At 44.6% G+C, this 57,671-nt stretch carries 45 protein-coding genes and 1 riboswitch (1 of these 46 running past the window's edge); of the genes, 31 read left to right on the top strand and 14 right to left on the bottom strand.

The window, feature by feature from the left end; all coding sequences use genetic code 11:
• The 11 genes from FE392_RS07175 to FE392_RS07225 form a co-directional block, all read left to right on the top strand.
• On the top strand, positions 1–73 hold a 73-nt coding region (locus tag FE392_RS07175), incomplete at its 5' end, for an EF-Tu C-terminal domain-related protein (RefSeq protein WP_131818057.1).
• Positions 74–485: 412 nt separating this feature from the next.
• A complete protein-coding gene (secE, locus tag FE392_RS07180; RefSeq protein WP_319929550.1) occupies positions 486–869 on the top strand; it encodes a preprotein translocase subunit SecE in 384 nt (127 codons plus the stop codon).
• Positions 870–872: 3 nt separating this feature from the next.
• Positions 873–1,418: a transcription termination/antitermination protein NusG gene (gene nusG, locus FE392_RS07185; RefSeq protein WP_319929551.1), complete on the top strand. Its 546-nt coding sequence runs from the start codon at positions 873–875 to the stop codon at positions 1,416–1,418.
• Between the two features lie 211 nt (positions 1,419–1,629).
• Positions 1,630–2,058, top strand: coding sequence for a 50S ribosomal protein L11 (gene rplK, locus FE392_RS07190; RefSeq protein ID WP_038237931.1), 429 nt, complete (start codon positions 1,630–1,632; stop codon positions 2,056–2,058).
• A 3-nt stretch (positions 2,059–2,061) separates the two neighbouring features.
• On the top strand, positions 2,062–2,763 hold the full coding sequence (gene rplA / locus FE392_RS07195; RefSeq protein WP_319929552.1) for a 50S ribosomal protein L1: 702 nt from the start codon (positions 2,062–2,064) through the stop codon (positions 2,761–2,763).
• A 343-nt stretch (positions 2,764–3,106) separates the two neighbouring features.
• Positions 3,107–3,604, top strand: a complete 498-nt coding sequence (gene rplJ / locus FE392_RS07200; RefSeq protein WP_319929553.1) for a 50S ribosomal protein L10 — start codon at positions 3,107–3,109, stop codon at positions 3,602–3,604.
• 63 nt (positions 3,605–3,667) lie between these two features.
• Positions 3,668–4,033, top strand: a complete 366-nt coding sequence (rplL, locus tag FE392_RS07205) for a 50S ribosomal protein L7/L12 (RefSeq protein ID WP_045972989.1) — start codon at positions 3,668–3,670, stop codon at positions 4,031–4,033.
• Positions 4,034–4,441: 408 nt separating this feature from the next.
• Positions 4,442–8,470, top strand: a complete 4,029-nt coding sequence (rpoB, locus tag FE392_RS07210; protein WP_319929554.1) for a DNA-directed RNA polymerase subunit beta — start codon at positions 4,442–4,444, stop codon at positions 8,468–8,470.
• 148 nt (positions 8,471–8,618) lie between these two features.
• Complete coding sequence (gene rpoC, locus FE392_RS07215) at positions 8,619–12,845, top strand: DNA-directed RNA polymerase subunit beta' (RefSeq protein WP_319929555.1); 4,227 nt, start codon at positions 8,619–8,621, stop codon at positions 12,843–12,845.
• A gap of 91 nt (positions 12,846–12,936) precedes the next feature.
• A complete protein-coding gene (locus FE392_RS07220) occupies positions 12,937–14,232 on the top strand; it encodes a polysaccharide deacetylase family protein (protein ID WP_439153469.1) in 1,296 nt (431 codons plus the stop codon).
• A 71-nt stretch (positions 14,233–14,303) separates the two neighbouring features.
• Positions 14,304–14,594: a hypothetical protein gene (locus FE392_RS07225; RefSeq protein ID WP_319929556.1), complete on the top strand. Its 291-nt coding sequence runs from the start codon at positions 14,304–14,306 to the stop codon at positions 14,592–14,594.
• A 416-nt stretch (positions 14,595–15,010) separates the two neighbouring features.
• Here the strand turns inward: FE392_RS07225 and malM are convergent, their stop codons facing one another.
• The 3 genes from malM to malK are packed head-to-tail and all read right to left on the bottom strand — an operon-like array spanning position 15,011 to position 18,387.
• The gene (gene malM, locus FE392_RS07230; RefSeq protein WP_319929557.1) at positions 15,011–15,985 is read right to left on the bottom strand and encodes a maltose operon protein MalM; all 975 of its coding nucleotides are present in this window, start codon (positions 15,983–15,985) and stop codon (positions 15,011–15,013) included.
• Positions 15,985–17,241 carry a maltoporin gene (locus tag FE392_RS07235; RefSeq protein WP_319929558.1) on the bottom strand — a complete coding sequence of 419 codons (1,257 nt, stop codon included), beginning with the start codon at positions 17,239–17,241 and terminating at the stop codon, positions 15,985–15,987. The genes malM and FE392_RS07235 overlap by 1 nt, the downstream gene beginning before the upstream one ends.
• Before the next feature lie 36 nt (positions 17,242–17,277).
• A complete protein-coding gene (malK, locus tag FE392_RS07240) occupies positions 17,278–18,387 on the bottom strand; it encodes a maltose/maltodextrin ABC transporter ATP-binding protein MalK (RefSeq protein WP_319929559.1) in 1,110 nt (369 codons plus the stop codon).
• Between the two features lie 515 nt (positions 18,388–18,902).
• On the opposite strand from malK, the gene malE reads away from it, so the two are divergent.
• The 3 genes from malE to malG all read left to right on the top strand — a co-directional run bounded on the left by malE (position 18,903) and on the right by malG (position 22,799).
• Positions 18,903–20,102 carry a maltose/maltodextrin ABC transporter substrate-binding protein MalE gene (gene malE, locus FE392_RS07245; RefSeq protein ID WP_319929560.1) on the top strand — a complete coding sequence of 400 codons (1,200 nt, stop codon included), beginning with the start codon at positions 18,903–18,905 and terminating at the stop codon, positions 20,100–20,102.
• 227 nt (positions 20,103–20,329) lie between these two features.
• Entirely contained in the window at positions 20,330–21,895 is a 1,566-nt protein-coding gene (malF, locus tag FE392_RS07250; protein WP_319929561.1) for a maltose ABC transporter permease MalF, read from the top strand.
• A 13-nt stretch (positions 21,896–21,908) separates the two neighbouring features.
• Entirely contained in the window at positions 21,909–22,799 is an 891-nt protein-coding gene (gene malG, locus FE392_RS07255; RefSeq protein WP_319929562.1) for a maltose ABC transporter permease MalG, read from the top strand.
• A 126-nt stretch (positions 22,800–22,925) separates the two neighbouring features.
• Here the strand turns inward: malG and malQ are convergent, their stop codons facing one another.
• Both malQ and malP read right to left on the bottom strand, forming a co-directional pair.
• The gene (gene malQ / locus FE392_RS07260; protein WP_319929563.1) at positions 22,926–25,139 is read right to left on the bottom strand and encodes a 4-alpha-glucanotransferase; all 2,214 of its coding nucleotides are present in this window, start codon (positions 25,137–25,139) and stop codon (positions 22,926–22,928) included.
• A 182-nt stretch (positions 25,140–25,321) separates the two neighbouring features.
• Complete coding sequence (gene malP, locus FE392_RS07265) at positions 25,322–27,748, bottom strand: maltodextrin phosphorylase (protein WP_319929564.1); 2,427 nt, start codon at positions 27,746–27,748, stop codon at positions 25,322–25,324.
• Positions 27,749–28,104: 356 nt separating this feature from the next.
• On the opposite strand from malP, the gene malT reads away from it, so the two are divergent.
• From malT to FE392_RS07310, 9 genes are all read left to right on the top strand, one after another.
• Entirely contained in the window at positions 28,105–30,819 is a 2,715-nt protein-coding gene (gene malT / locus FE392_RS07270) for an HTH-type transcriptional regulator MalT (RefSeq protein ID WP_319929565.1), read from the top strand.
• 298 nt (positions 30,820–31,117) lie between these two features.
• Positions 31,118–32,380: a class-III pyridoxal-phosphate-dependent aminotransferase gene (locus FE392_RS07275; RefSeq protein ID WP_319929566.1), complete on the top strand. Its 1,263-nt coding sequence runs from the start codon at positions 31,118–31,120 to the stop codon at positions 32,378–32,380.
• Positions 32,380–33,441 (top strand): zinc-dependent alcohol dehydrogenase, encoded by a 1,062-nt coding sequence (locus FE392_RS07280; protein ID WP_319929567.1) that lies wholly within the window; start codon positions 32,380–32,382, stop codon positions 33,439–33,441. The genes FE392_RS07275 and FE392_RS07280 overlap by 1 nt, the downstream gene beginning before the upstream one ends.
• Positions 33,442–33,503: 62 nt before the next feature.
• Positions 33,504–34,166 (top strand): HAD family hydrolase, encoded by a 663-nt coding sequence (locus tag FE392_RS07285; protein WP_319929588.1) that lies wholly within the window; start codon positions 33,504–33,506, stop codon positions 34,164–34,166.
• 261 nt (positions 34,167–34,427) lie between these two features.
• Positions 34,428–35,540 (top strand): MFS transporter, encoded by a 1,113-nt coding sequence (locus tag FE392_RS07290; RefSeq protein ID WP_439153470.1) that lies wholly within the window; start codon positions 34,428–34,430, stop codon positions 35,538–35,540.
• Positions 35,541–35,554: 14 nt separating this feature from the next.
• Positions 35,555–36,154 (top strand): DUF1349 domain-containing protein, encoded by a 600-nt coding sequence (locus FE392_RS07295; protein ID WP_319929569.1) that lies wholly within the window; start codon positions 35,555–35,557, stop codon positions 36,152–36,154.
• A 1,577-nt stretch (positions 36,155–37,731) separates the two neighbouring features.
• Positions 37,732–38,262 carry a DUF5992 family protein gene (locus FE392_RS07300; RefSeq protein WP_319929570.1) on the top strand — a complete coding sequence of 177 codons (531 nt, stop codon included), beginning with the start codon at positions 37,732–37,734 and terminating at the stop codon, positions 38,260–38,262.
• 735 nt (positions 38,263–38,997) lie between these two features.
• Positions 38,998–40,056: a hypothetical protein gene (locus FE392_RS07305; RefSeq protein ID WP_319929571.1), complete on the top strand. Its 1,059-nt coding sequence runs from the start codon at positions 38,998–39,000 to the stop codon at positions 40,054–40,056.
• A 420-nt stretch (positions 40,057–40,476) separates the two neighbouring features.
• On the top strand, positions 40,477–41,259 hold the full coding sequence (locus tag FE392_RS07310) for an enterotoxin A family protein (protein WP_319929572.1): 783 nt from the start codon (positions 40,477–40,479) through the stop codon (positions 41,257–41,259).
• 74 nt (positions 41,260–41,333) lie between these two features.
• Here FE392_RS07310 and thiH read toward each other — a convergent pair whose 3' ends face one another.
• From thiH to thiC, 6 genes are read right to left on the bottom strand one after another with little or no spacing between them, the layout of a single operon-like run.
• The gene (thiH, locus tag FE392_RS07315; RefSeq protein ID WP_319929573.1) at positions 41,334–42,458 is read right to left on the bottom strand and encodes a 2-iminoacetate synthase ThiH; all 1,125 of its coding nucleotides are present in this window, start codon (positions 42,456–42,458) and stop codon (positions 41,334–41,336) included.
• A complete protein-coding gene (locus FE392_RS07320; protein WP_319929574.1) occupies positions 42,455–43,222 on the bottom strand; it encodes a thiazole synthase in 768 nt (255 codons plus the stop codon). Before FE392_RS07320 ends, thiH begins: the two co-directional genes overlap by 4 nt.
• Positions 43,223–43,239: 17 nt before the next feature.
• Positions 43,240–43,440 carry a sulfur carrier protein ThiS gene (gene thiS, locus FE392_RS07325; protein WP_319929575.1) on the bottom strand — a complete coding sequence of 67 codons (201 nt, stop codon included), beginning with the start codon at positions 43,438–43,440 and terminating at the stop codon, positions 43,240–43,242.
• Positions 43,437–44,261: a HesA/MoeB/ThiF family protein gene (locus FE392_RS07330; RefSeq protein WP_319929576.1), complete on the bottom strand. Its 825-nt coding sequence runs from the start codon at positions 44,259–44,261 to the stop codon at positions 43,437–43,439. Before FE392_RS07330 ends, thiS begins: the two co-directional genes overlap by 4 nt.
• Complete coding sequence (gene thiE / locus FE392_RS07335; RefSeq protein ID WP_319929589.1) at positions 44,255–44,929, bottom strand: thiamine phosphate synthase; 675 nt, start codon at positions 44,927–44,929, stop codon at positions 44,255–44,257. Before thiE ends, FE392_RS07330 begins: the two co-directional genes overlap by 7 nt.
• A complete protein-coding gene (gene thiC / locus FE392_RS07340; RefSeq protein WP_319929590.1) occupies positions 44,913–46,895 on the bottom strand; it encodes a phosphomethylpyrimidine synthase ThiC in 1,983 nt (660 codons plus the stop codon). Before thiC ends, thiE begins: the two co-directional genes overlap by 17 nt.
• Positions 46,896–47,079: 184 nt before the next feature.
• Positions 47,080–47,204: riboswitch (TPP riboswitch) on the bottom strand.
• A gap of 582 nt (positions 47,205–47,786) precedes the next feature.
• Here thiC and FE392_RS07345 point away from each other — a divergent pair.
• Both FE392_RS07345 and cspG read left to right on the top strand, forming a co-directional pair.
• A complete protein-coding gene (locus tag FE392_RS07345) occupies positions 47,787–48,506 on the top strand; it encodes a class I SAM-dependent DNA methyltransferase (RefSeq protein WP_319929577.1) in 720 nt (239 codons plus the stop codon).
• Between the two features lie 627 nt (positions 48,507–49,133).
• Positions 49,134–49,346, top strand: a complete 213-nt coding sequence (cspG, locus tag FE392_RS07350; protein WP_319929578.1) for a cold shock protein CspG — start codon at positions 49,134–49,136, stop codon at positions 49,344–49,346.
• Positions 49,347–49,580: 234 nt separating this feature from the next.
• On the opposite strand, the gene FE392_RS07355 is transcribed toward cspG, so the two are convergent.
• Entirely contained in the window at positions 49,581–50,249 is a 669-nt protein-coding gene (locus FE392_RS07355; protein ID WP_319929579.1) for an HAD family hydrolase, read from the bottom strand.
• 134 nt (positions 50,250–50,383) lie between these two features.
• Between FE392_RS07355 and nudC the strand changes: the two genes are divergently transcribed.
• Positions 50,384–51,157 (top strand): NAD(+) diphosphatase, encoded by a 774-nt coding sequence (nudC, locus tag FE392_RS07360; RefSeq protein ID WP_319929580.1) that lies wholly within the window; start codon positions 50,384–50,386, stop codon positions 51,155–51,157.
• Between the two features lie 149 nt (positions 51,158–51,306).
• On the opposite strand, the gene dcp is transcribed toward nudC, so the two are convergent.
• Positions 51,307–53,502 (bottom strand): peptidyl-dipeptidase Dcp, encoded by a 2,196-nt coding sequence (gene dcp, locus FE392_RS07365; RefSeq protein WP_319929581.1) that lies wholly within the window; start codon positions 53,500–53,502, stop codon positions 51,307–51,309.
• Between the two features lie 396 nt (positions 53,503–53,898).
• Here dcp and hemE point away from each other — a divergent pair, with 396 nt between their 5' ends.
• The 5 genes from hemE (at position 53,899) to FE392_RS07390 (ending at position 57,495) form a co-directional block, all read left to right on the top strand.
• Complete coding sequence (hemE, locus tag FE392_RS07370; RefSeq protein WP_319929582.1) at positions 53,899–54,963, top strand: uroporphyrinogen decarboxylase; 1,065 nt, start codon at positions 53,899–53,901, stop codon at positions 54,961–54,963.
• A gap of 4 nt (positions 54,964–54,967) precedes the next feature.
• Complete coding sequence (nfi, locus tag FE392_RS07375; RefSeq protein ID WP_319929583.1) at positions 54,968–55,651, top strand: deoxyribonuclease V; 684 nt, start codon at positions 54,968–54,970, stop codon at positions 55,649–55,651.
• A gap of 76 nt (positions 55,652–55,727) precedes the next feature.
• On the top strand, positions 55,728–56,318 hold the full coding sequence (locus tag FE392_RS07380) for a YjaG family protein (RefSeq protein WP_319929584.1): 591 nt from the start codon (positions 55,728–55,730) through the stop codon (positions 56,316–56,318).
• 185 nt (positions 56,319–56,503) lie between these two features.
• Positions 56,504–56,776, top strand: a complete 273-nt coding sequence (hupA, locus tag FE392_RS07385; RefSeq protein ID WP_086114022.1) for a nucleoid-associated protein HU-alpha — start codon at positions 56,504–56,506, stop codon at positions 56,774–56,776.
• Between the two features lie 50 nt (positions 56,777–56,826).
• Positions 56,827–57,495, top strand: coding sequence for a DUF1481 domain-containing protein (locus FE392_RS07390; RefSeq protein ID WP_319929591.1), 669 nt, complete (start codon positions 56,827–56,829; stop codon positions 57,493–57,495).
• Between the two features lie 36 nt (positions 57,496–57,531).
• Here the strand turns inward: FE392_RS07390 and purD are convergent, their stop codons facing one another.
• On the bottom strand, positions 57,532–57,671 hold the end of the coding sequence (gene purD / locus FE392_RS07395; protein WP_319929585.1) for a phosphoribosylamine--glycine ligase. It continues 1,144 nt past the right edge of the window; 140 of the gene's 1,284 nt are visible here — the last part of the coding sequence; its start codon lies off the right edge, out of view; its stop codon occupies positions 57,532–57,534.

Below are 57,671 nucleotides of genomic sequence, written 5' to 3' on the forward strand. Positions count from 1 at the left end.
AGGTCTGCGCTTCGCAATCCGCGAAGGTGGCCGTACTGTTGGTGCTGGTGTTGTTGCTAAAGTGATCGCATAATTTTTTAATGTGTTCATTTTGGAAGGGCATCGACAGATGCCCTTTTTATACGTTGTTTTAAGACATTGTTTTTAAGGTATTGTTTTTAAGATATTGTCTTAAGTAATCCCCTTAAGATTAAAAGAACAGTTGTCTTAGTAAGAACCTATCTCATCAATGGTTGCTCATTAATAGCAACTTGATAGCAAGATAATTTGCTATTTAGTGACTATTCTTAATTATTGGTGAGATAGGCTCTGATACAACGGATGGGCTTAAATATCATTAAGATAAAAAGTCCTACTGAATTATGGCGCCGAGTCAGATACAATTACAATTATCTTTGGGTTCGGTCTGATTTGTTTTGCTCTTGCGAGGCAAGCTGGCTATCTATTTACATCATAGTTACTTACATATAGTTACAGGTTGGTTTATGAGTGCGAATAGCGATGCTCAAGAAAGCGGGCGTGGTCTTGATATAGCGAAATGGCTAGTGGTAGCAGTGCTGCTGGTGGTTGCTATTGTGGGTAATTATTATTACCGAGAGTATAACCTGCCTCTGCGCGCGATAGCTGTCGTTGCTATTGTTGCCTTTGCAGGAGCAGTTGCATTGTGGACTGCAAAAGGTAAAGCTGCATTAGCTTTTGCCCGCGAAGCCCGCATTGAAATGCGTAAAGTCATTTGGCCAACTCGCCAGGAAGCGTTGCACACAACATTGATTGTTGCGGCTGTAACAGCTGTCATGTCTCTGATTTTGTGGGGATTGGATGGTATTCTGGTGCGTTTAGTTTCATTTATTACAGGCCTGAGGTTTTAAAAAATGTCTGAATCCCCAAAAAAGCGTTGGTATGTCATACAGGCATTTTCTGGGTTTGAAGGTCGTGTTGCTCAATCTCTGCGTGAACATATCAAACTACAAGATATGGAAGAATCTTTCGGTGAAGTGATGGTGCCGACAGAAGAAGTGGTTGAGATCCGCAGTGGCCAGCGCCGCAAAAGCGAACGCAAATTCTTCCCGGGTTATGTCTTAGTACAGATGGTAATGAACGATGATACCTGGCATCTGGTTCGCAACATACCTCGCGTAATGGGTTTTATTGGCGGCACGTCTGACCGCCCAGCACCAATTAGCGATAAAGAAGTTGATGCGATTATGAATCGTCTTCAGCAAGTTGGTGATAAACCACGGCCAAAAACTCTGTTCGAACCAGGCGAAATGGTTCGCGTCAGCGATGGTCCGTTTGCAGACTTTAATGGCATAGTCGAAGAAGTTGACTATGAAAAGAGCCGCTTAAAAGTTTCGGTCTCTATCTTTGGCCGTGCTACACCAGTCGAACTGGATTTCAGTCAGGTAGAGAAATCCTGATTTGATGTTTAAGTAGGCGAGATGCTTGCAGAAGGTGTGAAATTAGAATACAATTTCGCGCCTTTTGTTTTTTATCTAGGCATTATTTAGGTAATGTCAGCTAGGTAAAACTCAGATAAATGTTTTAAGTGGTCTGGTCTTTAAGACGGGGCCTAAGTCGTCAGGGGAGCCTCATTTTTGAGGCGATAATACCCATATAGAGGAAATTTAAATGGCTAAGAAAGTACAAGCCTACGTTAAGCTGCAAGTTGCAGCTGGCATGGCTAACCCAAGCCCACCAGTTGGTCCAGCTCTGGGTCAGCAAGGTGTTAACATCATGGAATTCTGTAAAGCGTTCAATGCTAAAACTGAAAGCATTGAAAAAGGCCTGCCAATTCCAGTTGTTATCACTGTTTATGCAGACCGTTCTTTCACTTTCGTTACCAAAACTCCACCTGCAGCAGTTCTGCTGAAGAAAGCAGCTGGCGTTAAGTCTGGTTCTGGTAAACCAAACAAAGACAAAGTTGGTAAAGTGACCAGCGCTCAGATCCGTGAGATTGCTGAAACTAAAGCTGCGGACATGACTGGTGCTGACGTTGACGCGATGATGCGTTCAATCGAAGGTACTGCTCGTTCCATGGGCCTGGTAGTGGAGGGTTAATCAATGGCTAAACTGACTAAGCGCATGCGCACTATCCGTGAAAAAGTTGATGCAACTAAACAGTATGACATCAACGAAGCCGTTGCTCTGCTGAAAGAACTGGCTACTGCTAAGTTCGTAGAAAGCGTTGACGTAGCTGTTAACCTGGGCATCGATGCTCGTAAATCTGACCAAAACGTTCGTGGTGCAACTGTTCTGCCACACGGTACTGGTCGTTCAGTACGTGTTGCTGTATTTACTCAGGGTGCAAACGCTGAAGCGGCTAAAGCTGCTGGCGCTGAACTGGTAGGTATGGAAGATCTGGCTGAACAGATTAAGAAAGGCGAGATGGATTTCGACGTAGTTATCGCATCTCCAGATGCAATGCGCGTTGTTGGCCAACTGGGCCAAATCCTGGGCCCACGTGGTCTGATGCCAAACCCGAAAGTTGGTACTGTAACTCCTAACGTTGCTGAAGCTGTACAAAACGCTAAAGCAGGTCAGGTTCGTTACCGTAACGACAAGAACGGTATCATCCACACCACTATCGGTAAAGTTGACTTCGACGCTGACAAACTGAAAGAAAACCTGGAAGCTCTGCTGGTTGCGCTGAAAAAAGCAAAACCATCTTCTGCTAAAGGCGTTTACGTTAAGAAAGTTAGCCTGTCTACTACCATGGGTGCAGGTGTAGCGATCGACCAGTCTGGTCTGAACGCAGTAGCTTAATAATTTAAGCTGAATAAAGCTTTACCTGAGCGTCAGATTTGTCTAAAATCTGACGCTTCGAATTTGCCTGATAGTGTGTTCAATGATACACACCCTTTGAAAAATAAGGCCATCGGCAAATCACAAGTTTTCGGTTGGAGCTTGGCCTTATCCAAGCCCCGTCCAAGACCGCAGGCGTAAGTACGTAGAAATTACTTACTTAATATCCTGCGTAGACGGTGACAGAGCCAAATGAAATTTATTTTCTGGATTCTGCTCACCGTGTTTTAGCGCTCAGGCACATCCTGTGCTTTGAGTGAAGTGAGTTCCGGGTTTTCCCGGTTAATCCAGGAGCAAGAAGCTAATGGCACTAAATCTTCAAGACAAACAAGCGATTGTTGCTGAAGTCAGCGAAGTAGCCAAAGGCGCGCTGTCTGCGGTTGTTGCGGATTCTCGTGGCGTTACCGTAGATAAAATGACTGAACTGCGCAAAGCATGCCGTGAAGCTGGCGTTAACGTACGCGTTGTACGTAACACCCTGCTGCGCCGTGCTGTTGAAGGTACCGATTACGAGTGCCTGAAAGAAGCGTTTGTTGGTCCAACCTTGATTGCTTTCTCTTCTGAACATCCGGGCGCAGCAGCTCGTCTGTTCAAAGATTTCGCTAAAGCGAACCCAGCATTCGAGATTAAAGCAGCAGCCTTTGAAGGTGAGTTCATCCCAGGATCTAACATCGATCGCCTGGCGACACTCCCAACTTACGAAGAAGCGATCGCACGCTTGATGGCAACCATGAAAGAAGCCTCTGCAGGCAAACTGGTTCGCACTCTGGCTGCGCTACGCGATCAGAAAGAAGCAGCTTAATTGCTTATTTCCTTCGTTGCTTTTTAACGTATAAACTTTTTCTGAATTTTAGGAACACTTGTTATGTCTATCACTAAAGAACAAATTCTGGACGCAGTTGCAGAAATGTCTGTAATGGACGTTGTTGAACTGATCAGCATGATGGAAGAAAAATTCGGCGTTTCTGCTGCTGCAGCTGTTGCTGTAGTTGGTGGTGCTGCTGAAGCAGTTGAAGAAAAAACTGAATTCGACGTTATCCTGACTGGCGCTGGCGCTAACAAAGTTGCTGTAATCAAAGCAGTACGTGGCGCAACTGGCCTGGGTCTGAAAGAAGCTAAAGACCTGGTTGAAAGCGCACCAGCAGCACTGAAAGAAGGCATCAGCAAAGACGACGCTGAAGCTCTGAAAAAATCTCTGGAAGAAGCTGGTGCTTCTGTTGAGATCAAGTAAGATCAGTCTGAAGTTCGCAGCCTGATACTTTAAGGCTGGCGGCTGGCGATTATTTAATCGCCAGCCTTTTTGCGCTGTAAGGATATTGTTTGCTAAGGTGGTATTCAACACCTTGTTTTAACAGCATTATTCTACAGGCATTAAATCGGGGATTAGTAGCATTTCACACTGTTTAGCTGCTAATTAGCCCAGAATACTCCTTCCTATTGACGACTTAATATACTGCGTTCTCAGCTACGATCCACTCGGATAGCTCGGTAGTCAGGTAACGCAATGAAATGATTTAAGAGTAATAGCAATGAGTATTACGGAAAATAATCTATTTTCTGTTCGAAAAAAATAGTGTTGCCGAGTGCTGTCCTTAAGGGCGGACAGAGTGGGTCACTTATCAGCGAGCTGAGGAACCCTATGGTTTACTCCTATACCGAGAAAAAACGTATTCGTAAGGATTTTGGTAAACGTCCACAAGTTTTGGATGTTCCATATCTTCTTTCTATCCAACTTGACTCGTTCGATAAATTTATCGAGCAAGATCCTGAAGGCCAAAATGGACTTGAAGCGGCCTTCCGTTCTGTGTTCCCAATTCAGAGCTATAGCGGCAGTTCCGAGCTGCAATATGTAAGCTACCGTCTTGGCGAGCCAGTTTTTGATGTTCAAGAGTGTCAGATCCGTGGTGTAACTTACTCCGCGCCACTGCGCGTTAAGCTGCGTCTGGTGGTCTATGAGCGCGAAGCGCCAGAAGGCACAGTCAAAGACATCAAAGAGCAAGAAGTCTACATGGGTGAAATTCCACTCATGACTGGTAACGGAACTTTCGTTATCAACGGTACTGAGCGCGTTATCGTATCTCAGTTACATCGTAGCCCAGGCGTTTTCTTTGACAGCGATAAGGGTAAAACCCATTCATCCGGTAAGGTACTGTATAATGCACGTATCATCCCTTACCGTGGTTCATGGTTGGATTTCGAGTTTGATCCAAAAGATAACTTGTTTGTACGTATCGACCGCCGCCGTAAGCTGCCGGCTTCGATTATTTTGCGTGCAATGGATTACACAACTGAAGACATCCTGAACCTGTTCTTCAACAAAACCATTTTCGAAATTCGCGACAATAAATTGCAGATGACTCTGGTTCCAGAACGTCTGCGTGGCGAGACAGCTTCATTTGATATCGAAGCGAACGGAAAGGTCTATGTTGAAAAAGGCCGCCGTATCACTGCTCGCCATATTCGCCAGCTAGAAAAAGATCAGGTAAATCTCATCGAAGTACCTGTTGAATATATTGCTGGTAAAGTTGTAGCGAAAGATTACATTGACCAGAACACAGGTGAAATTATCTGTGCTGCGAACATGGAACTCTCTTTGGATCTGCTGGCACGTCTGAGCCAGTCTGGTCACAAATCTATCGAGACCCTGTTTACCAATGATCTGGATCACGGTGCATACATCTCCGAAACGCTGCGTGTAGACCCAACTAATGATCGCTTGAGCGCATTGGTTGAAATCTATCGCATGATGCGTCCTGGTGAGCCACCAACACGCGAAGCCGCAGAAAACCTGTTTGAGAACCTGTTCTTCTCTGAAGATCGCTATGATCTGTCTGCGGTTGGTCGTATGAAATTCAACCGTTCACTGGATCGTGACGAAGTTGAAGGTTCCGGTATCCTGAGCAAAGAAGACATCATTGATGTAATGAAAAAGCTCATTGATATCCGTAACGGTAAAGGTGAAGTCGATGATATCGACCACTTGGGCAACCGTCGTATCCGTTCCGTTGGTGAAATGGCTGAAAACCAGTTCCGTGTTGGCCTGGTGCGCGTAGAACGTGCAGTAAAAGAGCGTCTGTCTCTGGGTGATCTGGATACCCTGATGCCACAGGACATGATCAACGCCAAACCAATTTCTGCGGCAGTGAAAGAGTTCTTTGGCTCAAGCCAGCTGTCTCAGTTCATGGATCAGAACAACCCACTGTCTGAAATTACCCACAAACGCCGTATCTCTGCGTTGGGCCCAGGTGGTTTGACCCGTGAACGCGCAGGCTTCGAAGTGCGAGACGTACACCCGACTCACTACGGTCGCGTATGTCCAATCGAAACGCCTGAAGGTCCAAACATCGGTCTGATTAACTCATTGTCCGTTTATGCGCGTACCAATGAGTATGGTTTCCTTGAAACACCTTACCGTTTAGTTCGTGATGGCGTAGTGACTGATGAAATCCACTACCTGTCTGCTATCGAAGAAGGTAACTACGTTATCGCGCAGGCTAACACCGTATTGGATGAAGAAGGCCACTTCGTTGAAGAGCTGGTCACTTGCCGTCATTACGATGAATCCAGCTTGTTCAACCGTGATCAAGTTCAGTACATGGACGTTTCGACACAGCAGATCGTGTCCGTCGGTGCTTCCTTGATCCCATTCCTTGAACACGATGACGCCAACCGTGCATTGATGGGTGCAAACATGCAACGTCAGGCGGTTCCAACATTGCGTGCAGACAAGCCGCTGGTCGGAACAGGTATGGAACGTGCGGTAGCGGTTGACTCCGGTGTAACCTCTGTTGCTAAACGTGGTGGTGTTGTTCAGTATGTCGACGCATCTCGTATCGTTATCAAGGTCAACGAAGATGAAATGTACGCTGGCGAAGCGGGCATTGATATCTATAACCTGACCAAATATACCCGTTCTAACCAGAACACTTGTATCAACCAGATGCCATGTGTTTCTTTGGGCGAACAAGTAGAACACAATGACGTATTGGCTGATGGTCCATCCACCGATTTGGGTGAATTGGCACTGGGTCAGAACATGCGCGTGGCATTCATGCCATGGAATGGTTATAACTTCGAAGACTCCATCCTCGTATCTGAGCGTGTTGTTCAGGAAGACCGTTTCACCACTATTCACATTCAAGAACTGGCTTGTGTGTCCCGTGACACCAAACTGGGGCCTGAAGAGATCACTGCTGACATCCCTAACGTGGGTGAAGCAGCGCTGTCTAAACTGGACGAATCCGGTATCGTTTATATCGGTGCGGAAGTGAAAGGTGGCGATATTCTGGTTGGTAAAGTGACACCAAAAGGTGAAACTCAATTAACACCAGAAGAAAAACTGCTGCGTGCGATCTTCGGTGAGAAAGCGTCTGATGTTAAAGACTCTTCTCTGCGCGTACCAAACGGTGTTTCTGGTACCGTTATCGACGTACAGGTCTTTACCCGTGATGGCGTAGAAAAAGACAAACGCGCGCTGGAAATCGAAGAAATGCAACTGCGTCAGGCGAAAAAAGACCTGACAGAAGAACTGCAAATTTTCGAAGCTGGCCTGTTTGCCCGTATTCACTCCGTACTGGTTGCTGGCGGCATTGAAGCTGAAAAACTCAGCAAACTGCCTCGTGAGCGTTGGTTGGAGCTGGGCCTGGCTGATGAAGAAAAACAAAATCAGCTGGAGCAGTTGGCAGAACAGTATGACGAACTGAAAACAGAGTTCGAGAAAAAACTGGATGCCAAACGTCGTAAGATCACACAGGGCGATGATTTGGCACCTGGCGTGCTGAAAATTGTCAAAGTGTATCTGGCTGTGAAACGTCAGATCCAGCCTGGTGACAAGATGGCAGGTCGTCACGGTAACAAGGGTGTTATCTCCAAAATCAACCCGGTCGAAGACATGCCTTACGATGAAAACGGGACTCCTGTCGACATCGTACTGAACCCGCTGGGCGTACCATCACGTATGAACATCGGTCAGATCTTGGAAACTCACTTGGGTATGGCGGCAAAAGGGATTGGTGACAAAATCAATGCTATGCTGAAACAGCAGCAAGAAGTTGCCAAACTGCGTGAATTTATCCAGAAAGCTTACGATCTGGGTGATGACACTCGCCAGCAAGTGGATCTGAACACTTTCACTGACGATGAAGTGATGCGTCTGGCAGAAAACCTGAAAAAAGGTATGCCAATCGCGACACCAGTCTTTGATGGTGCGAAAGAAACCGAAATCAAAGAACTGCTGAAACTGGGTGGCTTGCCGACTTCTGGTCAGATCACACTGTTTGATGGCCGTACTGGTGAACAATTCGAGCGTCAAGTAACCGTTGGTTACATGTACATGCTGAAATTGAACCACTTGGTTGATGACAAGATGCACGCCCGTTCTACCGGTTCTTACAGCCTGGTTACTCAGCAGCCGCTGGGTGGTAAGGCTCAGTTCGGTGGTCAGCGCTTCGGTGAGATGGAAGTGTGGGCATTGGAGGCATACGGTGCTGCGTATACCCTGCAAGAAATGCTCACCGTTAAATCCGACGATGTTAACGGTCGTACCAAGATGTATAAAAACATCGTGGATGGTAACCACCAGATGGAACCAGGCATGCCGGAATCTTTCAACGTATTGCTGAAAGAAATCCGCTCGCTGGGTATCAACATCGAGCTGGAAGACGAATAAATCGTTTTCCCGCTGGTACTGTCCGGCATGAAAATGTCGGGCAGCTTACCAGCCAGTGGTTGCACTGGTCCCAGTGGTTATACTGGTTATAGAGGGGAGCGGCATGGGCCGCTCACCTAACAGGTCTAACTCCGACAGGAGCCATTTCGTGAAAGACTTATTGAAGTTTCTGAAAGCCCAAACTAAGACCGAAGAGTTTGATGCGATCAAAATTGCTCTGGCCTCTCCAGATATGATCCGTTCGTGGTCATTCGGGGAAGTAAAAAAGCCGGAAACCATTAACTACCGTACGTTCAAGCCTGAGCGTGACGGTCTTTTCTGTGCGCGTATTTTCGGGCCAGTAAAAGATTACGAATGCTTGTGTGGTAAATACAAGCGTTTAAAACACCGTGGTGTGATTTGTGAGAAGTGTGGCGTTGAAGTAACCCAGACTAAAGTTCGTCGTGAACGTATGGGGCACATCGAGCTGGCATCTCCTACCGCTCACATCTGGTTCCTGAAATCTTTGCCATCCCGCATCGGTTTGCTGCTGGACATGCCTCTGCGTGACATTGAGCGTGTACTGTACTTTGAATCCTATGTGGTTGTTGAAGGCGGCATGACCAGCCTTGAGCGTAGCCAAATCCTGACTGAAGAGCAGTATCTGGATGCGCTGGAAGAATTCGGTGACGAATTTGACGCAAAAATGGGCGCAGAAGCGATCCAGGCCTTGCTGAAAAATATGGATCTGGAAAACGAATGTGAAACTTTGCGTGAAGAGTTGAATGAAACTAACTCAGAAACCAAGCGCAAGAAGCTGACCAAGCGTATTAAATTGCTGGAAGCTTTCATTCAGTCTGGTAACAAGCCAGAGTGGATGGTTCTGACCGTTCTGCCAGTTCTGCCACCAGACCTGCGTCCATTGGTTCCATTGGATGGTGGTCGTTTTGCAACTTCAGACTTGAACGATTTGTATCGTCGCGTTATCAACCGTAACAATCGTCTGAAACGCCTGCTGGATCTGGCTGCGCCAGATATCATCGTACGTAACGAAAAACGTATGTTGCAGGAAGCGGTTGATGCGTTGTTGGATAACGGCCGTCGCGGTCGTGCAATTACCGGTTCCAATAAACGTCCTCTGAAATCCTTGGCAGACATGATCAAGGGTAAACAAGGTCGTTTCCGTCAGAACCTGCTGGGTAAACGTGTTGACTACTCCGGCCGTTCTGTAATTACCGTAGGTCCATACCTGCGTCTGCATCAGTGTGGTCTTCCTAAGAAGATGGCACTGGAGCTGTTCAAGCCATTCATTTACGGCAAGCTGGAACTGCGTGGTCTGGCGACTACCATCAAAGCAGCCAAGAAAATGGTTGAGCGTGAAGAATCAGTCGTATGGGATATCCTGGATGAAGTAATCCGTGAGCACCCGGTTCTGCTGAACCGTGCACCAACTCTTCACCGTTTGGGTATTCAGGCATTCGAACCTGTTCTGATCGAAGGTAAAGCTATTCAGTTGCACCCATTGGTGTGTGCGGCATATAACGCCGACTTCGATGGTGACCAGATGGCTGTTCACGTACCGCTGACGCTGGAAGCCCAGCTGGAAGCTCGTGCGTTGATGATGTCTACCAACAACATCCTGTCTCCAGCGAGCGGTGAACCAATCATCGTTCCATCTCAGGACGTTGTATTGGGTCTGTACTACATGACTCGTGACTGTGTTAACGCGAAAGGCGAAGGCATGGTTCTGAGCGGGCCTAAAGAAGCAGAGCGTGTTTATCGCGCAGGTCTGGCTTCTCTGCACGCTCGCGTTAAAGTTCGTATCACTGAAGAAGTGAGAGATGGCGAAGGTAATGTCACTGTTAATACAGGTTTGGTTGATACCACTGTAGGCCGTGCCATCCTGTGGATGATCGTACCAAGAGGTCTGCCATACTCACTGATTAACCAGGCGCTGGGTAAAAAAGCAATCTCCAAAATGCTGAATACCTGTTATCGCGTACTGGGTCTGAAACCAACTGTTATCTTAGCTGACCAGACCATGTATACCGGTTTTGCTTACGCTGCCCGTTCAGGGGTATCCGTAGGTATCGACGACATGGTAATTCCTGAGAAGAAAGAAGGCATCATCGCGGAAGCGGAAGCGGAAGTGGCCGAAATTCAGGAACAGTTCCAGTCAGGTCTGGTAACTGCTGGCGAACGCTATAACAAAGTTATCGATATCTGGGCTGCGGCGAACGAACGTGTTGCTAAAGCGATGATGGAAAACCTGTCTACTGAAACTGTTATTAACCGTAACGGTGAAGAAGAACAGCAAGTTTCTTTCAACAACATCTTTATGATGGCGGACTCCGGTGCTCGTGGTTCTGCTGCTCAGATCCGTCAGTTGGCGGGTATGCGTGGTCTGATGGCGACTCCAGACGGTTCGATCATCGAAACCCCAATCACAGCGAACTTCCGTGAAGGTCTGAACGTACTCCAGTACTTCATCTCAACCCACGGTGCTCGTAAAGGTCTTGCGGATACCGCATTGAAAACGGCAAACTCCGGTTACCTGACCCGTCGTCTGGTTGACGTTGCCCAAGACTTGGTTGTGACTGAAGATGACTGTGGTACTCACGACGGTATCCTGATGACTCCGGTTATCGAAGGTGGAGACGTTAAAGAGCCACTGCGTGAGCGCGTACTGGGTCGTGTAACTGCTGAAGATGTTCTGAAGCCAGGTACAGCGGACATTCTGGTTTCACGTAACACTCTGCTGAACGAAAAATGGTGTGATCTGTTAGAAGAAAACTCCGTCGACAGCGTGAAAGTACGTTCCGTAGTAAGTTGTGAAACTGACTTCGGTGTTTGTGCTAAGTGTTATGGTCGTGACCTTGCTCGTGGTCATATCATCAACAAAGGTGAAGCTGTTGGTGTTATCGCGGCACAGTCAATCGGTGAGCCGGGTACACAGCTGACGATGCGTACGTTCCACATCGGTGGTGCGGCATCTCGTGCGGCAGCAGAATCCAGCATTCAGGTACGTAACAAAGGTCAGTTGAAACTGTCCAACGCGAAATTCGTTACAAACTCAGCGGGTAAACTGGTTATTACTTCCCGTAATACCGAATTGCGCCTGATTGACGATTTCGGTCGTACCAAAGAAAGCTATAAAGTGCCTTACGGCTCGGTATTGTCGAAAGGTGATGGTGAAGCAGTTACTGGCGGTGAAACCGTTGCGAACTGGGATCCACATACCATGCCAGTCGTGAGTGAAGTCTCCGGTATTATTCAGTTCTATGACATGGTTGATGGCCAGACCATTACTCGTCAGACGGACGAATTGACTGGTTTGTCTTCACTGGTGGTTCTGGACAGCGCGGAGCGTACTGGTAGCGGTAAAGACCTGCGTCCAGCACTGCGTATCGTTGATGCCCAAGGCAATGACGTCCTGATCCCAGGAACGGATATGCCTGCCCAGTACTTCCTGCCGGGTAAAGCCATTGTTCAGTTGGAAGATGGTGTTTCTATCTCCGCGGGTGACACGTTGGCACGTATTCCTCAGGAATCTGGCGGTACTAAAGATATCACCGGTGGTCTGCCACGCGTTGCAGACCTGTTCGAAGCTCGCCGTCCGAAAGAGCCTGCTATCCTGGCAGAAATCAGCGGTATCGTTTCCTTCGGTAAAGAAACCAAAGGTAAACGCCGTCTGGTAATCAGCCCACTGGATGGTGGTGATGCTTACGAAGAGATGATCCCTAAATGGCGTCAGCTCAACGTGTTCGAAGGTGAGGTTGTTGAACGTGGTGACGTGATCTCCGATGGCCCAGAATCTCCACATGATATTCTGCGTCTGCGTGGTGTTCACGCGGTAGCCCGTTACATTACCAACGAAGTACAGGAAGTTTACCGTCTGCAAGGCGTTAAGATTAACGATAAACACATCGAAGTTATCGTTCGTCAGATGCTGCGTAAAGCGACTATCGCGAACGCCGGTAGCTCCGAATTCCTCGAAGGCGAGCAGGTTGAATACGCGCGTGTTAAAGTCGCGAACCGTAAGCTGGAGTTGGATGGTAAAGTACCAGCGACTTTCCACCGTGACCTGCTGGGTATCACCAAGGCATCACTGGCAACAGAATCCTTCATCTCTGCGGCGTCGTTCCAGGAAACAACTCGCGTACTGACTGAAGCGGCTGTTGCAGGTAAACGTGATGAATTGCGTGGCCTGAAAGAGAACGTTATTGTTGGTCGTCTGATCCCTGCGGGTACAGGTTATGCTTACCATCAGGATCGCATCCGCCGTCGTCACGAAAATGAAGTGGTTGAAGCACCACAAGTTAGCGTTGATGAAGCGACTGCAAACCTTGCTGAGTTGTTGAATGCTGGTTTCGGTAGCAGCAGCGATAATGAATAAGACTGAGATGAGTAGCATTCCGTATTACGGATAGCTAATCGTGGAATGCCCTCTCTTCGGAGAGGGCATTTTTTTTGGATGGAACATTAAAATGAGCCGAATCCTTTATATTATTGCAATGGCCTTCTTAGCATTTTTATCGTGTTTCTCTAATCCCGCTTTAGCGAAGTATCAGCACTCGTCAAATTATCGTTACATGGAGCTGCTCAGGAATAGTGAAATTTATGCGTGGGTTGACGGGCATGTTATTGAAGCCGGGAAATTTCAAAAAGGGCAGAGCCTGAAGGTCATTGAGAAAACTGGTAAGGAGGATAATTATTACGAGTTTCATTTTGGCAACGGGACGGGCTTCATCGCTAAAGAACAGCTAAAGGAAATCAATCGTGCCTCATTTCCCGCAGATCCCTTTCAGGATCTCCATAAGAAGCCGACTCAAAATTTGGTAATTTTAAAGCCAACTAAGATTTACAGCATACCCGATGCTAATAGTAGAACAGTTGCGATTCTGGCGGAAAATATCCGTTATCCGATCTTAGGCAAATTACAAGACACAGCACATCATACTTGGTATGAAATTAATTTAGGGGATAGATTGGGGTATATCCGCGATCAGGACGCTGAATTGGATAATGGCATACCCGTATTGACTTATCACCATATTCTTAATGATAAAGATAATAAACGTTTTCGCCATACATCAACAACAACCTCTTTGTCAGCTTTTCGTAAGCAAATGGAATATTTGAAACAGGCAGGTTATACCACAATTTCACTCTATGAATTGGAAGGTTATCTCAATAGCACAATCAATTTGCCTGCAAAAGTAGTTGGCCTGACATTTGATGATGGATTGAAATCTGTCTATCGTTATGCCTACCCTATATTGAAAGAGAACAGTCAAAAAGCGACTTTTTTTATTATTTCATCTCGGATTAAACGCTACCCGCAGAAATGGAATCCTGATAATTTGCAATTTACCAGCCTTTCTGAATTGTACGCCATGCAGAAAGTTTTTGATTTCCAATCTCATACTCATTTTCTACATCGTTTAGGTAAAAATAAACGGCCTATACTATTTAGCCGGGTATTTAATACTATTTTATATGATTTCGAACGATCAAGGCGTGGTTTATCGCAATTTAATCCGCATGTACTTTATCTCGCTTATCCTTTTGGCGGATATAATCTAAAAGCAATGAAAGCCGCTAAGCAGGCAGGGTTTCATCTGGCTGTGACTACGATACAAGGTAAAGTTAAATTGGGGGATAATCCTTTTTCGTTGAAGCGATTATATATATTACGGACAGATCCGATTGAAAAGATGGCGAAAATACTTTCTAATAGGCCAGAAACAACGCCTGTGCTGGCGATTGCCAATAAAAATTAATATGAAAACTTGTTTTCCAAATTTAATGGAAAAGAAAATTAATCCAAACATATTTTTTATGAGGTGAGGGAATGGATTTCTTGAGGGAAGTAATATCTATAATTCATTTTATGATTACGTGCATTTTGGAAATGCTAGGGCGTTTATTCATAAAGATGCTAAAGGAAATTTTAAAAGAGATATTTAATTTTTTAGTTATTGTGGCTATTTTTTCTTTACTTATTGCTTATGGATTAAAAGGATTTGGTATATTGTTGCTTGCGGGGGTAGCTTATTGTTCTTATAAGTTCAGAAAGGAAATAAAACGCTATCTGGAAAACAAGAAAGTGTTTGATTATTTTAAATCAAAACGATGGTGGTAATTCAATTCAATAAGTGAAGAAAACCAGTGTTGTCTCATGATAATAATTTATCCAGAAAGGTATGTTTTTTTGTTAATACAGTTAAACTGATTCTATCAAACTAAGCTCGGTTGCGTCATTGATTCATGGTTATCAATGGTATAAATATTAAGTATGAAAAAGAAAATTATTGTTTTTTTTATGAATAGGATGGAGGGGTTAGGTGAGTACGCAATGAGCTTTAGTATTCTCCTTTTTATATTTTTATTTATCTTTTTTAGAAACGATAATTCTTTTTGGCATTATAGCTTGCTGATTTTTGCCTTATTCCTGCTTGGAATGCTTTTTTACTTTTCTGCGAAATTTATCAGGAACTATTTAATAAAAAAAGGGATTATAGATTACTAGTGTTTTTCTTCTATAACCCCTTCATAAATTTAACGGGCTTTATCTTTTATCATTTTGATAAAAGTTTCCCTTGCTGTCGGTGAGCCGAGGCGTTCAGCTTCATCCAACAATTTCAATGCCTTATCAATATCACCACTGCTAATGGCTTTTTTGATAGCTTCATTGAAGTACTGCTCGGTATCGTTTAATACAGGTTTTTTAGCTGCTGTAGTAGATGGCGAGAGAGTCGCTGGGGTTGTTTTTGTCGGTAGTATTGCTGCTGCTGGTTCAGCATCGTTAGCAGAGCCGACAGTGACGGGTTGCTGTACTGGGGCAGAAGATTGTGCTGGTGTGGCAAATATCTGGCCTATCAAGATATTGCCTGCATCACGCTCTGATTTTACCTTCAGCGTCAGTGTGCCTGTTTCGGTATGGCGAGCGACTGGATCCGGAATATTGGGAACAGCATTACCCACTCCTTGAGCATAAGCTTTCGCTGGGTCAACCATTTGTGTAGAGGCGTTCAAATCGGCACGCGTGGTATAAACCAACAAATAGATTTTTTGCTGCCCCAATGCGGGAGTCAGTTTTAAGACGCCTTCAAGTCTATCAGCAGACATAATGCCTGGTTTCTGATAGCCAAAATAGCGGCTTGGGTAAAAGGCTGCGGGGCGAAGCTGCTCATCAAGCACTACGACATTAGGTGCATATACCTGCTTATCCTTTATCAAACTAGTTAGCGTGATTTCTAGTGAACCTTGATTAGCGGGCAAGGAAAAAGCCGCAATGGGGCTATGGATGTCTCCGCTATTAAGCCGCTGTGACATACCATTAAGTGTAATCGTTTGGGTGGCATAGGTATTAATGGGTTGCCACTGTAATGCTTGCAAGGTTGACTGAGATAGAACCGGTGCCACAGAGGATACTGTATCAGGCTGCAACCCCTCTGATGTGGCATAGCTCACAGCAGGCAATGTATTGCAAAGCAGGGCACCGAGGCAGAGTGAAAGCAATTTTGTTTTCATTACCACCAAGCCTCAAATTGTGCACCAAACGTAAATTCATCGCTTTTACCACGGCTGAATTGATGTGCCGCTATATCACGATAAGCCACGCCGTCGGCATAACCCCATTTTTCATTCCATTTTGCATAAGTAGCAAATACACGAATGGCTGGGCGAGACCAGATACTATCACCGGCTTGCCACTGCTGGGCTAGTGTGATTTTGTATTGATTGTTGTTTGCTTTGGTGCGTTGGGATTTCACATTATCGTAGCCTACTTCCATCAAGGTACTCATGATTGGAGTCCACTTATACATTGGACGAACCCCTACGGTGTACCATGTACTGCCATTGTTATTGTCGCGGTTAATGTCCTGATACATGGCGACATACATAAGATCCCATTTATTCGAGAGATTGATTGCACCGTGATTCAGAATACGCAGCATATGCCCGTCATTATTGATGTTCGCGCCTTCTACACGCCCATTATTACTCGAAGTCATTGCGTCAGTGGCATACTGTACGACAAACTTGTTGAATCCCCCTGACAGGCTTTGGGTATGTTCAGTAGTCAGCATTACGCCATCTTTGGATGCATTTTTGTCAAGCTGATATCCTTTGCGAGCATTAGCGCGCCCATAATCGATACCAAATTCTAGGGTTCCCCCAGCATTGACAGGCAAATTGGCCAGACGTATATCGAAAACATCATTTGAGGTTGGGATTTCTTTATGCTCACCAGCAATCCAGCCATATGAACCACCAGATTCGGTATTGCGGGTTACTGCGAGGGACAATTTACCAAAGCCCAGATCGATATTTTCCAAACCTGCACCGGGGCCGGAAATATCCCAGTAATAGAAGTCGATCATATGTACATCGTGTCGCTGATAGAAGCGCTTACCCGCCCACAGTTTCGAACCGGGCAACCAATCAATAATATTGTCTGCTGTTACGTTAACTTCACGAACTCCCGGTTTGGTATCTTCCCAGTCTTTCTGCTGAGATACAGAGTAGGCTAAGTTTGTATCAAAATAGAAACGTTTGTTACCCTCTTTCCATAGTTCTTGTCCCAGCTTAAGTTCTGCATAGGTTTCGCACTCGTTGCCGAGACGATATTTACTCTGAGCTCCTGTCGCTTGGGCGCATTTCTGTTCGCCGCCACTTCCTGTCCAGCCGATACCTGAACGAGCGTAACCGTGGAAATCTACCGCGGCAGCTTGCATAGATAATAAACTGGTGAGCGCGACCAATGAGAGAGGTAATATGCGCATGATGATTCTCCTGTTATTTTTATGTCTGCGGATCGACTAGACTCCGGGTTCTTTATGTAAACGTTGACATGCGGTTCCATCTTCTCGGAAAAGATGGCACCGGTGGGGAGCTAACCCGATAGTGAAGTTCACCCCTTCTTCCACGAGAACAATATCAGGCTGGCGGTAAACTAGGTTTTGGTGAATGGATGGAATGCGGATATGGATTTGGGTTTCATTGCCCAGTTGTTCCACTATCTGTACTGTGCCTTCTAACGTAACATCGGCGATATCATTAGGTAAAAGGTGTTCAGGGCGAATCCCTAAAGACACGTTACAACCAACTGTAAGCCCCTTGCTGTCCACTGGCAACCAAATAGATTGGCCATTAGGGAGAATAATTTGGACTTGCTCGACAGCAATCGCAGAAACTTTAACGGGCAGGAAATTCATTTTCGGCGAACCGATAAAACCTGCGACAAAGCGGTTGGCAGGATAGTGATAAATTTCAAGCGGTTTACCAACTTGAGCAATATCCCCGCTATCCAGCACGACAATCTTATCTGCCAGTGTCATCGCCTCAGTTTGATCATGGGTAACATAGATCATCGTTCGTTGCAGGCGTTTATGCAGACGTGAAATCTCAATGCGCATCTGAACACGCAACGCAGCATCAAGATTGGAAAGAGGCTCATCCAGTAGAAAGATATTGGGTTCAGCAACCAAGGTTCGGCCAATCGCCACTCGTTGGCGTTGCCCGCCAGACAGCGCCTTGGGACGGCGATTCAGTAAATGGGCGAGTTGTAGGGTTTCAGCAACCTGTTGGACACGTTTCTGAATCTCACTTTTTTTGATTCCGGCCAATTTCATACCGAACGACATATTATCTGCAACAGATAAATGGGGATATAGCGCATAAGATTGAAAAACCATGCCGACACTGCGCTTGGCGGGGGGAACTTCATTCACACGTTTTCCTGCAATTAATAAATCACCGGACGTGATGTCTTCTAATCCTGCGATCATCCTGAGTAACGTTGACTTACCACATCCGGATGGGCCGACAAATACGACAAACTCTCCCTCTTGAATCTCGAGATTTATATCTTTGGAGATAACAGTTTCACCATATGATTTAGATACATTGCGGAATGTGACGCTGGACATGTGTTCCCTCCCTCGGATTTGCCTCTTCAGATTTTCTACCCGCTTCCTGTTCGTACGTTTGTCTAACTTGTCAATTTAGTACGTTAACTTTTCAGCTTTATTGCAATAAGAAACTGAGTGAAAAACTGATGGCAGGATTGTGTAAAAAATAACAGGTATCAGAATCCTCCATCCCAAAGTTTTTTGTGGGGGAGGAATAAGGATGATGAGATTAGTGAGATTGAATGATTGATACGTAAATTGTCGGAAAAGGTGTGATTGATATCTCAAAAAATGATGCTTTATAAAGGATAACATTCTGATTTTAATTATTTTTGCAAGCTGGCTCACATTCATATTAGTTGAGGCGTAGAGGCAAGGATGATGAGTCTTTTATTCATTAATAGCACACTGAGAGCCATTTTTTGATTATGCGATGTAGAAAGAAATTAGTCGTGAATAAATGATTTAATAATTAATGAATTAGCAATAAAGAAACTCATCCTGAACTGATAAATATAAACAAGGGCGGAATGATGGCTAAAAAAATCTCGAAAGTGGGTATCCACACTCTGATGCTTTCTGTTTTGGCAACATGGGGGGTGTCTACTCCTGTATTTGCGAAACCAGAAGAAGGCAAGCTGGTTATTTGGATTAATGGTGATAAGGGTTACAACGGGCTGGCACAGGTCGGTGATAAATTCGCAAAAGAGACCGGAATTCCTGTCGTTGTTGAACATCCTGACAAGCTGGAAGAAAAATATACCCAGATAGCGGCCAGTGGAGATGGGCCAGATATCATTTTCTGGGCACATGATCGCTTTGGTGGTTATGCTCAATCGGGGTTAGTAACTGAAATTACACCCGAACAATCCTTCATTGATAAATTGTTCCCCTTTACATGGGATGCAGTCCGTTATGATGGCAAATTAATGGGTTATCCGGTTGCGGTTGAAGCGCTTTCTCTTATCTACAATAAAGATTTAATTAAATCTCCTCCCAAAACCTGGGAAGAAATCCCCGCATTGGATGATGAGCTTAAGAAGCAAAATAAAAGCGCAATTATGTTTAACTTGCAGGAACCTTATTTTACCTGGCCACTAATCGCCGCGGACGGCGGGTATGCATTCAAAGCAGTAAACGGAACCTATGATGTTAAAAACAGTGGCGTAAATAATGCAGGTTCTAAAGCTGGCATGCAGTTCTTGGTTAATTTAATAAAAAATAAACATATTAGTGCGGATATTGATTATTCCATCGCTGAAGCGGCTTTCAATAAAGGTAATGCGGCGATGACAATCAATGGCCCGTGGGCTTGGTCAAATATAGATAAAAGTAAGATTAATTATGGTGTTACTTTGCTACCAACCTTTAAGGGGAAACCATCTAAACCGTTTGTTGGCATTTTGACTGCGGGCATTAATGCAGCCAGCCCCAATAAGGAATTGGCGAAGGAATTTTTGGAAAACTATCTGCTGACCAATGAAGGATTGGCGATGGTGGATAAGGATAAGCCATTGGGAGCGGTAGCCTTAAAGTCTTATCAGACGATTCTTGAAAAAGATCCTCGTATTGCTGCCACAATGGAAAACGCCCAAAAGGGTGAGATTATGCCGAATATTTCACAAATGAGTAGTTTCTGGTACGCGATGCGCAGTGCTGTTCTCAACGTGATGAGCGGTCGCCAAACCGTAGATGCGGCACTTAATGATGCAGAAGCGAGAATAACAAAGTAAATGTAAGGCTCCTGCATTGTAAGGAGCCTTATACCCGTCGTCTTTTAAGTTTCTGCTTTGTTGGCTGCACCGCAATTCGAAATCCATAGGGTAGAGCACCTATTCCAGTAGGTGGTTAGTTTCGAGGTTTAATTACCGGAATGTCATTACCGGGAGAATTTAATTGTTGGGAAAGTTCGATTACTGAAAAAATTTGATTACTGAAAAATAGTAACAGGAAGTGCAAGATGTCAGCGACATTAGAAAAAAAAATATGGTGGCAGCATTCTGCCCTGAAATGGTTTGCTATAGGTTTATGTCTGCTTTTTACTGGTTATTTGGTTGTATTAATGTATGCACGGGGCGAATACCTGTTTGCGATGCTGACATTGGTATTACTGGGAAGTGGCATCTATGTTTTTTCTAATCGCAGGGCTTATGTCTGGCGCTATACCTATCCGGGAATTGCAGGAATAGGGCTGTTTATTCTGTTTCCGCTTATTTGCACGATAGCCATTGCTTTTACAAATTACAGTAGTTCCAATCAATTAACATTTGAACGAGCTCAAACTGTGTTAATGAGCCGCCAATATCAAGCAGGGCAACCATTTAATTTCAAACTGTATCCTGTATCAGATGATAGTTGGGTACTGGCATTCAACATTCCTGACAGCACACAATTACTCGTGTCAGCACCTTTTTCATTTTCTGATCTTGATAGAGAAGAAGTGAATCTTAATCTACATGAGCAAGAAGATGATTTTGTCAGCAATGCTGCGACACTACGTACCATTACTCAAAACCGGCAAAAACTAGGTGTGCTGGTAGCCGTTCTTCCCGATGGCGGCCAATTGCGAATGAGTTCTCTGCGTCAGTTCTCGGCTATACATCCTCTTTATGCCCTTGGGGAAGATGGGACGACATTGACGAATAAACAAACTGGCATACAGTACCGCCCGAATATGGATACGGGGTTCTATCAATCCATTAAGGCGGATGGAGAATGGGATAAAGAGACACTAAGTCCAGGGTTCACCGTTTCTATTGGCTGGAAAAACTTTTTGCGGGTTATACAGGATGAAGGTATCCAGAAACCTTTTTTATCCATTTTTGTCTGGACTGTGGTTTTCTCTTTGCTCACGGTAATATTAACCGCAGCATTGGGCATGATCCTTGCCTGCATCATGCAATGGGAAGCACTTAAGGGACGGGCAATTTACCGTGTGTTGCTTATTTTGCCTTATGCTGTTCCTTCCTTTATCTCTATCTTGATTTTTAAGGGATTGTTTAATCAAAGTTTTGGTGAAATTAATTTGGTGCTTAATGGGCTGTTTGGCCTGAAGCCGGATTGGTTCACTGATCCCACATTAGCCAGAACTATGTTGATAGTTGTAAATACATGGCTGGGCTATCCCTATATGATGATCCTTTGCATGGGGTTATTAAAGGCAATCCCTAATGATCTTTATGAGGCGTCTGCACTTGATGGGGCTGGAACCTGGCAGAACTTTAGCAAAATTACCTTTCCATTACTGATAAAGCCTTTGACTCCGCTGCTGATAGCCAGTTTTGCTTTTAATTTTAATAACTTCGTTCTTATTCAGTTACTAACCAACGGCAGGCCAGATCATATTGGGACAACAACACCGGCAGGTTATACCGATCTATTGGTGAGCTATACCTACCGCATTGCGTTTGAAGGTGGTGGGGGGCAAGACTTTGGTTTGGCAGCCGCCATTGCGACACTTATTTTCCTGCTGGTGGGAGCATTGGCAATCATCAACTTAAAAACCACTCGCATTAAATTTGATTGAGGAGAAAAAGAATATGGCGATGGTGCAACCTAAGTCGCAACGTTGGCGGGTGTGGCTCACACATATCCTAATGTTGTCTTTTATTGCCCTGATCTTGTTTCCTCTGCTGATGGTGATTGCTATTTCTTTACGGCCGGGAAATTTTGCAACAGGTAGCCTCATTCCAGACACCATTTCATGGGAACATTGGAAACTAGCATTTGGCTATAGTGTCGAAACTCCTGATGGGCAAGTCATACCGCCACCATTTCCGGTCATACAATGGCTGTGGAATTCGGTAAAAATTGCCCTTATAACCGCAACTGGAATCGTGGCACTTTCGACGACGTGTGCTTATGCATTTGCCCGGATGCGTTTTCGTGGCAAGAGCGCGTTACTTAAAAGCATGCTAATTTTTCAGATGTTTCCTGCGGTACTTTCGTTGGTGGCTCTGTATGCCTTGTTTGATCGGCTAGGAGAATATATTCCCTTTTTGGGTCTTAATACCCACGGAGGCGTAATTTTTGCTTACATGGGAGGGATCGCCCTGCATGTGTGGACGATTAAAGGTTATTTTGAAACGATAGACCGCTCGTTAGAAGAAGCTGCGATGCTGGATGGTGCCACATCGTGGCAAGTTTTCCGTTTAATATTACTGCCGCTTTCTGTACCAATATTGGCCGTTGTGTTTATCTTGTCTTTTATTGGGGTTATTACAGAAGTACCTGTCGCATCCCTATTATTGAGAGATGTGGATAATTACACGCTGGCAGTAGGAATGCAGCAATACCTTCATCCGCAAAATTATCTCTGGGGCGACTTCGCTGCTGCTGCCGTACTTTCCGCAATTCCCATTACTGTCGTCTTCTTATTTGCCCAACGTTGGTTGGTTGGTGGATTGACTTCAGGCGGTGTGAAAGGTTGAGGTTTGATAAATTTCGCATTGGTTTTCTTTTCAAGAATGACTTTTATATCCAGAAATTAGGGTCATATCCAGAATGAACCACCAGCGATATTGTTTTCTCGCAGGTGGTTCGTAGGAGGATATGATTTATTTCCGATATTCGTTTACTGTTTGCAGTAGTTGATTGATATGTTCATCCGCAAATATAGTCTCTAATGTTGCAGTGAGTTTGCGCCGCCAGTTGGGATATTCCGTTGTAGTACCCGGAATGTTGACAGGACTTGCCATATCCAGCCAGTCTTCGGGTTGCAGCCCTAATAAGGCACAATTGCTGTGAGCTATGTATCGGTGTATGCCTTGGTTGATAGGGGCTGACATCGGCAACTCGTTTTCTGTTTGTAATGCTTTTTGTCGTATCGCGTTTTGCGATGTCGATTGCTGTAAGGTCGTTTGTTGTGGTGGATGCAAATTATCTTCTGTAGACATGATTGCTGGTTCTGATAGATAGCCGTATTGATTTAAGCTTGCCAATAATGCCTGCTTACAACGTTTACGCTCAGTATATAGCTCAGTAAGAAGTGCCTTATCAGGGTATAAACCAATGCTTTCACCTAATGTCAAATCACCTTTCTGCCAGAATCCACGCAAGGTGGGCAAATCATGAGTAGTAATTGTTGCCATCGCTTGCACAGGATATTCGTCGGGAGAACGATATTCCCCTTTATCATTGCGTTCAAAATAAAACACCTTATAGGAATAAACCCCTTGTATCCGTAACTTATCTACAATTTCTTCCGGAACAATTCCTAAATCTTCGCCAATTACCAGACAATGATTGCGTTGGCTTTCCAGTGCCAGTATGGCCAGCAAATCATCAACCGGATAGTAAACATAAACACCTTTATCGGCGGTTTCTCCTTGTGGTATCCACCACAATCGCAAGAGTGACATGACATGATCGATGCGTAGTGCACCGCAGTGGCGCATATTACTGCGCAGTAATTCAATGAAAGGCTGGTAAGCTTGAGCTTTTAATACATGGGGATTCATTGGTGGAAGCCCCCAATTTTGCCCCTTTGGCCCCAGAATATCGGGTGGAGCACCTACGGATGCCTTGGTGCAATAAATATTCCTGTTACACCATGTTTCTGAACCACCTTGTGCCACACCTACAGCGAGATCACGATAAATCCCGATAGGCATATGATTGGCTTGGCTGATGGAAAAGCATTCGGCAAGTTGAGTATCGGCCAGCCATTGTAACCAAAGGAAAAACTCTACTTCCTCTGAATGAGCATGGCAGAATGCTTTAACTGCCTCACTTTCCGGTTCACGGTATTCTTCCGGCCATACCGGCCAGCCCCAATAAATACTATTTTCTCCATGCAGTTTATGGTGAAGTGCATCATAAGCTGCCTGAAAGTAAAGGGTTGTGCCGCCTTTGAGTACAAACTGCTGAAAGTGGATTTGTTGTGGATCAGTTTCCAAACGGCTTTTAAAGTGTGGATAGGCCAAACGTAATGCGGACATCTTGAGCGCCATTACTGTAGAATAATCAACCCATTCTGTTTGGCGGGCTTGCTGGAGCTTAAGCTGTGTTTCGGGTAACTGCCACCATGCTTGTGAGTCGGCACTGTATTTAAAATCTTCTACCTGATTTACTGCGATATAAATAATATTGAGCCAGTGGCGAGATGATGGACTGTAAGGGCTGGCATTTTCCGGCATGGCCGGATAGATGGCATGCAAAGGGTTTAACCCAACAAAGGCACCACCGAGCGGAGCCAGTTTTCGCAACATGAATTTCAGGTCACCAAAATCACCGATCCCCCAATTCGTTTCTGAGCGTAGAGTGTAAAGCTGAATGCATGCACCCCAGAGTTTTTCCCCATTTTTAATGGCTTGCGGTTCGTAACAGCGCTCTGGAGCAACAATAAGTTGCATGGATTGAGATTGCACGGATTGTCGTTGGGAACCATTTTCTTGCCCCGCTTCCGGTATTAGAGTCAGGGTGTGGTATCCCAAGGGCAAGAGGGTTGATAACGTGAAGTGATGCTGGCATCGACCATGAAATGTTTCCCCCTGCTCAGTGTGTATCTGCCATTGATAACTGTTTGTATCGCCTAAAGGCAGGGTTATTTCCTGCCCTTGGAGGAGCACGGTGACATCAGGCAAAAAAGCAGTATGCGTGAAGGCATCTGAGTGAGGTACCGGCTTGTCGCACGGTATATCTGCATTCATGGCATGTAAAATCCGATGCCTGATTTCAGCGGGGATAGCTTGTGGCTTTCCATAGGCATTAATAAATTCGCTGGCGATACCAGCTTCAGTTGCCAATTCATCAAGGCATTTGTTTTCCATACACAATCCTTCTACCTTTCAATGTCTATACCTTTACCCTTCGTCTTTCAAGTTACCTCGTTTTGCTTCTTTGATGGCCGCGTTCATTCACTCTGGTCACCGTTTTTATAAACATACGGTTATCTATGCCCAGGGCAGCATTCCCTTGCCGACGTGATGTAACTTGAAATCCATTGGGTATATTAGAGTTGCCAAATACGTTGTTGATAATCCTGAATAGTACGGTCAGAGCTGAATTTACCCATTCTGGCAGTATTGAGTACTGCACTGCGTACCCAGCCTTGAGTGTCACGGTACAGAGTGTCAATTTCCTTGTGGGCATGGCAATAGGAGGCAAAATCCGCCAATACTAAATATGGGTCTCCCGCTTCAGTCAAGCTATGCAGCATGAGATCAAAAGCGTGAGTATCCCCATGACTGAATACACCGTTGGCGAGGTCGTCCAATATACTTTTTAGATGATGGTCTTGTTGAAGAATATCCTGTGGGTTGTAGCCGCTGTTTAGCAGGGTTTTGGCTTCTTCGACTGTCTTGCCGAAAATAAAGATATTGTCATTGCCAACTTGCTCGGCAATTTCGACATTCGCCCCATCTAACGTACCAATGGTCAGTGCACCGTTCAGCGCCAGTTTCATATTGCCAGTGCCAGATGCTTCTTTGCCCGCTGTGGAGATTTGTTCGGATACATCTGCGGCCGGGATCATAAGTTCAGCAACAGAAACATTGTAATCGGGAATAAATGCGATTTTGATACGATCACGGACAATAGGGTCATGGTTGATTTTTTCAGCGGCATGATTGATTGCTGCAATAATATTTTTGGCGAGATGGTAACCAGGTGCCGCCTTTGCACCAAACAGGAAAACTCGAGGATGGATATCCAATTCCGGATTATCCTGAATTTGCCGATAAAGTGACAAGATATGGAGCAGATTCAGATGCTGGCGTTTGTATTCATGTAATCGTTTGATCTGTACATCGAAAATAGCATGGGGATCCAGTTTAAGCCCCATGACCTTATTGACATAGTTGGACAGGTGAATTTTATTTTCCTGTTTTATGGCCCTATAGTCTGTACGGAAGGCGCTGCTATCAGCATACGGCTCAAGCTGTTTGAGGATACTGAGATCATTGATCCAATCACCATTTAATGTTTGGCTGATCAATGAGGAAAGGGCAGGATTGCATTGTTTCAACCAGCGACGGGGGGTGACTCCATTGGTTACATTGTGGAATTTAGTTGGCCACAATTGATGATATTCAGGGAACAAATCCGTCACTATCAGGGATGAATGGAGTGCTGCAACGCCATTTACTGCAAAGCAGGTGACAACGCAGAGGTTAGCCATTCTGACTTGGCTATCATGGATAACGGCTAGCCTTTCCCAGATTTGTGGATTATTGGGCCAAGTTTGTTCCACGGTTTTTTTGAAGCGTTGATTGATTTCCTGAATGATGCGGTGATGGCGTGGCAGAAGCTCGCGCATCAAGTGCTCATCCCAACGTTCCAGACCTTCTGGCAGTAAAGTGTGATTGGTATAGGCAAAAGTTTTACCTGTAATTTCCCATGCCGTTTCCCAACCTAGCTGGTGCTCATCCAGTAACAAACGCATCATTTCTGGAATGGCGATAGTGGGGTGGGTATCGTTAAGCTGGATCACTTCGTATTTTGGTAATTCTTCTATCTTTCTCCCAGTGCGTTGATGGTGGCGCAGAATATCAGCCACGGCACAGGCACACTGGAAGTACTGTTGCATCAGGCGCAGCCGCTTACCAGTTTGATGGTTATCGTTCGGGTAGAGCACTTTGGTCAGACTGGCCGCATCAAGGCCTGGCTGTTCAGCAAGAAGGAATTCCCCATCATTGAAAAGAGAAAGGTCAAAAGGATTATCATATGTTGCTTGCCATAAGCGCAATGGTTGGGTAACGCCATTGCCATAACCGATAACAGGTAAATCCCATGCTTCACCGGCCAGGGTAAATGCAGGCTCCCAAACTTCATAGCCATCGGAAGTGGCTATAAGTTCACCACCAAAATTAACGTCAACTTTTAGTTGAGCGTTATGGCGAAACCACGGATAGGAATCCCTTTCCCAGTTATCAGGTGCCTCGATTTGTTGACCGTGTTCAAATGATTGGCGGAACAGGCCATATTGATAATTCAGCCCATATCCTGTAGCGGGCTGATTAAGCGTTGCCATGGAATCGAGAAAACAGGCTGCCAGCCGTCCCAGCCCGCCATTGCCTAAAGCAGGATCAGTTTCTTCTTCCAACAGTTCGCCCAATATGATGCCATCTTCAGCCAGATATTCTTGCACATCACCATACCAGCCAAGGTTCAGCAAGTTATTGGCAGTCAGGCGCCCAATCAAAAATTCCATTGAAATATAGTTCACATGACGCTGTTCACCAGTGGGTGAGGTGGCACGGTGTTGCTGGGCGGAAAGGGGAAGTAATTCATAAATTGCGGAACTAACGGCTTGCCACCACTGATGTGGGGTCATTTCCTGAGCAGATTCAAGACCGAAACGCTGCCATTGGCGTGTGAGGGCTGCCTGAAACGTCGCTTTATCTAATTTGGCATTTTTATCTAATTCGAATCGTTGCATGGTGTCGTTGTCCTGTCACTGAGTAAAGGTGATATAGGGGAAATCGTTAGCGGGATATGCTGAAGGCTAGAGAGAGGGGAAACATCATCCCATGAAAATATTCGCGGGGAGGAGTTTAAGGGCGTAGCCATTTCTTTCGAATCTTTTCGCAATTTCATTGAGAAATGGAAAGGTTGCAGCCAAAGAATGTGACAAGGTGCAATTTAACACAATGAAATTAATCAACTTGTTGCAAAAGATTGGCATTTCTCTAAATTTGTTTGAGCGTTAAGGACGCTAATGGAGCAAATCGCTTTATCGCATCGGGAAAAATTCTGGTATCCGTTTCATTCATTGCTTAAGAGGGGAGAAAATTAATGCTTATCCCATCGAAACTCAGTCGCCCTGTTCGTTTGAACAATATGGTCATGCGAGAACGTTTGTTGGAAACATTCAATGAAGCACAGGGACATCGTTTGGTGTTGGTAACCAGCCCTGCGGGGTATGGCAAAACAACCCTGATGGCACAGTGGGCTGCGGGGCAGGATAATCTGGGATGGTATTCCCTTGATGACAGCGATAATAAACCAGAACGTTTTGCCAGTTATTTGATTGCCGCTATTCAGCAAGCCACGCAAGGCCAATGCGTGAAAAGCGAAGTTCTGGCCCAGAAGCATCAATATGCCAGTTTATCTGCCTTGTTTGCGCAATTGTTTATTGAGCTGAGCGAATGGCAACAACCGATTTTTCTGGTCATTGATGATTATCATTTGATAGTTAATGAAGTTATCCATGAAGCGATGCGTTTCTTTCTCCGCCATCAACCAGAGAACCTGACCCTAATGATTTTGTCCCGGCATTTGCCATCATTGGGGATCGCTAACTTGCGAGTGCGTGAACAGTTATTGGAGATTGATAGCCAACAGCTGGCCTTTGATTATCAGGAAACCCAGCAGTTTTTTGCCAAGCGTTTGGCCAGCCCGTTGGATGCCGATAACTGCAAGCAATTGTGTAATGACGTTGCAGGGTGGGCAACCGCATTGCAATTGATCGCCCTTTCTGCCCGTCAATCGGGAAATACCGCTGAAATGTCAGCTAAACGCCTGTCAGGGATCAATGCCAGCCATCTGGCAGATTATCTGGTGGATGAGGTTTTAAATCGTGTGGATCAGGCAACACGAGATTTTTTATTGCACAGTTCAATTTTGCGCTCCATGAATGATGGCCTGATTGTTTGTCTGACAGGAGAGGAAAACGGCCAGCAACGCCTTGAAGATATTGAGCGTCAGGGGTTATTTATCCAACGTATGGATGACTCCGGCGAATGGTTCTGCTTCCATCCCTTGTTTGCTTCATTTTTACGGCAGCGCTGCCAATGGGAAATGGCAACGAAATTGCCGGAATTACACAGAGCTGCCGTAAAAGGATGGTTGACGCAGGGCTATCCGGGAGAGGCTATCCACCATGCTCTTGCTGCCGGTGATACGATCTTGTTGCGCGATATTTTGCTGCAACATGCTTGGGAGTTGTTTAATCACAGCAAACTCTCCCTTCTGGAAGAGTGCATGAATGCACTGCCGTATGAGCAGCTACTGGAAAGCCCCCGTCTTGTATTGTTACAGGCGTGGTTAGCACAAAGTCAGCATCGGCATTACGAAGTGAATGCATTGTTGAATCAGGCTGAACAATCACTAAAACAAAAACAGATAGATATTGAACCTGAACTGTTAGCGGAATTTGATGCCTTGCGCGCTCAAGTGGCGATTAACGATGGTCGGCCGGACGATGCGAATGCCTTGGCGGAAAAGGCGCTGGCAACGCTACTGCCGGACAATCAATATGGCCGCATTGTGGCGATGTCGGTGAAAGGGGAGGTATTGCATTGCAATGGGCAACTGACCAGTGCATTGGCGCTGATGAAGCAAACGGAACAACTGGCCCGGCTTTGTCATGTTTATCACTATGCTTTATGGGCATTGTTACAACAAAGTGAGATTTTGCTGGCTCAGGGTTATTTGCAGACAGCCTATGATATGCAAACTCATGCGTTTGATTTGATCCGTGAGCAGCATTTGGAACAGCTACCGATGCATGAGTTTTTGCTGAGGATCCGCTCGCAGCTTTTGTGGTGTTGGGCACGTATTGATGAATCCGAAGAGTCTGCGCGTCGGGGGCTTGAAGTACTGTCCAATTTTCAGCCCCAACAGCAATTGCAATGCCTGGCTCAGCTTGCGAAATGCTCTTTGGTTCGGGGGGATATTGATAATGCCCGTCGTTATTTGTCCCGCTGCGAAAATTTGTTGAATAACGGTCATTACCACTGTGACTGGCGAACAAACACGGATAAATTACGTGTGATTATTTGGCAGGGGCTGGAGGATAGCCATTCTGCAACGCAATGGCTATTGCAGGCTGAACGGCCTGAAAGTTTCTGCAATCATTTTAACCAGAACCAATGGCGTAATATTGCCCGCGCACAAATTTTGCTGGGCCAATATGATGAAGCCGAATCCATTTTGAATGAGCTGAACGCATATGCCAGAGAATTGTCACTTATCAGTGACTTGAACCGTAATCTTCTCTTGTGCAACTTGCTTTACTGGCAAAGGGGGCATAAGGCCGAGGCTCAGGGGGTTTTGATAGAAGCCTTGAGTTTAGCGAATCGCACAGGGTTCATCAGCCATTTTGTTATTGAAGGGGAGCTCATGGCGTTGCAATTGCGCCAGCTTATCCAGCTCAATATCTTGCCTGAAATGGAACAACACCGCGCCCAGCGTATTCTGCGGGAAATAAACCGCCAGCACAGGCATAAATTTGCTCATTTTGATGAGGCTTTTGTTGAGCAATTACTGAATCATCCTGATGTGCCGGAGCTTATTCGCAATAGCCCGCTTACCCAACGAGAATGGCAGGTTTTGGGATTGATCTATTCAGGTTACAGCAATGATCAAATTGCGGCTGAATTAGATGTGGCTGCGACAACTATCAAAACACATATACGGAATCTATATCAAAAAATGGGTATTACTCATCGGCAAGAAGCTATTCATCAGGCTCAGAATTTAATGAAAATGATGGGGCTGGGAATTTAATTATTGTTTCTAATACTATTTGTTTATAGTTAATTAACACTATTTAATTAAGGATTATCCACTGTAACCTAAAGGTGTTTGTTATTTATTAATTCTGGGTGTTTGTTTTTTTAATATTATAAAAAATAGATTATTGAATCAGTGTGTAATATTAAAAATATAAGTTAATTTTTAAAAATCATTTAATTTTTTTTGTGGCCTTTTTATATTCGAAATAAAATTTAAATGGGATTAATCTATCTCATCGCAACAAGTGTATTTGTAATCAATTTAATATAGCTAATAGTGGTGAGTAACTATGGATAATAAGAATCATCTAGAAACCATGCTTTCTCGTTTTACCGGGAATGGCCCTTATTTAATCATTGATGGAGAGGAATATATTGATGCGGCATCAGGAACGTTTAATTTGCCGTTTGGTTATACGAATCATAGAATATCAGAAAAGCTTAAACAGCAAATTGATAGATGTACGCATTTAAGCTCGGCCTATACACATGAAATGTCACAATTTATTTTAACCAAATTACAGCGACATACCCCAGAAGGAATTAATAAAATTTGGTTGAGAGATGTATCTGGTTCTGGCGCAGTTGAATGCGCTATTAGAATAGCGCAAAAGGCTACGGGGCGTTCAGGTGTTATTTCATTCTTTCTTGCTCACCACGGTCAATCTCTTGCGACAGCGCAGATATCGGGTAATGCATTTAGAATTAAAAACTTCCATATAAATATTGATGGCTCAATAAAAATCCCTGCACCAGAAAGTGTATTTTCAGAATCTTCTTTGGAAAAAGATAATTATGTTGATCCAGAACAATTTGTTGATTTAGAAAAATTCATTCAGTTAGGCTCCAGCGATAATATTGCCTGTTTGATTATTGAACCTATTCAAGGAAATGGCGGGAATATTGTTTTCCCTGTGGAGTTTTACCGGAAGCTCAGAGAGATTTGCAGCAAATATGGCATTATCGTTATTGCTGATGAAGTACAGACCGGCTTTGGCCGTACCGGAACTTTTTTTGCATCAACGGGTTATGCCAAGGAGTTGGCACCAGATATCATCGTATTCGCCAAAGGTGCCGGCGGAATCGGTATTCCGACGGGAGGTGTATTGATGCGCCAGTCACTGGATGTACTTGAGTCATTCGAACATTCCAGTACTTCCGGGGCGAATCCCCTTTCTTTAATCGCTCTCAATGAATCCATCGACATTATTGAAGATGAACACATTTTAGAAAATGTGCAGAAAAATGAGACCTGCTTACGTGATGGGTTGTTGAAGTTACAGAGTAAATATCCAGAGATCACGGGGGTCAGAGGTGTGGGCTATATGTATGGTTTTGATACACCAAGCCCGGATTTCGCAGCACAGGTAATTGCAACCGCCAATCGCCACCATTTGATTTTGCGTGGTTCCCGTTATGGCAAAGGGAGAGCAATCAAAGTACGTCCGCCGCTGATTTGCACGCAGGAACACCTCAATGAAATCCTGCATAAGCTGGATCTGACCTTTTCTGAATTATCCACCACCTCTAGAACAATTGGGGAGACTGCATAATGTTAGTGCTTAAATACCATCAGGCATGGGACGTCCGGACTCAACAAGTTGAGGCATTGTCTTGTATTGAACCCGATGATGTTGTTGTTGATATTGCGGTATGCGGCATTTGCGGTACAGATGTTGGGATCATCACAGGTTCTTATCCGGTGGCTGTGCCGGGAACGACATTAGGTCATGAAACCGCAGGTATAGTTGCTCAAATTGGTAGTGACGTGACTCAGTTTCAAGTTGGGGATCGTGTTGTTATCAATCCAACTTATTCTTGTGGGCATTGCCGGATGTGCGAAACCGGAAATCCTAACCATTGTGAGGATAAATTCGGTACGGAAGCGGGAGTTTCCTATGATGGCGCGTTCGCGGGGCAATATTTGGCAAAAGAGAATTTACTGATCAAGCTGGATGCGCATGTCAGCATGGAAGAGGCTTCGCTAACGGAACCATTGAGTTGCACATTGACAGGCGTAGATAAGTTGGGGATTACCCATACCAATATCCGTGCGGTGGTAGCAGGAGCCGGCCCGATGGGGATGTTGTACATTTGGGCGCTGTATGAGCGGGGAGTTAAGGCATTCATGGTGGAGAAAAATGAAAGCCGCATTCAGTTCGCCAAGAATAATTTACCGCCGGAGTGCCGCCTGTACTCTGATTTTGATGAAGCCTTGATGCAGGAATATGGCGATAAATCCACGTTGATCGACTTGTGCGTGGATACGACCGGGCAATTGACTGAATATATTTTTGACCATTTGGCTCCCGGCGGGAAATTGCTGAATGTGGCGCTAAAGGACAAACATGCCACTTTAGATATCATGAAAATTGCGGATAAAAGCCTTTCTGTCATTGGTTCCATCGATTCATTGAACAACAGCTTTGAGCGAGCCTATGTCATGATCCGTGATGGTGTCATTCCTGTCAGTCGTTTGGTTAGTCATGTTTTTGATTTTGAAGATTATGAACAGGCTTTCCTCACCGTTGGTTGTGATCTTGCGGCCAAAAAGCAAGTACCTCTCAGTACTCCAAATTGCAAGGTGCTGATACGTATGTCCCAAATCAAATAATGAACTGCTTTGAAAGGTTGTTTTCGATGAATAGCTTGAGCGTGATGAATAGTTTGAACGTGATGAATGGTTTGAATGTCATTTTTGATATTGACGGCGTCATTGTCGATAGTGAACAGCTACACTTTGATGTGTTGATCGATGTGGTTTCTGAGGTATTGGGGGAGCAGGCACCAAGTCAATTGAGAAGCATCCAGCCGGAGCAATTGATTGGATTAAGCCTGACAGAAACGTTAGATGAAATTGGCTGCCCACCATCCATGCAGACAGATGTCACCGCAAGGATTATTTCGCACTATCAAGAAAAGTTGTCTGAACATTATCTGCGTCCCGGGATCGCCAACTTAATTGCTGCCTTGCAAGAAAACGGCGTTAATTTTGGTTTTGTTTCTACAGCTCCGCGGGATGTCTGTCTGGCGAATCTTAGTTTGTTAGCGCTACAGGAGCCACCAGCCTTGATTTCTGGTGATGACGTGGAAAAAACCAAGCCTTTTCCAGATCCCTATCTGGCGATGCTGGAACTAAAAGCAATGGATGTTCGGCAGACATTAGTGATTGAAGATACTGATTTGGGGATTGCTGCGGCAAAACAGGCGGGCATCCCGTGGATATATGCCTGGCCTCATGCTTTGTCGGTGGAAGAACAATATGAACAGGCTTCTGGCATTATTGTGACGTTAGCCGATATTCCTCAATTTGCTGAAATTAGTGATCGGTTAATGTGATACTTTTGTAAGCATTTCTTGTGGATATTTTTTGCAAACATTTTTTGCGAGCGTTTTTTAAACAAAAGTGCATGCCCATTTTAATGCCCTTCACCTACGTGGATGAAGGGCATCTTTAGTGGATGTGATTTCGAACGTTAGTAAATCAGCGAATAGCGAGCAGTAAATAGCAAATATCGCTTGGGTGGATGAAGTTTGGCAGTCAGAGTTTGGAGGTATAAATTGACTGAAGCATATACCGTTTCATCGTTAAAACAGCCTATGACGGCAACGCGGATCGCATTTTTTATTGCAGGGTTTAGTATAGCAAGTTGGGCTCCGCTGATCCCATTGGTGAAAGAGCGTCTGGGAATGAGTGATGGTTCAATGGGAGTGTTGATATTGGTATTTGGTATCGGTTCTTTCATTATGATGCCCATCGCTGGCATGTTGGCGACCCGCTATGGTTGCCGAAAAATTTTCAGTTTTTTTGCATTGTTGGCTATTTTGATCTTGCCGTTGCTTAGTGTTCTCTCAACACCACTGACATTGGCCTGTGCTCTATTTGTGTTCGGCGCGGGAATTGGGGCGTCAGATGTCGTTATCAATATCCATGCGGTCAACATTGAGAAAAAAGCACACGAGCCAATTATGTCGGGTTTCCATGCATTGTTCAGCTTGGGTGGCATTGCTGGTGCCGGTCTTGTCAGCCTCATGTTGTTTATGGAAGTTCCTCCTCTCCATGTCACTCTCGTTGTGTCATTCCTTGTTATTTTGTTGCTGCTGCCTGCTTGGAATGGGTTGCTGGAACATACCGAAACTGAGGAAACGCCATTTTTCGTCTTGCCGCATGGCATCGTTATCCTGATTGGTACTCTCTGTTTTATTGTTTACTTAATGGAAGGCTCCATGTTGGATTGGAGTGGGATTTTGTTAAGTAGTGTGCATAATATGGACAGTCATCAGGCTGGCTTTGGCTATACTCTTTTTGCCATTACCATGACACTCGGACGGTTTCTGGGTGATCGGATCATTGCAGCATTCGGTTATCGGCGTGTGTTTTTGGGAAGTGCGATATTGGCAACATCGGGGTTTTTCCTGATTTATCTGGCAACGAGCATGGTTCAGCTAGGCATTTCTTTTCTGATGATAGGTGCTGGGCTATCTAATTTGGCCCCGATGTTTTTCACTGCTTCAGGCCAGCAAAAAGTGATGCCTGATGCGTTGGCGGTTTCGGCCATCTCGACAATGGGGTTTTCAGGCATTCTGCTTGGGCCAGCAATTATTGGTGGTTTGGCTCACCAAGTCACACTGCATGGTGCGTTTGCTTGTATTGCTGTGCTTTCTCTTTCATTGCTAGCGGGATATGGCTTGATTAACCCTACCAAGAAATAACGGGATAAAGATTGATGAATTTGCAGCAATGTCATTGGTTGAATGAGCCTGCCGCATGGCAGTCTCAGGGCGATGAGCTTCATGTCACGACGGATAATAAAACCGATTTCTGGCGTGATACATGGTATGGTTTTCAACGTCATAGTGGTCACGTATTTGGTGGCAATATTGATGATTTTAAATTTGATGAAGGTTTTACCCTTCAGCTGTGTATCGAAGCCCAATTTGAGCAATTATATGATCAGGCTGGCATCATGCTGCTGGTGGATGAACAGCATTGGCTGAAGGCCGGAATTGAATACTCTGACGGGCAGGCAACGATTGGTAGTGTGCTGACGAATGAGGGTTCTGACTGGGCGATGGGCGTTTTTCCGGGTAATCCGGATAAGTTCTGGCTACGCCTCACTTATGGTGACAATGTCATCCGGTTGCAGTATTCCACTGATGGTGTGACATGGCCGCTACTGCGATTGTCTCCCTTTGTCGTTAGTGAGCAGCAGCGTATTTTTGTCGGGGCGATGTGCTGTTCACCTGAACGTGAAGGATTGCAGGTGAAGTTTTCTGATTTCAGATTGACACCTTCTCTGAACAAGCAATTGCATGATTTGAGTTAGTAAAATCCGCCGAAGCCCTTATATCCAGAAAATTGATAACAACGTCAATATGATTAGATTGGGTGCAACGTATACTGCCCGATAAACTCTAGGAAAGCGGATTTTTAATATGCCAGAAAGCACTGTCCGGTGAACGGAATGTGATTAAAACAAAGTGCCGGATAAAAGAATCGGCACTTTATTCTTAATCTGAGGAGCAAGGAGCCTCTGAAGATTATTCCGGCATTTCAGTCAGTTAATATTGGAGGTTGTTGAGGCATTGAGACAATAAAGGGCCAAACGATATCTTTCCCATTCATAGCGTTCAAGCTCCTCTGAGTTAGTCGCTTCCCCCGTAGCAAGCAAATCATCAAGAAAGGTCATGTTTTCACTGCCCTGTAGTATGATGCACAGGATGTTGAATTGACTTTGAGTATAGTCGACGTCCACTTGTGCAAGTAGTGAGGAATTGAGAAAGCTGGAGATATCTCACTGCGCTAATAAATGCACTACGTCCCCATCTGCTTGAGATAATCAGGAAGGGAAATAAAACCCTCTTTAATGGTGGCGAGCAGTGAGTTGTCGAAAAACTTTTCTTTCCTTTGTATTTATGACGATATCAATTCGGAAATCGAAATCATAATAGGAAACTATATTTCTATATTCCCTCAGTTTTTTCCTTTAAAATTATATAGCTGATTATTAATCTGGAAATTAAATAGGTATATATGTATTTATACTTTCTTTAATTTATTCAGTATAAGTAATAATAGTATGATAGGTGCCTGAGTTATTATTTTTTGGAATATTAAAGGCGCATTTTTTCATATATTTAAAAGAATCCTTGCAACTCTTTGGAATTATAACTTTTTTTAATTTCATGGTTGAACTAAGATTATTTTGATTTGTATTAGTTGAATAATGGAGTAAATGTTCTACTCTTATTGTATGCGCATTTTTTAATTTCTAAATGGGGTTTTATTAATAAATAAATTTTCATAATTTTAATACGTAAAATTAAGAAGAAACCTGACGCCTTACATTGTGGAGAGTCAGAGTGTAATCTACGTTTGTGAATTTTTATTTATATAGGAAATATATAATATATAAAAGAAGGAAAACACATGTGCAATTATATGAAGATATTAATATTATTTTTTTTATCAGCATGCTGTATTTCCCATGCTTTTGCTCAAACCCCAGTGCCTAATCCTGCCAATGAACAGCTAGATGTTATAGTAAGTTCTGCTGTATTCGGTTTTGATAGAGACAATAGGCGCTATTTTCCAATTGGCGAAATGATGACACCCGCCTATCAAATGGTGTTATCCGACTGACAGAATCTCAAATTATCATAAAAATAAATCAGTAACTTTTATTTTGAGTAAAAAATCATGTGTAACTTTAAATGTTTAAATAAGTTATTTTTTATTTATCCCATTTAGTGAGGTCTATTATTTTGTTTTTTTAATTTTTAAAAATATGGAGTTCTTATTATGTGAATGCAAGAATAATGAAATTATTTATTTTATTCGAAATTATGACAGTAAGGATTTGTCTTGCAAATTGTTATCTTTTTTTGAGGTGAAATAAAGATTATGAAAAAATATACAGCAATTCTATCAATAATGATGGTACTGAGTTTTTCGGCTTATTCAAGTGATATGAAAATCACAGAGATAACCGCTACTCCAAAACCTGAACATAACCGCACTTTAATAACCGTGGATCTCGATAAGCATATAAATACTCAACACAATATGAAATCCAGTGCGAATAACGTTACTGATGGCAATAATATAACTTTAAAGGCATGTGGGATAGGGTATGTGGTTGGAGTATTTTCAAACACGGATGTTGATACGGAAGGGTGGGCAGTTTGGTTATCAGAAACAGGACCAAGTGAGAAAAATAAGGATGTTAAAATTTACTGGGCTTACCGTGAATTAATCACTAACAAGGAGGCGGCGAAAAGAGCTTACGCAAGTATTTTAGCCGCTCAAGCCAGTGGGCAGAAGGTAAAACTTTACAATTTGTCGGCAGAAAATTGTACAAAGAATCATATATGGAATGAGCCCACAGATTTGAATGGAATGCAATTCAATGTGGTAAAAATCTGGTTTCCATAATCAAAAATCATTTTTCTAGGCTCTCTGAACATGTATAAAATCTTAGAGGGAATATTTAATGAGAATTAAACCGCTTCTTTCCCTATTTTGTCTTTTATTTTTATATACAGTGCAGTCTTATGCCCAGATACCACAGGTACTGTCACTCGCGTTTACCGAGCGGATGATCGCGATCCAAATGTTATCTTCCGCTCCGTAGGGGGCGGATTCTCACCCTATAGAACGAGCGATAATATTGAGGAACATGTTCAGGAGTACACATTTTTAGGAGAACGGGCTGAGCCTTCAATATTTGTCGTAACATCGTCAGAACGGGAGTGGTCTATTAATTGGGGGGCATTTTTTCCGATTTTAGACATAGGTTTTATGTTTATGTAAGGCATTCGTTATGGACAAGAAGAATAATGTAATGAGGAACAAGGTTATTATTTTTTGGAATATTAAAGGTTTATTTAAATATATTGGTAATATCATTTCAACTTTTTGTAATTATAACGTGTTTTTTAATCTCAGGTTCATGTTAAGATTATTTTGGTTTGTATGAATTGAATAATGGGGTAAATGTTCTATTCTTACTATTATATTCGTGTGATTTTGATATTGGGTTTTGTTAATAAATGAATCTGCATTATTTGATGCATATAAATTATGAAACATTCTGATTTATCTCAGCGTGAGGGATAAAGCTGTAATCTGCAATTTTTAATTGCTATTTATATAGGGAATATATAATGCATGAAAGAAGGAAAATATATGTTTAATTATATAAAGATATTAATTTTATTTTTTTTATCAGCATATTGTACCACTCATGTGTTTGCTCAACCCCCAACGCCACCTCCTGGCGTTGGGCAGTTAAATAGTGTGTTCAATTCTGTTGTTTTTGGGTTTGATAGAGACGATAGGCGCTATAGTGCAATCAGAAATTATGGTACTCAGCTTTTGTATCAAATCCCAGATAACTTATATGTATATTATACTTACGATCGGCAAACTTATAGAGTAAATCTAACCCCTTTGGCCGAGGACGCAGCTCGGTTTTGGGATGATGTTTTAAGCGCACGTGGTTTTAGAGTTCGTCGTGCATATACAGGAGGGCACTCAAATTTTATTATTCGTACAATACCAGATTTTGGGGATGAATCTATGCTGGCACTTACGGCAGCTCCCAACACAAGGGCATTGGAACTTGCCCAAATTTATTTTCCGAGCTTGATTTCTGAAGCGGGTATGTATATACGAAGAGAGCGTAATATAACGCCCCAGGTGGGTGAAGATCTCCGACGATATTTGGGAGAAGATCCATATACAGGATTTTTAATTCTGACTTATACTACTCTCCTTCATGAATTTGGGCATGCATTGGGTTTAGCGCATCCAGAAATAGCCGTGGACAGTAGAGATAATAATAGATACCTTCATCCTGGTGCTTATAATGATTTTTTGAGCCAAGCCGAACGATTTACTGTCGTCAGAGGAAATGATAATCCTGCTCCCCCTATTATGTTTATGAATGCAATAGATTATTTTCATTATCGCTGGTTACAGCTCCGTCGAAGAACCATTACAATGAGGAATATTGTTGCATCTCCAAATGAAATGAGCATATTGACTCGTTTCTTGGGTGATGAGTGCACTTTTATAAATATACCACCTCGAACAATTCAGACTCACGCTATTCCTCATCCTTCACGTTTTGTTGAAGAGCAATCACCTGACTGTTCAGCACTTAGAACATTTTCTCCAATTGACGAAATGATGACACCCATCTATCAAATGATGTTATTCAACTGACTGAGGTTAAAATTATAATAAAAACTAAAATGGTAATTTTTATTTGGAGTAAATAAATTATGTGAATCCAATAGATATATTTAAAGTTAATTTAAGTTGTTCAAAATAAATACCTAAGAGGAATGTGAATGCTCTTTTTTCAGAAGAAATGATTTTATTCGAAATTAGGGTCATAAGGTTTTTCCTTGCAAAAGTTATCTTTTTTAAGGTGAAATAAATATTATGAAAAAATATAAAACAATTCTATTAATAATGATGGCGCTGAGTTTTTCGGCTTATTCGAATGAAATAAAAATAACGGAGGTAATGGCTGCACCAAAACCTGCGCATGGGTATGCCTTAATGACGACTGATCTCCATAATCAAAAATCATTTTTCTAGGCTCTCTGAACAATTATAAAATTCTAGAGGGGATACATAATGAAAATTAAAACGCTTCTTTCCCTATTTTATCTTTTATTTTTATACGTAGTGCAGTCTTATGCCCAAACACCACCCAGTGTTACTCGCGTTTACCGAATGGATACACGCAATCCAAATGTTATCTTCCGTCCCGCAGAGGGCGGATTTTCTCCCGCCGGAATAAATGACAATATTGCTAAGCATGTTCAGGTAGCCAGTTTCCCAAACCCAGGGCCACCCGAAGAGGCTTCAATATTTGTTTCGACGAGTGCTTCCCGAGATTTTGCAACGCGTTGGGGAGCCGGTTTTCTGAATGGAGAGACATTTTATGTTTATGAAATACGGCCAACTCCCAATTTTTACAATACAACTTTGTCATTGCAGGCGCTTTATGACCGAACAGGTAATAGAGAGTATGAAACTTTGATGGAAACTTATGAATATCAGGAAGAATATGCAGCACGCGAAGGTATTGATGTGACGCAAATTTATAATGCTCGGGAATTTGTTTATGATCCGAATAGTGGCGGTTACGTTGAAGGTGCGCTTCATGAAAACCAGTATTATCAGGATGCAGATACAACAGTTAATCCTGATCCTTATATACCGACATCTCTGATACCCAGTGAAGTTATCGAACCTGTAACGTACTGTGCCCTTAATCGGTCTCACTCTCATTTTGAGAGTTATATGGCCAGAATTAGCAAGAGAACGGATAAATATCCATTTTTGAAAGAATTAAAGGAATGTCACGACAGCTTATTGCTAGATTCTTTCTTAAGCGCAATTTACCTCAATTAACATTCTACTTAACCTCTCTCTACCATTGAACAAGTGGAGGGAGGTTAAGTATGATTTCGGCGAAAATAGAGGAATTACCGCCCCAAATAATTATCCCAATCTTTCCAGACCGGCTGTAAACCGGATTTAACCAAGGCGTTGGCAACCTGAGAAACGGAACGATTATCATGGGGAGCAAATTGCTCTAACTCATGATGGTCATCGGCATAGCCACCTGGCTGGGTTTTGGAGCCCGCGCTGATGTTATTGATGGCAAGCGGCACAACGTGATCCCGAAAGAAGGGGGATTCACGGGTGGAAAGTGAAAGCTCCACATCCGGTGCCAGTAAGCGGAAGGCACAAATCAGTTGCACCAGCTCGGCTTCATTCATCGTCGAAGCCGGTTCAATGCCACCTGCACAGGGGCGCAGCCGTGGAAAAGAGATGGAGTAACGGCTTTTCCAGAACTGTTTTTGCAGGAACAGCAGATGCTCTGCCACCATATAACAATCGGCTCGCCAATTGTGGGAAAGCCCTATCAATGCGCCCAGCCCAATTTTATCGATTCCGGCACGGCCAAGACGTTCTGGTGTTTCCAGCCGCCAGTGAAAATCCTGTTTTTTTCCTTTCAGGTGATGCAATTGATAGCTGGGTTGATGATAGGTTTCTTGGTAGACCATCACGCCATCCAATCCCAATGTTTTCAGCTCCGCATATTCTTCTTGCGCCAGCGGTTGCACTTCCATTGAAACAGAGCTGAAGTGACGATGTATCAGGGGCAGGTAGCGGCGAAAATAATCCATGCCGACTTTGTTTTGGTGTTCGCCCGTGACCAGCAGAATATGCTCAAAGCCCAGCTTTTTCAGTGCGAGGCATTCTGCTTCGATTTCCTGTTCATTCAGTGTCTTGCGTTTAATGTGGTTACTCATGGAAAAGCCACAATAGGTGCAGTCGTTGGCACAGAGATTGGAAAGATAGAGTGGGATAAAAAATCCCACGGTACTGCCAAAACGTTGGCGGGTGAGTTGCTGCGCGCGTTGCGCCAGTGACTCAAGATAAGGCAGTGCAGCGGGGGAGAGCAAGGCCATGAAATCATCCAGTGTCAGGCGTTCACTGGCTATGGCATGCTCAACGTCTCGGGATGTTTTGCTGTTTATGTTCAGGGTGATGTCATCCCAATCCAGTTGTTCCCAGTGCTGGCGAAATGTGTTGCCGGTCATAATGCCTCCAGAAAATCAGTCAGCGGACTGGAGGCTTCAGCGTAGGTTTTCTGGCTGGCTACGCCGGCCTGATGCGAAAGCTCTCCGGCTTCAATGGCGGTTTTGAACGCCTGAGCCATTTTGACCGGATGGCGGGCAACCGCGATGGCCGTGTTGACCAGTACGGCATCCGCCCCCATTTCGATGGCCGCCAATGCGTGGCTCGGCGCGCCGATTCCGGCATCAACAACAACGGGAACGCTGGCCTGTTCGATGATAATCTGCAAAAAATCACGGGTCAGCAATCCTTTGTTGGAGCCGATAGGCGCTCCCAATGGCATGACAGCAGCGCAGCCAACCTCTTCCAGCCGTCGGCATAAAACAGGATCTGCGCCGCAGTAAGGCAGGACGATAAATCCTTCTTTCACTAATTGTTCCGCAGCTTTCAGCGTTTCAATCGGATCGGGCAGCAGATATTTGACGTCGGGGTGGATCTCAAGTTTGACCCAGTGAGTGCCTAGTGCTTCCCGGGCGAGGCGAGCGGCGAATATGGCTTCTTCGGCAGTTTTGGCACCGGAGGTATTGGGCAGGAGTTTGACGCCCAACTGTTGCAGCGGTGCAAGAATGCCATCGTTATTGCCGTGCAGATCGATGCGTTTCATCGCCATCGTCACTAATTGGCTGCCAGAGGCGCGGATCGCTTCGATCATTAATTCTGCATTGGCGAATTTGCCTGTTCCGGTGAACAGGCGAGAGTGAAAGTGAGTATCAGCAATCTTTAACATAATGAGCTCCAACGATATCAGCCACCCGCGATGGCCTGAAATAGCAAGATATTGTCCCCGTCATTAATCTGATGGATATGCCACTCTGAGCGCGGAATAATAGTCTGATTAATGGCTAAAGCGGTGCCTGATTGCGTGCGCTGTATATGCTCAAGCAATTGTTGGATTGTGAGGGGCGCACTGAGTGTGATCGGTTGATCGTTGACAATAATATTCATGCGACTTCTTTTCCTGCCTTGTTTATTCCGGTTGCAGTCATGCCGATACCGCTTTTTGCGATGATGGCGCTTTCGGCGAGTGACTGGCAAATCGGGCACTGTGAGGAGCGGGTAAGCTGCAATGTGCTCCAGCTTTGCTGTTTGCCATCAAATAACCGGAGCTTCCCGCTTAAAGGGGAGGGAAGCCCGGCAAGCATTTTGATTGCTTCCAATGATTGCAATGTGCCAATGACACCCACAATCGGGCCCAACACGCCGGCTGTCCGGCAATTGCGCTGAGGCTCTTCCTTATCCGGATAAAGGCAGGCATAGCAGCCATGTTGGTAAGGCGGTTCGAATACCATGAGCTGCCCGCTGAAACCAACGGCACTGCCGCTGATGAGCGGTTTGTTTGCCGCGATGCAGGCTGAATTGATGGCATGGCGGGTTGACATGTTATCAGTGCAATCCAGCACTAAATCGACCTGATTGACGGTTTGAATCAAAGATGCTTGATTTTGCCGCTCGGTCAGTTTTGTTATTGTAATCAACGGGTTTAAATCAGTCAGTTGCTGGGCTGCCAATTGCGCTTTATTGGCAGGGACATCTGCTGTTCGGTAAAGGATTTGGCGCTGTAGATTCGAGATGTGTAATTCGTCATTATCGGCAAGATAAAGGTTTCCCACACCCGCAGCGGCAAGATAGAGTGCCGCAGGTGCTCCCAATCCGCCGAGCCCGACAATCAGCACTTTGCTGGCTTTTAATTTTTCCTGTCCCTCTGGGCCAATGTCTTCCAACAGCAACTGGCGACTGTAACGCATAAATTCTTGATCATTTAACATAAAAGCCCCCGATCTTGACCTTCAACCAAATGAAGTAATCTGGCAGTTGCCTGCCGCCAGTCTTTTGCTTTTGTGATGGCACTGACCAATGCCACGCCGCCAACACCCGTTGCAACTACATCCGGTGCTCGTTCCAGAGAGATACCGCCGATGGCGACAGTGGGGTATTCCGGTGTGCTCTCCACTTGGTGCCTGAGTGCTTCAAGCCCTTGTGGTGATGAAGGCATCACTTTAGTTGTAGTGGGAAAAATATGCCCCAGAGCAATATATGAAGGACGCAGGGATTTCGCCCGCGCCAGTTCATTCTGATCATGGGTGGAAATCCCCAGACGCAACCCCGCTTGCTGGATGGCATTGAGGTCGGCGATATCCAGATCTTCCTGCCCTAAATGCACACCGTAGGCACGGTGCTTGATAGCCAGTCGCCAATAATCATTGATGAATAAGCGGGCATGGTAGTGCTGGCCGAGCGCGATGGCAGATTGAATATCTTTCTCAACCTGCTCCTCCGGTTTATCTTTGATACGCAATTGCAGGGTTCTAACGCCTGCTTCCAATAATCGCTCAATCCACGTCAGAGAATCCACGACAGGATACAGCCCCAATCGATGTGCAGTTGGGGCAAAAGGAGCAAGCTGGGGCGCTGATGCGTCAGGCTGATTTTTCATGGTTTGGCCTGGCATGGCTCACCTCCGCCGTATTATTTTCTACAAGGTGGTAGAGTTCGCTGCCACGGGCTCGGAATTCTTCTGACATGTGTTCCATTCCCGCGTCTTTCTCCAGTTTTGCGGCGTAATCCCGCACATCTTGCGTGATCTTCATGGAGCAGAATTTTGGTCCGCACATAGAACAGAAATGGGCAACTTTGCCGGATTCTTGCGGCAGGCTTTCATCGTGATAAGAACGGGCTGTTTCAGGATCGAGGGCCAGATTGAATTGATCTTCCCAACGGAATTCAAAACGGGCTTTTGACATGGCATTGTCGCGGATTTGGGCGCCGGGGTGGCCTTTGGCGAGATCTGCTGCATGTGCCGCGATTTTATAAGTAATCAACCCCTGTTTGACGTCTTCCTTGTTAGGCAAGCCAAGGTGCTCTTTGGGGGTGACGTAGCACAGCATGGCACATCCGAACCAGCCAATCATGGCAGCACCGATGCCGGAGGTGAAATGGTCATAACCGGGAGCGATGTCGGTCGTCAATGGTCCCAAGGTATAGAATGGCGCTTCGTGGCAATGCTCCAGTTCTTCAGTCATATTGCGGCGGATTAATTGCATCGGAATATGTCCCGGCCCTTCAATCATAACCTGAACATCGTATTCCCAAGCGACTTTGGTCAGTTCACCGAGCGTATGCAGTTCAGAAAACTGCGCTTCATCGTTGGCATCCTGAATGGAGCCCGGACGCAGACCATCTCCCAAGGAAAGGGAAACATCATATGCAGCACAAATTTCACAGATTTCGCGGAAGTGAGTGTAGAGGAAATTTTCCTGATGATGGGAGAGACACCATTTCGCCATGATGGAACCGCCACGGGAAACAATCCCGGTCAGACGCTTGGCTGTCATCGGAACATAACGCAGCAGTACACCGGCATGAATGGTGAAATAGTCCACCCCTTGTTCAGCCTGTTCCAGCAATGTGTCGCGGAACATTTCCCATGTCAGGTTTTCTGCTACGCCGTTGACTTTTTCCAGAGCCTGGTAAATCGGGACAGTGCCGATGGGCACCGGGCTGTTGCGCAGTATCCATTCACGGGTTTCGTGGATGTAGCGTCCGGTGGAGAGGTCCATAACAGTATCTGCGCCCCAGCGGGTAGACCAAATCAGTTTTTCAACTTCTTCTTCGATGGAGGATGTAACGGAGGAGTTACCGATATTGGCATTCACTTTCACCAGAAAATTACGGCCGATAATCATGGGCTCGGATTCGGGGTGGTTAATGTTGGCGGGAATAATGGCACGGCCGGCGGCAACTTCTTGGCGGACAAACTCTGGCGTGATGTTTTCCGGTAAATTGGCGCCAAAATTTTGACCCGGATGTTGCTGGAGCAGGACTTCACCACGGATGCGTTCACGGCCCATATTTTCACGCAGGGCGATAAATTCCATTTCCGGCGTAATGATGCCTTGGCGTGCATAATGCAATTGAGTAACGCACTTGCCTTGCTTGGCTTTCAACGGATGCGGGCGATGGTGGAAGCGCAGGTGATCCAACCCGGCATCCGCAAGGCGTTGTTGGGTGAAGTCGGAACTGAGGGTGGAAACCGGTTCGGTATCATTGCGCTCGTCAATCCATGTCTGGCGGAGCTTCTGCAAGCCCGTTTGTACATCCAGTATGGATTCAAGATCACCATAAGGGCCGGAAGTGTCATAAACAGGCACAGATTCATTTTCCTCAAATTGAGGATGTTCTTTTGTGCCGCCGATGAATGTTGGTGAAAGCTGGATTTCACGCATTGGAACCTGAATGTCCTTGCGCGACCCTTCCAGATAAATGCGTCGTGAATTGGGAAATGCCACACCCTGAATCGAATTGATAAATTCCTGTGCGGCATCCCGTTGGGCTTTACGAGTCCGGGCAGGGTGAGCCTTGGGAGAAAGATCTGTTGCAGGGATGACACCTGCGGTGGAGATAGCACTGTTTTGGGTGGAGGTAGAATTGGTTGTAGAGGTAGTACGGTTTTTATTAATAGCATTAGACATAGCAAATTCCTGACTTTGGTGAGTTGAGAAAATTGCTTGTCTGGAGCTCGCAGGGAGTAATGCTTGATGCTGATGAGTATTTGTACTGAGTGTAGATGTACATGATACTGGCAGCGGGGTGATTACTCTTGTTCCCTTCGCGGGTATTAGCCCGATCAGGTTCTGCGGATCCCGAATAAACGGTCTCAGCCCGTGTTCATTGTGATATACACTGAACGCTAGGCACTCCGACAAGAAAACACCTCGGAGTATAGCCATTTCTTCGACATAAATCTTGCATTAAAAATCGAGGACTTTTGGGAGTTTTTGTCTGATTCCCTTTAATATCGTGCCCAACTTGCTGTTTTAAAATCAATAAACGAAAGCGAGGTTGAGGTTATCGTCTATTCAGGCAGTAAAAATACCAATATCATATTTTGTCGGCAGAGAGTTTTTCAAATTATTCTTCGAATGAGTTACCTGATGCATAGCGTTATTTTTATTGAAGTATTTCAAAATCGCCATCGTAATCATTCAACATCGTGTTATCTGATTCCGGTGATATATACGCAATTAACTTCAAATTGCAGAAAGCAGTTTATGTTCTCCCTCGCAACACGGGGAGAACATAAATGCATCTTGAAGTACGACGAGTATATAAAATGGTGACGTAATTAGGTGGGCATGATTTCAAAGACAGACGATGAATGAATAAATTATTGGTGCATATATTGAAAAATATTATTGCAATTCATTTTGCTAGTGAGAAAAATCGATGTTGGATATAGAGAGTCGTCCCCTTTTTAGTGATTATTAAACATATATATTAATGTGAGATGATAAATGAATACTGACTGGATGAAAGACGACGTTTCAAATTTATTTGATCAATATGATGATTACTTAGAGAAACAGCTTGGATACACACCATTAATTGAAAACATTAAAGAGAGCTTGGGGCTGGATATATCAGTTCTTGATTACGGCTGTGGTGGAGGGAAAGTATCACGTCTGTTAGTTGCTAAAGGTATAAAAACAGTGACAGGTGTTGATATTTCACAAACTATGGTGAATAAGGCCTCCAGTCACATCAATCGTGGTAATAGTTATTATCACCAAATTAGAAGCGGGGCTCTGGATTTCAATGATGGTGTTTTCGATGCAGCAATATGTTGTTATGTTTTTATTGTTAATAGTGAAAAATCTTCATTATTAAAAATTGCCAAGGAAATTTATAGGACATTAAAAAATAATGGCATTTTTTATATATTAGATACCAATCCAGACTCAACAGGGATTAAATTCAGTTCGTTTATGAATGGTGACCCAAATAAGAAGTACAGTGATGGAGAAATCAAGCCTGTTTATTTAGATATTCCTGATGGGGGTATTTTTGAGATTTCAGACACACATTGGCATAAAGACACGTATTATACGATATTGAATGAAGCAGGATTCAAGAATATTGAGATTTTTGAATATTGTGATAGTAGCCTTAATAAGGGTGCCGGTAATGAAAAAAATTACCCACCTTTCGTCATGTTCAAAGCAACAAAATGCTAGATGTTTTATATCGGAATATCTGGCTAATGGGATTCCTAACTTGTGATTGAAATGCCAGTCAGGAATTCCATGTAACTCATTTCGAAGATAATGTTAAAATGGAATTCATGAATTTAAATAAATTGAGGGCCAACCGATATATTTTCGGGCTATTGCTAGCTGTGATGGCAACGTATCTCTATTATCTTAAAGGTATTCCCGTAAAAGCCATGTTCAAAATGGTTGGGAGCATTTGGTTCTGTAGCAGCAGCGGTAATGGCAGTAATCATCCTGTCAGAACCATTAGAAGTTTACATCTTTCGCCTTTTAAGTTGCCTCTTTGTTGGTTGTACTCATTCACTTCGGGCACACTGTTATCTATGCTCCGGGGATGAGTGTTGAGCATGTGGCTCATAATAAATTTTATTAGATAGTTAAAATATAGCTTGCTTAATATTCGAGCTCATGCGTTAATAGCGGCGTCGGTTTGAAAGACAGACCTCATACAAAGCAGTTTATTAAAGCAGTTCTCATTTCAGGCGTTATCCTAGATATACCCCCCTTTTTGAGTACCTCCATTAAGCGCTAAGTAGTTTCTGTAAAACAGGCCATGTTCGCCTATGAAGGTTCAATCAAAGGAAATATCAAATGTCTAATAAAATGACTGGTTTAGTAAAATGGTTTAATGCAGATAAAGGTTTTGGTTTTATCTCTCCTGCTGATGGAAGCAAAGATGTGTTTGTACACTTCTCCGCTATTCAGAGCAACGAATATCGCACTTTGGATGAAGGCCAGAAGGTCGAGTTCACCATTGAGGAAGGCGCCAAAGGCCCAGCAGCAGCAAACGTTGTGCCTGCATAAAGCTTCCCCTGAATCCCTTCCTCTGCGATAACGAAGATGGCTTCTGGCCTGAGTGGACAGAGTGAGGGATGTCAGAATATTTTCAGTGACCGATAGGGGTAAAACCAAATCGGTTTCTGAATCAACGCAGTAAGTCAGTATCGTACGATCTTCCCGTCTTCCTAAAACATCCCTTTCTGATTGCATTACCAATCTTGAATTTTTGCCTGTTCTATTGTTCTAAAAATAAAATAATTACCGTTCTAAAGCCCAATTTAATGCCGTCCATCCACGTGCATCGGCTTCTGATTGCAATCTGGGATCCGCATTGACAGTAAATACTTCGTCAGCGAATAAGCACATGGGCAAATCATTGATGGAATCGGTGTAGAATGAGATGCGTTGTGGTGACAAATCTTGTTCTGTGAGCCACTGTTTTAAACGAGTCACTTTCCCTTCACGGAAGGCCGGAATTCCCTGAATATTGCCAGTATAGCAGCCATCTTCCATCACCATATCAATTCCCAGTGCGGCTTGTACGCCAAACGCTTCAGCAATTTTCTTCACTACAAATGAGACGGTGGCGGAAATGATAATGATGGGGATGTGTTGTTGTCGGTAAATGTCCAATTGTTGCAGGGCCGCAGGGTAAAATAAGGGCCTGATTTTATTATCGACAAAATCGGTCAGCCAGACATCTACCTGTTCATGGGGAACTTGATACAGCGCTTGCAAGCTGCATGCCAGATATTTATGCATATCCAGCTTGCCTGCATTGTAATCAATGATCATTTCTTGATCGGCTTCAATAAAACGGGGATCAGTGATGATTTTTTTCTCCCAGAGATATTGTGTCCATAGCTGGCTGGAGTCTCCATTAATCAGTGTTTCATCCAGATCAAATACGGCAATGTGCTGTGACATGATGGCTATTCCTTTGATAATTATTTATTAGTTTGGCTAATGTAGCAGATTGCAGACGAGAGATACTGAAAAGAGTATGCTGGATTTGAACAAACGCCATAACGACGATGGCATAACTCATGATGGAACAGATAATGCAACAGAAATTAACCGGTATAGAACAAGGCTGGTGGATTGTCAGTCTTGAAAATCGAGTATGGCTGCCACAGGGAGAGTTGCCGTCAGGCACTGCCAAACAATGGTCATTGCAAGGTCATATCGCACAACCTATTGGTGAATGGCGGGGAGAAACCGTTTGGCTGGTTCGTCATAAAATGGCTTCAGATATGTCTTCTTCCCGTCTGATTGCTGATAGGGATGCTAAATTGTTTCAATTAGTCGGGCGTGGTGTTCAATTGGCTGAATTTTATCGCTCACACCACTATTGTGGTTATTGTGGCCATGAGATGCAGCATAGCCAGCACGAATGGGCTTGTTTGTGCAGCCATTGCAAGGAACGTTACTATCCGCAAATTGCGCCCAGCATTATTGTTGGTATCCGCCGCGATGACCAGATTTTGCTGGCGCAGCACCAGCGCAGTAAAAATGGTATGCATAGTGTGCTTGCCGGGTTTGTTGAGGTCGGTGAAACATTGGAAGAAACCGTGCATCGTGAAGTGATGGAAGAAAGCGGTATTAAGATCCGTAACTTGCGTTATGTTACTTCACAGCCTTGGCCTTTCCCGAATTCAATGATGGTGGGCTTTCTGGCCGATTATGACAGCGGTGAAATCACTGTTGATCCGGTGGAACTTGTCAGTGCAGATTGGTATCACTACGACAATCTGCCTTTGATCCCTTCCTCTGATACGATTGCCCGCCGTTTAATTGAAGATACGGTGGCGTTGTGTCGCCAGCATAGAGGCTAATCGCGCGATAAGTTGCTCATGTCTTACTAACGACTGGTTTTCACCAGTTGTGAATTTTCATCAACTAATTGAGCATAACAACGCGATTCTAAAAATGAGTACCCTCGCCTGTATTGGGCGAGGGCGTAGGGTGCTTTGGTGTGTTGGTATTATTCTTCGAGCCCGCGGTTTTTCAGCATTGACTCAATGCTTGGTGGCTTTCCACGCCAGTTGATATACAGTTTTTCCAAATCTTCACTGTTGCCACGAGACAATATCTTATCGCGGAAAATCTGCCCGTTCTCGCGCGTCAGCCCCCCGTGTTCGGTAAACCAGGCAAAAGCATCGTCTGACAGCATTTTCGTCCACAAATAAGCATAATAGCCGGCAGAATAACCGCCCCCCCAAATGTGCTTGAAGTAGCTGGAACGATAACGTGGCGGCACGTAGCTGAGAGCAATCTTATCTTGCTTCAGTGAATTGGCTTCAAATTTGTCCACGTCCTGCTGTGGCTGATCGGCGGTCAGCATATGCCAGTGCATATCCAGCAACGCCGCTGACAGCAGTTCAGTCATGTCATAACCTGAGTTGAATTTTTTGGCTTTATTGATTTTATCCACCAGTGCTTGCGGCATTGCTTCGCCTGTTTGGTAATGTCTGGCGTAGTGGGCAAACACTTTTGGATCTTGCGCCCAAAACTCATTGAATTGTGACGGGAATTCCACAAAATCACGGGCAGTGCTGGTGCCGGACAGGCTCGAGTATTCCTGAGAGGCAAACATGCCGTGCAGGGCATGCCCAAATTCATGGAACATGGTAATCACATCATCGTACGACAAGAGGGCAGGTTGACCCGGCGCAGGTTTGGTAAAGTTGGTCACGTTGTAAATGACAGGCTTGGTGCCGAGGAGTTTGGATTGGTCGACAAAATTACTCATCCAAGCACCGCCATTTTTATTGTCGCGTGCATAGTAATCGGTATAAAACAGCGCCAGAGGTTCTCCGTTTTTATCGAAGATTTCATACACGCGGACATCGGGTTGGTAAACCGGAATGTCTTTGCGTTCTTTAAAGGTAATGCCATACAGCAAATTGGCGGCATAGAACACGCCATTGTTCAAAACGTTATTCAGCTCAAAATAGGGTTTAATCTGAGATTCATCCAAATCATATTTTGCCTTGCGTACCTGTTCGGCGTAAAACGGCCAATCCCAAGCCTCCAGTTTGAAGTTCCCTTTTTGTTGATCAATCATCGCCTGAATGTCTTTGGCTTCACTTTCAGCGCGTGCAGTTGCCGCTGGTACGATATCTCGCAGGAATTTCAATGCGGCTTCAGGTGTTTTTGCCATCTGATCTTGTAGTTTCCACGATGCAAAATCAGCAAAGCCGAGCAGCTTGGCTTTCTCTGCGCGGACTTTCGCTAACCGGGCCAAGATTTGACGCGTGTCCGTATTGTCACCTTTTTCAGCACGGCTCCACGATGCTTCAAATAATGCCTTGCGAGTATCGCGATTTTTCAGATCTTGCAGGCTGGGTTGCTGAGTGGTGTTTTGCAATGCCAGCAGCCATTGTTTATCCAGCTTACGTTCACTGGCAGCCTGCGCAGCTGCAGCAATTTCCCCATCAGACAGGCCGTTCAGTAAGCTTTTGTCTTTGATCGTCAGTGCACTATTTTTGGTTGCTGCCAGCAGCTTGTTGCTGAACTGGGTGCTGAGTGTTGCGGCTTCCTGATTCAAAGCTTTTAATTTTGCTTTATCCGCATCAGACAGGTTGGCTCCGGCTAATTCGAAATCCTTATAAGTCACTTCCACCAATCGACGTGATTCAGGATCCAGATTCAATGTATCGAGCTGTTGGTAAATGGTTTTGATGCGGCTGAACAGCTTGCCGTTCAACGTTATTTCATCACTCATCGCTGCCATTTTTGGCGAAACTTCTTCACTCAGTTTTTGCAACCCTTCCGAGGTATTGGAGGAGGTCATTGCCCAAAATACGTTCGCCACCCGTGCCAGCGTTTCGCCCGATTTTTCCATTGCAGCAAAGGTATTTTCAAAATCAGGAGGGGCTGGATTGTTGGCGATCTTTTCTATTTCCTCCAGTTTCTGCTTAATACCCACCGCAATGGCCGGTGCATAGTCTGTCTCTTTTATTTTATCGAATGGAGGTGCCTGAAACGGCAACACACTCGGGGAGAGAAAAGGGTTTTGGTTTTTGTGTTGCTGTTGATTCACTTTATTGGTCACATTCACTTCCTTTATCTGAGCACTTGAGGCGTTTGAGTGGCCAGAACCCGGTTTATTCTCTTCAGCCTGTGCCTGAGTGCCCAGCGCCAAACCAATAGACAGTACTAAAATAGATAAGCGCATTAGTCGAAATTCCTCCATGTGGATCTAATAGGTTATTTATCAGTGAAAAAACTTCACAAGCGTTTTGATACAGCCGATTAACCACGGTCAATTAACTAACGTAAACAATCTATCCAACGATTAACTCAGAGTGCGAACTTAATGAGGGGGTATGGTATTGCGATAAACAATGTTTTTTTTGGTGTAATGCATAGATAACATTTAATTAACATCATGGTCGCGATTAATCAGTGTGCATAGTTCTTGTTACGAATTTTGTGATTCCGTACATAAATTTTTTTCATCTAAAAGGTGATTTGGTGGACGGGGGGATATTTATTGGTGGTCGCGACGGAAGTTCGGTTTACGACGTGTTATCATGCGGGCGCTTTTTGTTGATAATCAAGGGAGCCTGTCATGAATGAGTTGAAAAACGACCGCTATCTGCGTGCCTTATTGCGTCAGCCTGTTGATATTACACCTGTATGGATGATGCGTCAGGCCGGTCGGTATTTACCTGAGTATAAAGCTACGCGTCAGGAGGCGGGAGATTTCATCTCATTGTGCAAAAACACTGAGCTGGCTTGTGAAGTAACGCTTCAACCTTTGCGCCGTTTCCCGCTGGATGCAGCCATTCTGTTTTCCGATATTCTGACTATTCCCGACGCCATGGGGCTGGGTCTCTATTTTGAAGCGGGAGAAGGGCCACGTTTCCACTCTCCGATTATGAATCATGCCGATGTGGAAAAGTTGCCTGTGCCAGATCCAGAGCAAGAGCTGGGTTATGTCATGGATGCAGTGCGTGCCATTCGCAAGGCACTGGCAGGAGAAGTGCCCCTGATAGGTTTTTCTGGCAGTCCGTGGACACTGGCAACGTATATGGTTGAAGGGGGAAGCAGCAAAGCTTTCACCAAAATTAAAGCAATGATGTATGCCGAGCCTGCCACATTGCATATGCTGCTGGATAAATTGGCAAACAGCGTTATTCTATATTTGAACGCGCAGATAAAAGCGGGCGCTCAATCTGTCATGATTTTCGATACTTGGGGTGGTGTGTTGTCCCATCGCGATTATCCGGAATTCTCTTTGCAATATATGCATAAAATTGTCGATGGATTGATCCGTGAGCATGAAGGTCGCCGTGTGCCTGTTACCCTGTTTACCAAAGGGGGAGGCCAGTGGCTTGAGGCAATGGCGGCAACAGGGTGTGATGCGCTTGGGTTGGATTGGACAACGAATCTTGCTGACGCGCGTCGTCGTGTCGGGGATAAGGTAGCGTTGCAGGGAAATATGGATCCCTCCATGCTATATGCTCAACCGGCACGAATCGAAGAAGAAGTTTCGACTATCTTGCAGGATTTCGGGGCTGGCAGCGGGCACGTTTTCAATTTGGGACACGGTATCCATCAGGATGTTCCACCAGAGCATGCTGGTGTGTTTGTTGAGGCCGTTCATCGGCTTTCAGCAAAATATCATCAATAAAATTATGATTGATACAAAGGCACTACGTCAGGAACAGATAGAAAAATCACGGCTGGTTATCCGCCATGATTCCTTTTCTACAACGCCAAATTTTACCCCAAAATTTATTGCGGGTGCTGATGTTGGATTTGAAAATGGTGGTGCGGTAACCCGTGCCGCCATTGCGATATTGCATTATCCCTCCCTTGAATTGGTTGAGTATCAAATTGCCAAAGTCGATACGGTACTCCCCTATATTCCTGGTTTACTCTCATTTCGTGAATATCCTGCATTGATGGCTGCATGGCAGACCATAAAGCAGCGGCCCGATTTGATCATGGTGGATGGGCAGGGGATTGCCCATCCCCGGCGCTTTGGGATTGCCAGCCATTTTGGGTTGTTAGTGGATACGCCGACAATCGGGGTGGCGAAAAGCCGTTTGTGCGGTGAACATGAAGCGGTGGGAGATGCTCCGGGAAGTCGGCAGCCATTAATGGATCACGGGGAGCAGATTGGCGTCGTATTACGCAGCAAAAAAAGATGCAATCCACTCTATATTTCCATCGGTCACCAGATAAGCATTGATAGTGCAACCTATTGGGTCGAGCAGTGCATGAGAGGTTATAGACTGCCAGAACCGACTCGTTGGGCGGATGGGATCGCCTCAAATAGACCGTTTTTTGAGCAAACAATACAGAAAAGTCTATAATTGTGGCGGAAATGTGTGGATATTCTTGATTTTCAGGTAAACTTCGACGCAAATTAGGCATCATGAGTAACGACCAATGTTAAGAAACCCGATCCACCTGAGATTGGAGAAACTCGAAAGTTGGCAACATTTGACTTTTATGGCTAGTCTATGTGAGCGGATGTATCCAAATTATCAGGTGTTTTGTCACCAAAGCGAGTTTACAGATCCCACCTTATATCGCCGAATTTTAGATTTGGTGTGGGAGATTTTGGTCGTCAAAGATGCAAAAGTGAATTTTGATAATCAGCTGGAAAAATTGGAAACCATCATTCCCTCATCAGAAAATTATGATATTTATGGTGTGTATCCAGCGATTGATGCGTGCATTGCATTGGGTGAAACAATTCATTCTCGTCTGAGTGGCTCGACGTTAGAACATGCAATAGCCGTCAGTGAAATATCCATCCGTACTGTTGCCATGCTGGAAATGACGCAGGCAGGTAGGGAAATGACCGAGGATGAATTAAAAGTATTACCTGCCATTGAGGAAGAGTGGGATATTCAGTGGGAGATCTTCCGTTTATTAGCTGATTGCGAAGAGCGGGACATTGAATTGATTAAAGGATTAAAGGCTGATCTCCGTGAGGCGGGGGTTAGCAACATCGGCATAAATTTGGCGCAGTAACACATAAAACGTGACTTAGTGCTTGATTTGCCGTATTTAAAGGCTTCACATTTGCCCTCACTCTGTTTTACATTGGGGGGCGAAAAGAAGTGGCTATCGGTGCGTGTATGCAGGGGTGCTGTCAAATCGGCATATCCGTCGCACTCGATGCTTTGCAAACGATAAACACACTGTAAGGATAATCTATGAATAAGACCGAATTAGTTGATGCAATTGCAGCAGGCGCAGATCTGACTAAAACTCAGGCTAAAGCTGCTCTGGAGTCAACTTTGAATGCAATCACCGAATCTCTGAAAAGTGGTGATGCAGTGCAGTTGGTTGGCTTTGGTACTTTCAAAGTTAATCACCGTGCAGAGCGTACTGGCCGTAACCCACAGACCGGTAAAGAAATCAAAATTGCTGCAGCAAACGTACCTGCTTTCTCAGCGGGTAAAGCCCTGAAAGACGCAGTTAAATAATTGCATTGCAAAAAAAAATAAGAGGGGGAAAATCAAAACCCCTTTTGTTGATTCTACAGGGGCTGTTAGCATTAGGGTTCATCTCTTTGCTCAGCGCCTGTTCGATTCAATCAAACATCCCACTTTTCAGTGCCAGTGGTTTTGTAACTGGCGACGGCGTCGTCCGTTTATGGCGCTTGAATGATCAAAACAGTAAACCTCAAGTCATTATGAGTGTTTACAGCCCCTACCATCATAAAGATACCACCGTTACTTTCTATGAATACCGCCACGGCAATTTATGGCAGATCCGCCGTAATGTGCTTGGTCATTCTCCAATGGAAGATGCTCCAATAACAGAAACGCTGCGTATCGACCAAAATAATTCGGTCATTTTCAAGTTGCGGCAATTAAAAGATCGCAATGAAAAACTCACTGACGACGATATTTTGCGTTTACGGTTTGGCGCTGAACAAATAAAAGATATCAGCGATTCCTTGATTGCAGGTAATGTCAAACTGCTGCAAGGGCATTGGCAGCATGGGCAAGTCACCGCCTGTTCAGGGAAACAAGCGTTTGTTGAGTTTAAATTTGGTGACCAAAAGTGGTTGGCGGAGAGGCAAAGTAACAGCTCCGGCCCATTAACCATTGCATGGCTGGATTCACCAAAAGGAAACCAGCTACTATTGGTCGCCAATGATGATTTTTGCCGTTGGGAACCGACGAAAGATAAGCTGTAACTTTCGCCAGTTCAGGCTGACTTATTGTGAGTGCGCCTACTTTAAACGGTCAATGGCCCGATAACCGATGTCTTTGCGGTAAAAACAGCCGTCCCAATGAATGTACCCGGCTCTCTGGTATGCTTTTTCCTGTGCATCTTTAATATCGTTACCTAAGGCGGTGACACATAAAACCC

It is taken from the genome of Xenorhabdus santafensis, from assembly GCF_033949405.1.
Classification (GTDB): Bacteria; Pseudomonadota; Gammaproteobacteria; order Enterobacterales; family Enterobacteriaceae; genus Xenorhabdus; species Xenorhabdus santafensis.

Coding starts and splice junctions, on each gene's coding strand:
- nusG (WP_319929551.1), top strand. CDS start 873: ATGTCTGAATCCCCAAAAAAGCGTTGGTATGTCATACAGGCATTTTCT.
- FE392_RS07290 (WP_439153470.1), top strand. CDS start 34,428: ATGACGGCAACGCGGATCGCATTTTTTATTGCAGGGTTTAGTATAGCA.
- FE392_RS07345 (WP_319929577.1), top strand. CDS start 47,787: ATGAATACTGACTGGATGAAAGACGACGTTTCAAATTTATTTGATCAA.
- rplJ (WP_319929553.1), top strand. CDS start 3,107: ATGGCACTAAATCTTCAAGACAAACAAGCGATTGTTGCTGAAGTCAGC.
- malQ (WP_319929563.1), bottom strand. CDS start 25,139: ATGGAAAACAAATGCCTTGATGAATTGGCAACTGAAGCTGGTATCGCC.
- hemE (WP_319929582.1), top strand. CDS start 53,899: ATGAATGAGTTGAAAAACGACCGCTATCTGCGTGCCTTATTGCGTCAG.
- malM (WP_319929557.1), bottom strand. CDS start 15,985: ATGAAAACAAAATTGCTTTCACTCTGCCTCGGTGCCCTGCTTTGCAAT.
- FE392_RS07285 (WP_319929588.1), top strand. CDS start 33,504: ATGAATGGTTTGAATGTCATTTTTGATATTGACGGCGTCATTGTCGAT.
- FE392_RS07225 (WP_319929556.1), top strand. CDS start 14,304: ATGGATTTCTTGAGGGAAGTAATATCTATAATTCATTTTATGATTACG.
- FE392_RS07235 (WP_319929558.1), bottom strand. CDS start 17,241: ATGCGCATATTACCTCTCTCATTGGTCGCGCTCACCAGTTTATTATCT.
- thiS (WP_319929575.1), bottom strand. CDS start 43,440: ATGAATATTATTGTCAACGATCAACCGATCACACTCAGTGCGCCCCTC.
- FE392_RS07355 (WP_319929579.1), bottom strand. CDS start 50,249: ATGTCACAGCACATTGCCGTATTTGATCTGGATGAAACACTGATTAAT.
- malG (WP_319929562.1), top strand. CDS start 21,909: ATGGCGATGGTGCAACCTAAGTCGCAACGTTGGCGGGTGTGGCTCACA.
- FE392_RS07275 (WP_319929566.1), top strand. CDS start 31,118: ATGGATAATAAGAATCATCTAGAAACCATGCTTTCTCGTTTTACCGGG.
- nudC (WP_319929580.1), top strand. CDS start 50,384: ATGCAACAGAAATTAACCGGTATAGAACAAGGCTGGTGGATTGTCAGT.
- FE392_RS07295 (WP_319929569.1), top strand. CDS start 35,555: ATGAATTTGCAGCAATGTCATTGGTTGAATGAGCCTGCCGCATGGCAG.
- FE392_RS07330 (WP_319929576.1), bottom strand. CDS start 44,261: ATGTTAAATGATCAAGAATTTATGCGTTACAGTCGCCAGTTGCTGTTG.
- rplA (WP_319929552.1), top strand. CDS start 2,062: ATGGCTAAACTGACTAAGCGCATGCGCACTATCCGTGAAAAAGTTGAT.
- nfi (WP_319929583.1), top strand. CDS start 54,968: ATGATTGATACAAAGGCACTACGTCAGGAACAGATAGAAAAATCACGG.
- FE392_RS07300 (WP_319929570.1), top strand. CDS start 37,732: ATGAAAAAATATACAGCAATTCTATCAATAATGATGGTACTGAGTTTT.
- secE (WP_319929550.1), top strand. CDS start 486: ATGAGTGCGAATAGCGATGCTCAAGAAAGCGGGCGTGGTCTTGATATA.
- thiE (WP_319929589.1), bottom strand. CDS start 44,929: ATGAAAAATCAGCCTGACGCATCAGCGCCCCAGCTTGCTCCTTTTGCC.
- malF (WP_319929561.1), top strand. CDS start 20,330: ATGTCAGCGACATTAGAAAAAAAAATATGGTGGCAGCATTCTGCCCTG.
- FE392_RS07310 (WP_319929572.1), top strand. CDS start 40,477: ATGAAAATTAAAACGCTTCTTTCCCTATTTTATCTTTTATTTTTATAC.
- cspG (WP_319929578.1), top strand. CDS start 49,134: ATGTCTAATAAAATGACTGGTTTAGTAAAATGGTTTAATGCAGATAAA.
- malP (WP_319929564.1), bottom strand. CDS start 27,748: ATGCAACGATTCGAATTAGATAAAAATGCCAAATTAGATAAAGCGACG.
- thiH (WP_319929573.1), bottom strand. CDS start 42,458: ATGACCGGCAACACATTTCGCCAGCACTGGGAACAACTGGATTGGGAT.
- hupA (WP_086114022.1), top strand. CDS start 56,504: ATGAATAAGACCGAATTAGTTGATGCAATTGCAGCAGGCGCAGATCTG.
- rplK (WP_038237931.1), top strand. CDS start 1,630: ATGGCTAAGAAAGTACAAGCCTACGTTAAGCTGCAAGTTGCAGCTGGC.
- rpoB (WP_319929554.1), top strand. CDS start 4,442: ATGGTTTACTCCTATACCGAGAAAAAACGTATTCGTAAGGATTTTGGT.
- FE392_RS07220 (WP_439153469.1), top strand. CDS start 12,937: ATGAGCCGAATCCTTTATATTATTGCAATGGCCTTCTTAGCATTTTTA.
- FE392_RS07305 (WP_319929571.1), top strand. CDS start 38,998: ATGAAAGAAGGAAAATATATGTTTAATTATATAAAGATATTAATTTTA.
- rplL (WP_045972989.1), top strand. CDS start 3,668: ATGTCTATCACTAAAGAACAAATTCTGGACGCAGTTGCAGAAATGTCT.
- FE392_RS07320 (WP_319929574.1), bottom strand. CDS start 43,222: ATGTTAAAGATTGCTGATACTCACTTTCACTCTCGCCTGTTCACCGGA.
- malT (WP_319929565.1), top strand. CDS start 28,105: ATGCTTATCCCATCGAAACTCAGTCGCCCTGTTCGTTTGAACAATATG.
- FE392_RS07380 (WP_319929584.1), top strand. CDS start 55,728: ATGTTAAGAAACCCGATCCACCTGAGATTGGAGAAACTCGAAAGTTGG.
- FE392_RS07280 (WP_319929567.1), top strand. CDS start 32,380: ATGTTAGTGCTTAAATACCATCAGGCATGGGACGTCCGGACTCAACAA.
- dcp (WP_319929581.1), bottom strand. CDS start 53,502: ATGCGCTTATCTATTTTAGTACTGTCTATTGGTTTGGCGCTGGGCACT.
- malE (WP_319929560.1), top strand. CDS start 18,903: ATGGCTAAAAAAATCTCGAAAGTGGGTATCCACACTCTGATGCTTTCT.
- malK (WP_319929559.1), bottom strand. CDS start 18,387: ATGTCCAGCGTCACATTCCGCAATGTATCTAAATCATATGGTGAAACT.